Consider the following 56812-nt stretch of genomic DNA (forward strand, 5'->3'; position numbering starts at 1 on the left):
CCGTACGCCAAGATCGTCCACGCCGACATCGACCCGGCCGAGATCGGCAAGAACCGCGCCGCGGACGTCCCGATCGTCGGTGACGCCCGCGAGGTCATCGCCGATCTGGTCCAGGCCGTCCAGGCCGAGCACAACGAGGGCAACACCGGCGACTACACCGCCTGGTGGCAGGATCTGAACCGCTGGCGCGAGACCTACCCGCTCGGCTACGACCTGCCGGAGGACGGCAGCCTCTCGCCGCAGCAGGTCATCCAGCGCATCGGCCAGCTCGCTCCCGAGGGCACCGTCTACGCGGCCGGCGTCGGCCAGCACCAGATGTGGGCCGCCCACTTCATCGACTACGAGAAGCCGGCCACCTGGCTGAACTCCGGCGGCGCCGGGACCATGGGCTACGCCGTCCCGGCCGCGATGGGCGCCAAGGCCGGCATGCCGGACCGTACGGTCTGGGCGATCGACGGTGACGGCTGCTTCCAGATGACCAACCAGGAACTGGTCACCTGCGCGCTCAACGACATCCCGATCAAGGTCGCGATCATCAACAACGGCGCGCTCGGCATGGTCCGCCAGTGGCAGACGCTCTTCTACAACGAGCGCTACTCCAGCACCGTCCTGCACGCCGACGAGACCGGCCACCACACGACCGGCTCCCAGGTCGGCGCGAGCCAGGCGCCCCGCAAGGGCACCCGCGTCCCGGACTTCGTGAAGCTGTCCGAGGCCATGGGCTGTGTCGCCCTGCGCTGCGAGGACCCGGCCGATCTGGACAAGGTCATCGCCGAGGCCAACGCGATCAACGACCGCCCGGTCGTGGTCGACTTCATCGTCCACGAGGACGCCATGGTGTGGCCGATGGTCGCCGCCGGCACCTCCAACGACGAGGTCCTGGCCGCCCGCGGGGTCCGCCCCGACTTCGGCGACAACGAAGACGACTGAACCGGCAGCGAGAGTCAGAGAGAGTAGAGAGAGACACCACGACCATGTCCAAGCACACGCTCTCCGTCCTGGTGGAGAACACCCCGGGCATCCTCGCCAGGATCGCCGCCCTGTTCTCCCGTCGCGGCTTCAACATCGACTCGCTCGCCGTCGGCATCACCGAGCACCCCGACATCTCCCGCATCACCATCGTGGTCAACGTCGAGGACCTGCCGCTGGAGCAGGTGACCAAGCAGCTCAACAAGCTGGTCAACGTCCTGAAGATCGTCGAACTCGAGCCCGGCGCCGCGATCCAGCGCGAGCTCGTCCTGGTGAAGGTCCGCGCAGACAACGAGACGCGCTCCCAGATCGTCGAGATCGTCCAGCTCTTCCGCGCCAAGACCGTGGACGTCTCGCCCGAGGCCGTCACCATCGAGGCCACCGGTTCGAGTGACAAGCTGGACGCCATGCTGAAGATGCTGGAGCAGTTCGGCGTCAAGGAGCTCGTCCAGTCCGGCACGATCGCCATAGGGCGCGGCGCGCGGTCCATCACGGACCGCAGCCTGCGAGCCCTCGACCGCAGCGCGTAACCCGCCCGCCGCGGCGCCGCGCCCGCATACCGAGACTCACGAACCCCTACATCCCTCCCCGCCGTACGGTGGGACGCAACACCAGAACACCCAAGGAGAAACCCAGTGGCCGAGCTGTTCTACGACGACGACGCCGACCTGTCCATCATCCAGGGCCGCAAGGTCGCGGTGATCGGCTACGGCAGCCAGGGCCACGCCCACGCGCTGTCGCTCCGTGACTCCGGTGTGGACGTCCGCGTCGGTCTGCACGAGGGGTCCAAGTCCAAGGCCAAGGCCGAGGAGCAGGGCCTGCGCGTGGTGACGCCGTCGGAGGCATCCGCCGAGGCCGACGTCATCATGATCCTGGTGCCGGACCCGATCCAGGCCCAGGTGTACGAGGAGTCCGTCAAGGACAACCTGAAGGACGGCGACGCCCTCTTCTTCGGCCACGGCCTGAACATCCGCTTCGGCTTCATCAAGCCGCCGGCCGGTGTCGACGTCGCCATGGTCGCCCCCAAGGGCCCGGGCCACCTGGTCCGCCGCCAGTACGAGGAGGGCCGCGGTGTTCCCTGCATCGCCGCCGTCGAGCAGGACGCCTCCGGCAACGCCTTCGCGCTGGCGCTCTCGTACGCCAAGGGCATCGGCGGCACGCGCGCCGGCGTCATCAAGACCACGTTCACCGAGGAGACCGAGACCGACCTGTTCGGTGAGCAGGCCGTCCTCTGCGGTGGCACCGCCGCGCTGGTGAAGGCGGGCTTCGAGACGCTGGTCGAGGCGGGCTACCAGCCGGAGATCGCGTACTTCGAGTGCCTCCACGAGCTGAAGCTGATCGTGGACCTCATGTACGAGGGCGGCCTGGAGAAGATGCGCTGGTCGGTCTCCGAGACCGCCGAGTGGGGCGACTACGTCACCGGCCCCCGCATCATCACGGACCAGACCAAGGCCGAGATGAAGAAGGTCCTCGCCGAGATCCAGGACGGCACGTTCGCCAAGAACTGGATGGACGAGTACCACGGCGGTCTGAAGAAGTACAACGAGTACAAGCAGCAGGACGAGGACCACCTGCTGGAGACCACCGGCAAGGAGCTGCGCAAGCTCATGAGCTGGGTCGACAACGAGGAGGCGTAGACCTCGGCGCGGCGGGTCCCTCCGGGGCCCGCCGCGCGTCGTCGTACGGCCTGTCGTACGGCCCGCCGTACGGCCGTTGGACGGACCCTGAACCGTCCTTGGACGGTGGTTGGACAACTGGTCCAACCACGGACGGGTGATCCTTCCGCCAAGGCGGAAAACCAGCCCTCCCACACCACTACAGTGGTCAACACATACGCGTCAGGTCAGGCCCACAGCGTCGTGCGTCTTCCACGCGGCTAGCCCCTCCACCGCATGCGGCCGTCGGGACGGCCGTCCGCATTGGACCAGTGAGGACTCACGTGAGCACTGCGACCCGTAAACCCGTTGTACTCATTGCCGAAGAGCTGTCGCCCGCGACGGTGGACGCGCTCGGTCCGGACTTCGAGATCCGGCACTGCGACGGCGCGGACCGCGCCCAGCTGATCCCCGCCATCGCGGACGTGGACGCGATCCTCGTCCGCTCCGCCACCAAGGTGGACGCCGAGGCGGTGGCGGCCGCGAGCCGGCTGAAGGTCGTCGCCCGCGCGGGTGTCGGTCTGGACAACGTGGACGTCGCCGCCGCCACCAAGGCGGGCGTGATGGTCGTCAACGCCCCGACGTCCAACATCGTGACCGCGGCCGAGCTCGCGTGCGGCCTCCTGGTCGCCACCGCGCGGAACATCCCGCAGGCCAACGCCGCGCTGAAGGTCGGCGAGTGGAAGCGCTCGAAGTACACGGGCGTGGAGCTCAGCGAGAAGACCCTCGGCGTCGTCGGCCTCGGTCGGATCGGCGTCCTGGTCGCCCAGCGCATGTCCGCGTTCGGCATGAAGATCGTCGCCTACGACCCGTACGTACAGCCCGCGCGCGCCGCGCAGATGGGCGTCAAGCTGCTCACGCTGGACGAGCTCCTCGCGGTCTCGGACTTCATCACCGTCCACCTCCCCAAGACCCCCGAGACGCTCGGCCTGATCGGCGACGAGGCGCTGCACAAGGTCAAGCCGTCCGTCCGCATCGTCAACGCGGCGCGTGGCGGCATCGTCGACGAGGAGGCGCTGGCCTCCGCCCTCAAGGAGGGCCGGGTCGCGGGCGCGGGCCTCGACGTGTACGCCAAGGAGCCGTGCACCGACTCCCCGCTCTTCCAGTTCGACCAGGTCGTCTGCACCCCGCACCTCGGCGCGTCCACGGACGAGGCGCAGGAGAAGGCCGGTATCGCGGTCGCCAAGTCGGTGCGCCTCGCGCTCGCCGGTGAGCTGGTGCCGGACGCGGTCAACGTCCAGGGCGGGGTCATCGCCGAGGACGTCCGCCCGGGCCTGCCGCTCGCCGAGAAGCTGGGCCGGATCTTCACCGCGCTGGCGGGCGAGGTCGCGGTCCGGCTCGATGTCGAGGTCTACGGCGAGATCACCCAGCACGATGTGAAGGTGCTCGAACTCTCCGCGCTGAAGGGCGTGTTCGAGGACGTGGTCGACGAGACCGTGTCGTACGTCAACGCGCCGCTGTTCGCGCAGGAGCGGGGCGTCGAGGTCCGCCTCACCACCAGCTCCGAGTCCCCGGACCACCGCAATGTGGTGACCGTGCGCGGCACCCTCGCGAACGGCGAGGAGGTCGCCGTCTCCGGCACGCTGGCCGGTCCCAAGCACCTCCAGAAGATCGTCGCCGTCGGTGACTACGACGTGGACCTGGCGCTCGCCGACCACATGGTCGTGCTGCGCTACGAGGACCGTCCGGGCGTCGTCGGCACGGTCGGCCGGATCCTCGGCGAGGCCGGGCTCAACATCGCCGGCATGCAGGTCTCGCGCCAGGAGGAGGGCGGCGAGGCGGTGGTCGTGCTCACCGTCGACGACACCGTTCCGCAGTCCGTGCTGAGCGAGATCGCCGAGGAGATCGGCGCGACGTCGGCCCGCACGGTGAACCTGACCGACTGATTCCGGGCGGCGCCCGCCCGTTCGGCGCGCCCCCGCTCCTGGACACCGTCGCGTACGGGTGTCCAGGGGCGGGGGCGCCGCGCTGTCCGGGCGCCTGATCCGTGATCCATCGGACACCCCTGGAGCCGGACACCCCCTAGAGCCGGGCGGCCTTGAGGGCCATGTGCAGCAGCAGCCGGTCCTCGCCTTTGTCCAGATCGAGTCCGGTCAGCTGTTCGACGCGCGAGAGCCGGTAGTAGAGCGTCTGGCGGTGGATGCCGAGGGCCGACGCCGCACGGCCGGCCTGGCCGGCGCAGTCGAGGAACACCTCGGCCGTGCGGGCGAGTTCGGAGTGCGCCGGGGTCAGCAGGGGCCCGGCCGCAGGGTCGGGGGACGGGGCCGGCGGCAGCGCGGTGAGCAGGCGGTACGGGCCGATGGAGGACCAGTCGGCGACCGGGCCGAGCCGCGGCTGGGCGAGGACGGCGCGGGCGGCGGAGGCGGCCTCGCGCCAGGAGGTGCTGAGCAGGCCCAGGCCGCGGCGGGGGAGGGCGATCCCCGCGACGGAAACCTGGCCGGAGGCGGCGCCCAAGCGGGTCGCGGCGGCGACGGCGGGCGTGAGGGCGTCGGCGGCCCGCAGCCGGACCAGTACGCCAAGGGCCTGGCCCGCTGCGGCGGGGGAGCCGTCCACGGGGGCGGCCCTGCCCGCCGGGCCCGGCCAGGGCATGGTGCACAGCGCCGATGCCCCCGGCACCGTACGTGCCGAGGGTGCGTCGCCCGACGGCCACGGTGCCAGGCAGACCACGGCGTGGAGGCCCTCGCCGGCCGGTCCCAGCGCCGAGCGGAGGGCGGTGACCGCCATGTCGTACCGGGGGCCCCGCTCGGCCGTGAGCACCGTGCGGAACTCCCGCGAGAGATCGGACCCCGCCCGTTCCTCGTCCGCGAGCAGTCCGCCGATCCGCTCGGTCACCTCCATGGCGGCGGCCAGTTGGGCGTGGGTGGGGCCGGGGTCGGCATCGAGGAGCCAGACGTAGCCGAGGGCGATCCCGCGGTGGCGGACCGGCAGACAGATCCGGTCGCGGAAGACCCCGGCCTCCGGGGCCGCCGGGATCCTTACGGGGCCCGTCGCGCGGGCGATACCGAAGCCCTCGAACCAGGCGCGCACCGCCGGGGTGGACTTCCTGGTCAGGATCGAGCGCGTACGGACCGGGTCCATCGCCGTGTCGTCGTCGCTGTCGTGCGCACCGAAGGCGATCAGTCCGAAGTCCCGGTTCTCCAGGGTCGCGGGGGCGTCCAGCAGCCCGGAGATCTCGTCCACCAGTTCCTGGTAATCGCCCTTCACCCGGACATTCTCGCACCGTTCCGGCGCCCTTTCAGACATATGTCTGAAGAGCTGGGCCCGGATGCGTGACAGCTGTCGATGGCCCAGCATCGGAGCGATATTTAGGTTTCACGGTGGTTCTCCGTGCCGTACCTGACCCGTTGCGCTGTGTTCCGCTTCGACCCGGTCCGGCCCCGTCTGTCCTTCCGTAGGAGGTGCCCCGTGCTGGGTCCCGTGATCCTCGCCGCGTCGCGCAGCGACAAGATGCGTCGTCTTGTTTCCGCGGCCCCGGTGACCAAGCCGGTCGTCAACCGGTTCATCCCCGGTGAGACGGTCGACCAGGTCGTCCCGATCGTCACGGACCTCACCGGCAGCGGGCTCGAGGTCACCCTGGACGTCGTCGGCGAGGACATCACCACCCCGGAGCAGGCCACCGCGGCGCGCGACGCCTACCTGGAGCTGATCGAGCGGCTGAAGCCGCTCGGCCTCGGCACGAAGGCCGAGATGTCGGTCAAGCTCTCGATGTTCGGCCAGGCGCTGGAGAACGGCCACGAGCTGGCGCTCGCGAACGTCCGCCCGGTCGTCGAGGCCGCCGCCGCCATCGGCACCACCGTCACGCTCGACGCCGAGGACCACACCACCCTCGACTCGATGTTCGCCATCCACGAGGAGCTGCGGAAGGACTTCCCGGGGACCGGCTGCGTCATCCAGGCGTACCTCTTCCGCACCGAGGAGGACGCCCGCCGCCTCGCCGCGAACGGCAGCCGTGTGCGCATCGTGAAGGGCGCCTACAAGGAGCCCGCCTCCGTCGCCCTCCAGGACAAGGCCGAGATCGACAAGGCGTACGTCCGCATCCTCAGGATCCTGATGGAGGGCGAGGGCTACCCGATGATCGGGTCCCACGACCCGCGGCTCATCGCCATCACCCAGGAGCTCGCGCGCCGCGCCGGGCGCAAGATGGATGAGTACGAGTTCCAGATGCTGTACGGCATCCGCGGCGACGAGCACCTCCGCCTGGCCGCCGAGGGCCACCGGATGCGCGTCTACACGGCGTACGGCACGGACTGGTACGGCTACTTCATGCGCCGCCTCGCCGAGAAGCCGGCGAACCTGCTGTTCTTCGTACGCTCGATGATCACCAAGAACTGATACCAGGGCCCAGAACCGGACACCCCCGAGCCCTCCCCACCCCCTCGCAAAGGAGCCACGGAACTCATGGACGCTGTGACCCAGGTCCCCGCCCCGGTCAACGAGCCGGTGCACGGCTACGCCCCCGGTTCGCCCGAGCGCGCCCGGCTGGAGGCCAAGCTCAAGGAGCTGGCCGAGAACCCCATCGACCTGCCGATGACCATCGGCGGCCAGAAGCGGATGGGCGGCGGCGAGGAGTTCAAGGTCGTCCAGCCGCACAACCACCGGGCCGTCATCGGCACCTTCCGCGGTGCCACCCAGCAGGACGCGCAGGACGCGATCGACGCCGCGCTCGCCGCCGCCCCGGCGTGGCGCGCGATGTCCTTCGACGACCGTGCCGCGATCATCCTGCGCGCCGCCGAGCTGCTGGCCGGCCCCTGGCGCGAGACGCTGGCCGCCTCCACCATGCTCGGCCAGTCGAAGACCGCGCAGCAGGCCGAGATCGACACCCCGTGCGAGCTCGTCGACTTCTGGCGCTTCAACGTCAAGTACGCCCGCGACCTGCTCGCCGAGCAGCCGCCGGCCAACTCCCCGGGTGTCTGGAATCGTCTGGACCACCGCCCGCTGGAGGGCTTCGTCTACGCGATCACGCCGTTCAACTTCACGGCCATCGCGGGCAACCTGCCCACCGCCCCCGCCCTCATGGGCAACGTCGTCATCTGGAAGCCGTCCCCGACGCAGACCCACGCCGCCGTGCTGCTGATGCAGCTCCTGGAGGAGGCGGGCCTGCCCAAGGGCGTCATCAACCTGGTGACGGGCGACGGCATCGCCGTCTCCGAGGTGGCCCTCAACCACCCGATGCTGGCCGGTATCCACTTCACCGGCTCGACCAGGACCTTCCAGCACCTGTGGAAGACGGTCGGCAGCAACATCGAGAAGTACCGCTCCTACCCGCGCATCGTCGGCGAGACGGGCGGCAAGGACTTCGTCGTCGCCCACCCGAGCGCCGACCGTGCCGTCCTGAAGACCGCGCTGACGCGTGGCTCCTTCGAGTTCCAGGGCCAGAAGTGCTCCGCGTCCTCGCGCGCCTACGTCCCGGCCTCCATCTGGAACTCCGGCTTCAAGGAGGAGTTCGCGGCCGAGGTCGACGGCATCACGATGGGTGACGTCACCGACCTGTCGAACTTCATCGGCGCCGTCATCGACGAGCGTGCCTTCGCCAAGAACAAGGCCGCGATCGACCGCGCCAAGCAGGACCCGAGCTGCACGATCGTCGCGGGCGGCACCTACGACGACTCGGTCGGCTACTTCGTCCGCCCGACGGTCATCGCGTGCACCGACGCGGAGAACGAGGTCTTCACGACCGAGTACTTCGGCCCGATCCTCGCCGTGCACGTCTACGAGGACGACAAGTACGACGAGATGCTGGAGCAGATGGAGTCGGTGTCGGCGTACGCGCTGACCGGCTCGATCATCGCCGGCGACCGTGCCGCCGCGGCCGACGCGATGGAGAAGCTGCGCTACGCCGCGGGCAACTTCTACATCAACGACAAGTCGACCGGCGCCGTCGTCGGCCAGCAGCCCTTCGGCGGCGGCCGCGCCTCCGGTACGAACGACAAGGCGGGCGCCCCGCAGAACCTGATGCGCTGGACGCTGACCCGCGCGATCAAGGAGACGCTGGTCCCGCCGACCGAGTACGGCTACCCGCACATGGGCTGACGCCCCCCGGCGGGCCCCCGTGGGCCCGCCCCGTGAACACCGCCCCCCGCCGGTCCCCCACAGTCCGGCCGGGGGCGGCTCACGTCCTGCGGGCCTACGCTGCTGGGGAAGGGGGGCTCGCGCCGAGGAGGACGACATGCCTGGTTCCACGACTCTCGGCCCCGGACACGGGGTCGACGCGATCGAGCACCCCGATGCACAGCGGCTCACGTCCGTGATGAAGGAGCTGCACCGGCTGCTGGACACGGAGGGGCCCGAGCGGATCACGGATCCGCAGGCCGCCGCCCTGTGCGGGAGCGAGGCGCACGACCGGGCGGAGTTCACCGCATGGGTGGGGCATGTGGCCGAGCGGCTCGAGAAGGCCACCTCGTCGTAGCGGTCCGCCCCGCGCGCATGGCGGCGCCCCCGGCCCAAGTGGCCGGGGGCGCCGCCGTATTTTCGGCCTGGATTGGTCCAGACCCTTGCGTCTATGAAATGGCCATGCCAAATTCCTTCGTCGGTACGTCCCCACACGTAACCGTCGAAGGAGACCCCTCCCATGAGACGCACCACCCGTGCGCGCATAGGTCTTTCCGCCCTGCTCGTCGCCGGTTCGCTCGGGCTGGGTGCCGCCCCCGCCGGCGCCGCGCCCGAGCCGACTCCCGCCCCGCTCCCGCTCAACGCGCTGAACACCCAGGTCGAACGGCAGCTGGGCACCGACAGCGCCGGCACCTACCTCGACCGGGCGACCGGGAAGCTCGTCGTCACCGTCACCACGGACGCCGCCGCCGAGCGCGTCCGCGCGGCAGGTGCGACGCCCGAGCGGGTGCGGCGCAGCGCCGCCTTGCTGGAGGCCGCCATGGCGGCCCTGGAGTCCCGCGCCAAGATCACCGGCACCTCCTGGGGCATCGACCCCCGCACCAACCAGATCGCCGTGGAGGCCGACGAGTCGGTCTCGGCCCGCGACCTGGCCCGGCTGCACCGGGTCGCCGACTCGCTCGACGGCGCCGTGCGCATCGCCCGCGTACCCGGCACCTTCCACCGCGAGGTGGCGGGCGGCGACGCCATCTACGGCGGCGGCTACCGCTGTTCGGCCGCCTTCAACGTCTCCGCCGGCTCGAACCGCTACTTCGTCACCGCCGGCCACTGCACCAACCTGAGCGCCAACTGGGCGGCCGCGTCCGGAGGTTCGGTGATCGGTGTCCGTGAGGGCACCAGCTTCCCGACCAACGACTACGGCATCGTCCGCTACACCGACGGCTCGGCCCCGTCCGGCCATGTGAACCTCTACAACGGCAGCTACCAGGACATCACGTCCGCGGCCGACGCCGTCGTGGGCCAGTCGATCCAGAAGAGCGGCTCGACCACCAAGGTGACCAGCGGCACGGTCACCGCCGTCAACGTGACGGTCAACTACAGCGACGGACCCGTCTACAACATGGTCCGTACGACCGCCTGCTCCGCCGGCGGCGACAGCGGCGGGGCCCACTTCGCCGGCTCGGTCGCCCTCGGCATCCACTCGGGCAGCTCCGGCTGCACCGGGACCAACGGCTCCGCCATCCACCAGCCGGTGCGGGAGGCGCTGGCCGCGTACGGCGTCAACGTGTACTGATGCGGTCGGGGGTGCGGCCGGATGGAGGGCGCACCCCCGACCTGCACTTTTCCAAGATCGCGTCTCAGATAGTAGGAAGTCCGACTAACTGTGGAGACAGAGCGGCCGGACTCCCGTAGTTTTGTAGGAGCCGAACGTCTCGCTCGATCAAGCGAATGGCGGTCGTGAGTCGGTGCCCCGTGCAGGCAATCCCTGCGGCCCGCGGCTCCCCGCCCCTTCCGGCGCCTTCGATCGTTTGTGATCTCAAGGAGTCGATCACCATGTCCGAGACGACGACCCTCCGCCGCCGCGTCCGCCACACGTCCCGTACGAGCGAGTCCGACCGCAAGAGCGCCGCCGCCAACGCCGCCGCCGCCCTGCAGCGAGCCCTTGACCGCAGGGACAACGGCGGCGAGACCGGCCACTGAGCCCCGGGCTCACTGACCGCGCTTGACCTCGAAGTAGTCGATGCGCTCGCCGCTCTCGGCGAGCGCGGAGACCTTCAGCCGTGCGTTCGCACCGGACTCCGCCTCGACCGCGAGAAAGGAGAAGCCGGTGTAGCGCACGCGCGACCACTCGACCACGTCTGGATCAAGCACAGTCGGGTCGGGCGGTCGCAGCTTCGTCCAGTCAACGTCACGATGTGGTCGTGGTCATGGACCTGGCCCTCGTAGCTGTCCTCCACGCCGAGCCCGAAGCCGTAGAGGTCGACACCGGCGCCGCCCGCCGTGACGTACACGATGCCGTCCCGCGTCGGGTCGGTCGTCGCTCCGATCGGCACGGGCTTGCCGACCTCGCCGCCCTTGACGGCGTCCGTGCGCTCGTAGACGTGGTTGTGGCCGTTGATCACCAGGTCCACCTGGTGCTGGGTGAACAGCGGCAGCCATGCGTCGCGCGGACCGCCGTCCGAGGCGTGGGTCGACGTCGAGTACATGCAGTGGTGGAAGAAGACGACCACGAAGTCGATCTCGGGCCGCGCGCGCAGCTCGCCGAGCCTCCTGTCCAGCCACGCCGTCTGCGCGCCGTCCGTGTAGCCCTTGTTGACGAGACGTGCGTCCGCATGGTGGACGTCCCATGTCATTCGCTGGGACGGGGGGTACGGTGCGGATATGTCTCGCAGCATCAATCTCGCAGTGATCCCCGGTGACGGCATCGGCCAGGAGGTCGTGGCCCAGGGCCTCAAGGTCCTCTCGGCCGTTCTCCCTGAGGATGTGAAGCTGGAGACCAAGGAGTACGACCTCGGTGCCACGCGCTGGCACCGCACCGGGGAGACCCTCCCGGACGCGGAGCTCGAAGCGCTCAGGCACCACGACGCGATCCTGCTCGGCGCGATCGGCGACCCGTCCGTGCCGTCCGGCGTCCTGGAGCGCGGTCTGCTCCTGAAGCTGCGGTTCGCCTTCGACCACTACGTGAACCTGCGCCCCTCGAAGCTCTTCCCCAACACGGCGACGCCGCTGGCGGGCCGTCCGGACATCGACTTCGTCGTCGTCCGCGAGGGCACCGAGGGCCCGTACACCGGCAACGGCGGTTCGCTGCGCACCGGTACGCCCGCCGAGGTCGCCACCGAGGTCAGCGTCAACACGGCGTACGGTGTCGAGCGCGTCGTCCGTGACGCGTTCGAGCGGGCCGACTCCCGCCCCCGCAAGAAGCTGACGCTGGTTCACAAGAACAACGTCCTCGTCTACGCGGGCCACATGTGGAAGAACATCTTCGACAAGGTCGGCCAGGAGTACCCCGAGGTCACCACCGACTATCTGCACGTCGACGCCGCGACGATCTTCTTCGTCACCCAGCCGGAGCGCTTCGACGTCATCGTCACCGACAACCTCTTCGGTGACATCCTCACCGACCTCGCCGCTGCCGTGACCGGCGGTATCGGCCTGGCCGCCTCCGGCAACATCAACCCGACGGGTGAATTCCCGTCCATGTTCGAGCCCGTCCACGGCTCCGCGCCCGACATCGCGGGCCAGGGCAAGGCCGACCCGACGGCCACGATCCTGTCCGTCGCCCTCCTCCTGCGCCACCTCGGCTACGAGACCGAGGCCGCCCGCATCGAGGACGCCGTCGCCGCCGACCTGGCAGAACGCGATGGCAGCACCACCCGTAGCACCGACGAGACCGGCGACGCGCTCGCCGTACGAGTAGCGGGCTGACCCTCCCTCAGAGCCCAAGGGCCTGGGGGGACCCCCAGGCTCTCGAACCTCGGATCTCGAATCCTCGAAGCTCGAAACCTCGAAGCCGCCGGGTCGCACAGCGCCCGGCGGCTTCTCCTGTGCGGCCTCCGGGTGCCACCATCAAGCCATGGGCCGCGATTCACGCCGTTCCGCCGCGTTCTGCTCCGGCCCCCACGCACTGCGATAATCGGACGTGGGGCCGCATCATGCGGGAAAGCTCGGACGTCCTAGGAGAGGCGTGAAGGCGGTCCGTCACAAACACACGGTGAAGGACACGCAGACATGACGACGACCACGATCGAGCTCAAGCCCTCCTCGAACCCGCTGTCGGACGCGGAGCGCGAGGCGATCCTGGCCAACCCCGGATTCGGCCGCCACTTCACCGACCACATGGTGGCGATCAAGTGGACCGAGGGGCGCGGCTGGCACGACGCTCAGCTCACCCCGTACGCGCCGCTGTCCATCGACCCGGCCAACATGACGCTGCACTACGCGCAGGAGATCTTCGAGGGGCTGAAGGCGTACCGCAGGCCCGACGGCTCGGTCGCCACCTTCCGGCCCGAGGCCAACGCCAAGCGCTTCCAGATCTCGGCCCACCGCATGGCCATGCCCGAGCTGCCGGTCGAGACCTTCGTCGCGGCCTGTGACGCACTGGTCCAGCAGGACAAGGCGTGGGTCCCGGCGCACGGCGGCGAGGCGTCGCTCTATCTGCGGCCGTTCATGATCGCCACCGAGGTCGGCCTCGGTGTGAAGCCGGCCAACGAGTACCTCTTCCTCGTCATCGCGTCCCCCGCGGGTCCGTACTTCCCCGGCGGGGTCAAGCCCGTCTCGATCTGGCTCTCCGAGGACCGTGTCCGCGCCGTCCCCGGCGGCATCGGCTTCGCCAAGACCGGCGGCAACTACGCGGCGTCGCTGCTCGCCCAGGCCGAGGCGGCCGCGCACGGCTGCGCCCAGGTCGCCTACCTCGACGCGGTGGAGCACCGGTGGGTCGAGGAGCTCGGCGGTATGAACCTGTACTTCGTGTACGGGGACAGGATCGTCACGCCCGAGCTCACCGGCTCGCTGCTCGCCGGTATCACCCGCGACTCGCTGCTCAAGCTCGCCCGCGACCTCGGCTACGAGGCCGAGGAGGGCCGGGTCTCCATCGACCAGTGGAAGCGCGACACCGAGAACGGCACGCTCACCGAGGTCTTCGCCTGCGGCACCGCCGCGGTGATCACCCCCGTCGGCACGGTCAAGTCCGCGGGCGGCGAGTGGTCGCAGGCCAACGGCGAGCCGGGCAAGGTCACGCTGGAGCTGCGCAAGCGGCTTCTCGACATCCAGACCGGCGCCGCCGAGGACCCGCACGGCTGGGTCCACGTCATCGGCTGACGTCCCACCGGGACGCAGGACCGGGCGCAGGACCGGGACGTCCCACCGGGACGCAGGAAGGCCCCCACGCGCGCCGCGCGTGGGGGCCTTCCCGTCACCTTCGGCTGCCGGTCGGCGAGGTCAGCGCCCCCGGCTCAGCCCGCGCCCGCGCTTTCGTTCGGCGCCTTGCCGGGCCTGCCGGGCCTGCCGGGCCTGCCGGACCTTGTCGCCCTTGCCGGACCTGGACGAGCCGTCCGGTGCGAAGGCGGCCAGGAACTCGCCGAAGGCGCAGGCCAGGCCGGCGATCCCCTTGACGGCCCTGCCCATCAGCAGCGCGGCCTCTTCCATCGTTCCTCCCCGTACTTCCCCCGTGTTTTCTCCAACTGCCGTCGGTCCACGGCCTCCACGATGTTACCGGCCGGTTCGGAGCTCGGTGTCCGCGCCGGTTCGATCGGCATCGGGCTCTCCGTAGGTTCGGAGGCGATGAATTGAGCGTCGCTCTAAGTCCTCGCCATGTCGATCACCGGTCAATGCTTTCCGCGTGGGACGTAGACGGTTAGAGTGTCATTCAAACGACTGGAATCGGACTCAGGATTCCGTGGCGGTGCGCCCCCCGGGGGAGCCGCAGAGGATCTGGACGGAGGCGTGGTGACGTGCGACTGACCCCGACCGAGCGCGACCGGCTGCTGCTCTTCGGCGCCGCCGAGCTGGCCCGGGCCCGGCGCGCCCGCGGGCTGAGGCTCAATGTGCCCGAGGCGACCGCGCTGATCGCCGACACCGTCTGCGAGGCGGCCCGCGACGGACGCCGTCTCGCCGAGGCGATCGAGGCCGCCCGCTCCGTCCTCGGCCCCGACGACGTCCTCCCCGGCGTCGCCGACGTCGTGACCGAGGTCCACGTCGAGGCCGTCTTCGACGACGGCTCCCGGCTCGCGGTCGTCTCCGACCCCATCGGGGGCGGCGGCCTCGGTGACGCGGCGCCCGGCGCCGTACTGCCCGGCCCGGCGGACCCCGAGCCGCTGCCCGAGGTGCGGCTGACCGTGCGCAACACCGCCGCCGTGCCCGTCAGCGTCACCTCCCACTTCCATTTCTTCGAGGCCAACCCGCGCCTCGACTTCGACCGCGCCGCGGCCTACGGCATGCGGCTGTGCGTCCCCGCCGGCTCCTCCGTCCGCTTCGATCCGGATGGCGAGGCCGAGGTCGGTCTCGTGCCGATCGGCGGCGACCGGATCGCGATCGGCTTCGCGGGCCTCGTGGACGGCCCGCTCGACGCGCCTGGCGCCAGGCAGGAGGCCCTGCGCAGGGCGGCCGCCTGCGGCTACCTCGGCGCCGCCCCCGCACCGCACGAGGAGGACCGATGACCCGCATCGACCCGCACGAGTACGCGAGCGTGCACGGCCCGCGCGCCGGGGACCGCGTCGTCCTCGGCGACTGCGGCCTCGTCGTCCGCGTCGAGTCCGACTCCCAGAAGCCCGGCGACGAGTTCCTCGCGGGCTTCGGCAAGACCGCCCGCGACGGACTGCACCTCAAGGCCGCGGCGGTCCGTGAGACCTGCGACGTCGTCATCAGCAACGTCCTCGTCATCGACGCCGTGCAGGGCATCCGCAAGGTGTCCGTCGGTATCCGCGAGGGCCGCATCGCCGGGATCGGCCGCGCCGGGAACCCGGACACCCTCGACGGCGTGGACGTCGTCGTCGGCACCGGCACATCGATCGTCTCCGGGGAGGGACTGATCGCCACGGCCGGCGCCGTGGACACCCATGTGCATCTGCTCTCGCCCCGGATCATGGAGGCGTCCCTCGCGTCGGGCGTCACGACGATCATCGGGCAGGAGTTCGGCCCTGTCTGGGGCGTCGGCGTCAACTCGCCCTGGGCGCTCAAGCACGCGTTCAACGCGTTCGACGCCTGGCCCGTCAACATCGGCTTCCTCGCCCGCGGCTCGTCCTCCGGTGACGCCCCGCTCGTCGAGGCGCTCGCCGAGGGCGGTGCGTCCGGCTTCAAGGTCCACGAGGACATGGGCGCCCACACCCGCGCGCTCGACACCGCCCTCGGGGTCGCCGAGGAGTACGACGTCCAGGTCGCCCTCCACAGCGACGGCCTCAACGAATGCCTGTCGGTCGAGGACACCCTGCGCGTCCTCGACGGCCGGAGCATCCACGCCTTCCACATCGAGGGCTGCGGCGGTGGCCATGTGCCGAACGTGCTGAAGATGGCGGGCGTGCCGAACGTCATCGGCTCCTCCACCAACCCGACCCTGCCCTTCGGCCGGGACGCGGTCGCCGAGCACTACGGGATGATCGTCTCCGTCCACGACCTCAAGACCGACCTGCCCGGTGACGCGGCCATGGCCCGCGACCGGATCCGCGCCGGGACGATGGGCGCCGAGGACGTCCTGCACGACCTGGGGGCGATCGGCATCACCTCGTCCGACGCCCAGGGCATGGGGCGCGCGGGCGAGACCGTGCGCCGGACCTTCGCCATGGCCGGGAAGATGAAGGCCGAGCTGGGCCCGATGGAGGGCGACGGCGCCCACGACGACAACGCGCGCGTGCTGCGCTACATGGCGAAGCTGACCATCAACCCCGCGATCGCCCATGGACTCGCGCACGAGATCGGCTCCATCGAGACCGGCAAGCTGGCCGACATCGTCCTGTGGAAGCCGCAGTTCTTCGGCGCGAAGCCGCAGCTCGTACTGAAGGCCGGCTTCCCGGCGTACGGGGTGACCGGCGACCCGAACGCCGCCACCGACACCTGCGAACCGCTGGTCCTCGGCCCGCAGTTCGGCGCCCATGGCGCGACCCCCGCGGACATCTCGGTCGCCTTCGTCTCCCAGGCCGCCGCGGCGCTCGGCAACGACCGGATGCCCACGCGCCGACGCCGGGTCGGTGTGCGGGGCACCCGGGGCATCGGCCCCGGGGACCTGCTCCTCAACTCCCGGATCGGCGACGTGGCCGTGGACGCGCACAGCGGACTGGTCACGCTGGACGGGGATCCGCTGCGCTCGGACCCGGTCGAGTCCATGTCCCTGAACCGGCTCTACTTCCTCTGACTCCTCTGACTCCTCTGACTCCTCTGACTCCTCTGACTCCTCTGGCTTCGCCGGCTCCTCTGACTCCTCTGGCTTCGCCGGCTCCCCTGACTTCGCTGGCTCCGCCGGCTCCTTCGAGGTTCCCTCGACCCCTTGAACTCCCTATCCAAGGACCTGTGATGACGTTCCGCATGCCGCCCGAGTGGGCCCCCCACGAGCGCACGTGGATGGCCTGGCCCGGCCCCAACCCCACCTTCACGAACGCCGAGGAGCTCGCCGAGGCGCGTGCCGCCTGGGCGGCCGTCGCCCGCGCCGTACGCCGCTTCGAGCCGGTCACCATGGTCGTCGGCCCCGGCCAGCGGGAGGGCGCCCGTGAACTGCTCGGCGGGGACGTCGACCTCGTGGAGCGCGAGCTCGACGACGCGTGGATGCGCGACATCGGCCCCACCTTCGTCACCGACGGGCGGGGCGGCCTGGCCGCGGTCGACTGGGTCTTCAACGGCTGGGGCGCCCAGGAGTGGGCCCGCTGGGAGAACGACTCCAAGATCGCCCGCCATGTCGCGGAGCTGCTGGACGTCCCCGTGCACTCCTCGGACCTGGTCAACGAGGGCGGCGCGATCCACGTCGACGGCGAGGGCACGGTCCTGCTGACCGACACCGTCCAGCTCGGCGCGGGCCGCAACCCCGGCCGGACCCGAGAGCAGGTCGAGGCCGAGATCCACGCCCGGCTCGGCACGACGAAGGCGATCTGGCTGCCGCACGGACTGACGGGCGACTACGGCACGTACGGCACCCAGGGGCACGTCGACATCGTCGCGGCCTTCGCCCACCCCGGCGTGGTCGTCGTCCACAGCCAGCAGAACCCGGCCCACCCCGACCACGAGCGCTCCCGGACGTACGTCGACCTCCTCCGCGGCAGTACGGACGCCCGTGGCCGCGCACTGGAGGTCGTCGAGGTCCCCGCGCCGACGGTCCTGAAGGACGAGGAGGGGGAGTGGGTCGACTACTCGTACATCAACCACTACCTCTGCAACGGCGGTGTGGTGCTGTGCGGGTTCGGCGACCCGAACGACGAGATCGCGGCGGGGATCTTCCGCCGGCTCTTCCCGGAGCGGACGGTGACCCTCGTGGACGCGCGGGCGATCTTCGCTGGCGGGGGAGGCATCCATTGCATCACCCAGCAGCAGCCGAAGGTCTGAGCGCGCAGGGCCCGCCCGTCGCCGGAGCGCCTTCCGCAGGGGCTCCGGAAGGGCCCGTCCGGAGGCCGGTCGGGTACAACGTACGGGTGACCGCATCGACCCCCCGGCGCCGCAACGTCGCCCCGCCCCGCGAGGAGCTCCTCGCCGCCGCCATGGCGACCATCGCCGAGCGCGGGCTCGACGGGCTGACCATGGCCGGGCTCGGGCGGCAGGTCGGGATGAGCAGCGGGCACCTGCTCTACTACTTCCGCACCAAGGACGAACTGCTGCTCCAGACCCTGGAGTGGAGCGAGGGCCGCCTCGGCGCCGAGCGCGGCGCGCTGCTGTCCCGGCCGGCGCCCGTGCGCGAGCGGCTGGAGGCATACGTCGATCTGTATGTGCCCGACGGGCCTCGCGATCCGCACTGGACCCTGTGGCTGGAGGTCTGGAATCGCTCGCAGAACGCCGGGGACGACGCCCGCGCCCGCCAGGCCGCGATCGAGGGCGCCTGGCACCGGGACCTCGTCGCGCTGCTCGCCGAGGGCATCTCGCACGGGGAGTTCCGCGCCGTCGACCCCGACCGCTTCGCCGCCCGGCTGCGCGCCCTGCTCGACGGCTTCAGCGTCCATGTGGCGGTCGGCATACCTGGTGCGAGCCGGGCCCAGGTTCTGGCCCACGTACGGGAGTTCATCGAGGACGCGCTGCTGTAGCCGCCCCGTCGGCCGCCGCGGGTGTGCCCGCATGGTGAGACCGGTGTCCGTAGTGTCACGCTCCTGTGGCAGACTGCCACCGTGCTCGCATTCGCCATGATTATCGGCAGCAGCGCGCCGGTCCGCAGTGACCACTGACCGTGGCAGCATCCCTCGCGGCAGTGGCACCGTGCCTCAGACCCGCGCGCAGACCTCTCGCACCCGCGAGGGGTTTTTTCGTTTTGCGGCCCCACCCCGGCCCGAAACGGGACGCGCGAAGATGGGGGCAAGTGGAGCCAGCAGTTCCGGAGCCACTCTTCCGACAGGAGTCATCACGCCATGACCACGACTGACGCCAGGCCCGACGACAGCTTCCATGTCTTCGACACGACGCTGCGCGACGGTGCCCAGCGCGAGGGCATCAACCTGACTGTCGCGGACAAGCTGACCATCGCCCGGCACCTGGACGAGTTCGGCGTGGGCTTCATCGAGGGCGGCTGGCCCGGCGCCAACCCCCGGGACACCGAGTTCTTCGCCCGGGCCCGCGACGAGATCCAGTTCCGGCACGCCCAGCTCGTCGCCTTCGGCGCCACCCGTCGGGCGGGCGGAGCGGCCGCCGAGGACCCGCAGGTCAGAGCCCTGCTGGAGTCCGGGGCTCCGGTCATCACGCTGGTCGCCAAATCCCACGACCGGCACGTCGAGCTCGCCCTGCGCACCACCCTCGACGAGAACGTGGCGATGGTCCGCGACACCGTCTCCTACCTGCGGGACCAGGGCCGCCGCGTCTTCGTCGACTGCGAGCACTTCTTCGACGGCTACAAGGCCAACCCGGAGTACGCGAAGGCCGTCGTCCGGGCGGCCGCGGAGGCCGGCGCCGACGTCGTCGTCCTGTGCGACACCAACGGCGGGATGCTCCCCGCGCAGGTCCAGGCCGTCGTCGCCACCGTCCTCGCCGACACCGGCGCCCGCCTCGGCATCCACGCCCAGGACGACACCGGCTGCGCCGTCGCCAACACGCTGGCCGCCGTCGACGCGGGCGCCACGCACGTGCAGTGCACGGCCAACGGCTACGGCGAGCGCGTCGGCAACGCCAACCTCTTCCCCGTGGTCGCCGCGCTGGAGCTGAAGTACGGCAAGAAGGTGCTGCCCGGGGGCGCGCTCCAGGAGATGACCCGGATCTCGCACGCCGTCGCCGAGGTCGTCAACCTGACGCCCTCCACCCACCAGCCCTATGTGGGTGTCTCGGCCTTCGCCCACAAGGCCGGACTGCACGCCTCCGCCATCAAGGTCGACCCGGACCTCTACCAGCACATCGACCCCGAGCAGGTCGGCAACACCATGCGGATGCTCGTCTCCGACATGGCGGGCCGCGCCTCGATCGAGCTCAAGGGCAAGGAGCTCGGGATCGACCTCGGCGGCGACCGCGAGCTGGTCGGCCGCGTCGTCGAGCGCGTCAAGGAGCGCGAGCTCAGGGGCTACACGTACGAGGCCGCCGACGCCTCCTTCGAGCTGCTGCTGAGGGAGCAGGCGGAGGGCAGGCCGCGCACCTACTTCCGTACGGAGTCCTGGCGCGCGATCGTGGAGGACCGCCCCGACGGCACCCACGCCAACGAGGCCACGGTCAAGCTGTGGGCCAAGGGCGAGCGCATCGTCGCCACCGCCGAGGGCAACGGCCCGGTCAACGCCCTCGACCGGGCCATGCGGGTGGGCCTGGAGCGGATCTACCCGCAGCTCGCCAAGCTGGAACTGGTCGACTACAAGGTCCGCATCCTCGAAGGCCGCCACGGTACCGAGTCGACCACCCGCGTCCTGATCACGACGAGCGACGGCGGCGGCGAGTGGTCGACGGTCGGCGTCGCGGAGAACGTGATCGCGGCGTCCTGGGAGGCCCTGGAGGACGCATACACCTACGGGCTGCTGCGGGCGGGCGTCGAGCCGGCGGCGTAGGCCCCGGCACAGGGAGTCCCGGCGTACGCCGCCCGCGGCGGGCCCGCTCGTCCTGAGCGGCCCCCATCCCTGACCGGCGAGTATGTCCATATTTCTTCCGCTCGGGTAGCGTCAAACCATGAGGATCAGGCCGTTCACCCTGTTGTCGGCCCTCGCCGGGCTGGCGCTGTTTCTGCTGCTGGCCCTGGCTCCCGGCGCGGGGGCGAAGGCCACCGGGATATCCGACGCGGCCGCGGCCCTGAAGCAGGGGCCCGTGTACGTCGACCCGGGTGCCCGGGCGCAACTGTCCGAGGCCGATGAGCAGGCGCTGGAGCAGAAGATCGAGGCCGCGGACAAGCCGGTGTTCATCGCCGTACTGCCGCAGAGCCCGGCCTTCCCCGCCGACAGCGTCCTGCGGGATCTGCGCACCGCGACCGGGATCACCGGGCTGTACGGGATCCGGCTCGGCGACGGCTTCAACGCGGGCGCGGACCGCACCGTGATGCCCGCCAACGCCGTACAGAACGTCGTGGCAGGGGTGAAGACCCCCGGCGCCGACGCCGCGACCCAGCTGAACAACTTCGTCGACCAGTCGCTGCCGACCGTCCGCGGCGCCGCCCCGGCCTCCTGGAGCTCCGGATCCGGTTCCGGCACCGTCGGCAACCCCGCCGAGCTGATCGCCCTCGCCGCGGTCCTCGCCGCGGGCGGCGCGGGCGCGTACGCCGTCGTCCGCCGTAACCGCCGCCGCCGGGCCGAGGAGGAGCGGGCAGCGCTCGAGAAGCTGCGGGTCGTGGTGGACGAGGACATCACCGCGTACGGCGAGGAGCTCGACCGGCTCGACTTCCACCCCTCCGAGCGCGGCGCCGACGACGCGATGCGCGCCGACTACGAACGCGCCCTCGACTCCTACGACGAGGCCAAGTCCGCCATGGCCTCCGCCCAGCACCCGCACGACGTACGCCAGGTCACCGAGGCGCTGGAGGCGGGCCGATACTCCCTCGCGGTCCTGGCCGCACGCCGAGAGGGCGCACCGCTCCCCGAGCGCCGTGCGCCGTGCTTCTTCGACCCCCGCCACGGCCCGTCCACGGCCGACAGGACCTGGATGCCCGCCGGCGGTGCCGCCCGCGAGGTCCCCGTCTGCGCCGCCGATGCCGCCCGTCTCGCCGACGGCAAGGACCCCCTGGCCCGCCAGGTCGACACCGAGTCCGGCCCGCGCCCCTACTGGGAGGCGGGCCCCGCCTACGGCCCCTGGGCCGGCGGCTACTTCGGCGGCGGCCTCCTGCCGGGCCTGCTGGTGGGCACGCTGCTCGGCAGCGCCCTGTCGACCCCGGCGTACGCGGCCGAGTACGGCGGCGGCGACTTCGGCGACTTCAGCGGCGGCGATGTCTCCGGCGGTGACTTCAACGCCTCAGACTTCGGCGGCGGAGGCTTCGACGGAGGCGGATTCGGCGGCGGCGGGTTCGACGGAGGTGGCTTCTGATGCGTACGAAGAAGTGGAACATCGAGATCGTCATCACGGAGAGCGATCGCACCACCCAGGCCGAGGCGCGCCTGCGCGGCCAGAATGCCGAACTCTTCGTCGGCGAGGGCACGGCCCACCGCAACCGCACCGATCAGGACATCCCTCATATCGGCGACGAACTCGCGGTCGCCCGGGCCCTGAGCGGAGTCAGCCATGAGCTGCTCCACGAGGTGGCGGCGGAGATCGAGACGCGGACCGGGGAGCGGGTCGGACGGCTGCGGGAGGCGTAGGAGGGCGTCGTCACCAGGTGTGGGCGACGTCCACGACCAGTCGGTCTTCGAGTTGGAGCACCCGGAACGGCAGCCTGGCCCGGACGCCGAGACCGACCTGGGTCTGGCCTTCGTAGCTCGCCCCGAACCTGGTGTCCCTGAACGTCTTGTAACCGGCGAGGTTCACGCCCGGCAGGGGCTTGGCCGCCTTCGCGGGATAGGTCGGCCGGTAGGCGGCGTCGTGGCTCGGCGCGGACACGTAGATCTCCAGGATGGCGCCCCCTGCGACCGGTATCAGCTTGCCGGAGGCGTCCTGGTGGAAGGCGTCGACGTAGCCGACGTGGTAGCCCACCTTGCCCGTCGCGGCGGGGACGTCGAAGACCATGCGGTCGAAGCAGGCGTGACGGCCGGTCCTGATGTTCTTCAGTGGTGCGATGCCCGAGTCCGGGGCCGACTTGAGCAGGCTGCCCCAATGGGTCGAGCAGGCGGCGGGCCTGGCCGCCGTCGGGGTCGCGGCAGTGGCCGCTCCCGCCGTACCCGCGAGCAGGACGCTCGCTAACGCAACCGCGATGGCTGATTTCCTTAACGTTCGCATGACGTGCTCCAGACAGTTGAGGGCGGTTCCCTTGTGGATGAGACAGCCGGGCCGGTGAAGACGTTGCACCGTTGGGTGGAATTGGCTGATTATGATGCAAATTTGTTGCAGGTGTCCACAAGTGGGGGATTCAGCTCCCCGGGCACGGGGTTGCGGTAGCCGTCCTCGGGCTCTGGCAGGCAGTCCGTTGAACCGACCGCCCGTTGTCGTCCGCGCGCACGAGCGCCCGCCGTTCCGGTTGGGGGTGGGTAGGAACGGCGGGCGCGCTCATGGGGGTCCCGGAACCCGCGGGCCGGGGAGGCCGGCCGGGGTTCGACGGGCCCGGTCAGGCCGCGGACTTGATCGCGGAGATGTCGAAGTTCAGCTTCACCTTGTCGCTGACCATCACACCGCCGGTCTCCAGCGCCGCGTTCCAGGTCAGGCCCCACTCGGAGCGCAGGATCTCCGCGCTGCCCTCGAAGCCGACGCGCTCGTTGCCGTAGGGGTCCGTCGCCGCGCCGTTGAACTCCAGGTCGATGGAGAGCGGGCGGGTGACGTCCTTGATCGTGAGGTCGCCGGTGATGCGGTACTTCTCCCCGCCCAGCTGCTCGGCCGTGGTGGAACGGAAGGTCATCATCGGGAACTTCTCGGCGTCGAAGAAGTCGCCGCTGCACAGGTGGCCGTCGCGGTCGGCGATGCCGGTGTCCACGCTGGCGATCTTGACGTCGATGGTGGCCGTCGAGGAGGACGGGTCCGAGCCGTCGAGGCGCAGCGTGCCCTCGTGGTCGGAGAAGCTGCCGCGGACGTTGGTGACCATGGCGTGACGGACGGTGAAGCCGATGCTGCTGTGGGCGGGGTCGATGGTGTACTCGCCGGTCAGCGCGGCCAGCGCGGGGTTCACCGTCTGCGGGGCGGCGGTGGTGGTGGCGACGTCGTTCTTGCGGTTGAACAGGCCCATGACTACTCCTCGGGGACGCTTGGGTCGGGCGGTGGAGTGACCTACCCGGCCACTCGTTGAATCTTCAACGAGCTCAACCGTAGACCCATTCCCTTAAAGGTTCAACATTTTCTTCGGCATCGGGGGAGAGGTTCGCCCGTCCGGGCTACTTGGACTAAACGAAGGGCGTTGTTGGACTGGGTGCGTCCCTCCCGTCCGACTTCGTTGACGGTGCGGACACGCCCCCGCTACCCAGTCCCCATGTCGTTCACCAAGAGATCCTGGGCCACCGGCGCCGTCGCCGCCGCGACGGCCGCCGCGCTCATAGCGCCGACCGGGCCCGCCGTCGCCGCCCCGGACTCCGCGGACGGGTCCGCCGTCCTCACCTCGGGACAGCTGGCCGTCGCCGTCGCCGACGACTTCCCGCGCGTCCTCTCGTACACCGACCGCGCGACCGGAGCCCGGCTCAACGGCAGCACCCGCGCGGTCACCGAGGTCACGCTCAACGGCACGGCCCACCGCGTGCAGCTGAAGGCCCCGCCCGTCGTCAAGGGCGCGAGCGCCGCGTACACCCTCACCTTCCCCGGTCTCGCGGGCGTCGAGATCGACGCCGTGCTCTCCCTCGCCGGCCGTGCCACCACCTTCAGGGTCACGGCCGTCCGGGACACCGAGGAGTTCCGGGTCGGGACCATCGACATCCCGGGGCACGACCTGGTGTCGGTCGGGAGCACGGAGGCGGGGGCCGCGACCGCGTTCACCCGGCTCGACCCCGACTCGACGAAGACCGCGGACGTCTTCGGCACGGTCACGGACGCGACGGCCCCCGAGGCCGCTCCCGTCGGCGCCTCGTACGCCATCGTCAACACGAGCGCCCTCGCCGCCGCCGTCGAGTCCAACTCCAGCTACGACAAGCCCTCCGGCGCCACCGGCGGCGACGACGCCCGCTTCTGGCACCAGGCCCGCAAGGACGCCGACGGCAGCACGCGCGTCGGCGTCTGGTCAGGGCAGTGGACCTACCGCGGCGACGGCGCCCCCCGCCCCGAGAGCGGCAAGGACCTCCCGTGGGCCAAGGTCGTCGTCACGCCCGACGCCAACGGCGACGGGAAGACCGACTGGCAGGACGGCGCCGTCGCCTTCCGGACCATCGGGATCACCGCGCCCGGCAGCGAGGAGACCCCCGACCGGGTCGTCACCCACATCCCCTTCAACTTCGCCAGCCAGGCCACCCACCCCTTCCTGCGCACCCTCGACGACGTCAAGCGGATCTCGCTCTCCACGGACGGACTCGGGCAGCTCGCCGTCCTCAAGGGGTACGGCTCCGAGGGCCATGACTCGGCCCACCCCGACTACGGCGGCAACTACAACAAGCGCGCCGGCGGGCTCACCGACCTCAACAAGCTCCTCGCGAGCGGCAGGAAGTGGGGCGCGACCTTCGGCGTGCACGTCAACGCCACCGAGTCCTACCCGGAGGCGAAGAACTTCAGCGAGACCCTCGTCGACAAGAGCAAGCCCGGCTGGAACTGGCTCAACCAGAGCTACTACATCGACCAGCGCCGCGACATCAACAGCGGCGACCTCGCCCGGCGCTTCCGGCAACTGCGCGACGAGACCGACCCGAACCTGAACTTCCTCTACATCGACGTCTACTACACGCACGGCTGGATCGCCGACAAGACCATGCAGGCCGTGCAGGCGCAGGGCTGGACCGTGGGCACGGAGTGGGCCGACAAGTTCGAGCGTGGCTCGCTCTGGTCCCACTGGGCCAACGACCTCGACTACGGCGGCGCCACCAACAAGGGCCTGAACTCGCAGATCATCCGGTTCATCCGGAACGGTGAGAAGGACGTCTGGAACAACCACCCGGTCCTCGGCCAGACCGCCCTCGAAGACTTCGAGGGCTGGACCGGAGAGACCGACTGGACCGCCTTCTCCACCAACATCTGGGAGAAGAACCTCCCCGCCAAGTTCCTCCAGCACCAGCGCATCACCCGCTGGGACGGCAACGACATCAGCCTCACCGGAGAGCTGCGCGGCACGGTCGAGGACGGCCGCCGCGCCTTCTACGACCACGGGCGCAAGGTACTCGACGGGGACCGCTACCTGCTGCCGTGGGACGGCGGGAAGAAGCTCTACCACTACAACAAGCAGGGTGGAAGCAGCAGTTGGTCGGTGCCGGGCAGCGGCTCGTACACCGTCTACAAGCTCACCGACAACGGCCGCGTGAAGACCGGCACCGTACGGCCCGCCGGCGGCAAGGTCACCCTTGAGGCCGAGGCGGGCCGGCCCTACGTCCTCTACCCGGACCGGGCGCCCACGGCGCAGGACCCGCGGTGGGGCGAGGGCAGCCCCGTCGACGACCCCGGCTTCAACGGTGCCGGGCTGAGCGCCTGGACGAAGACCGGCGCCGTCGCCCGCGACACCGACGCCCACGGCCGCAACTCCGCCCGGATCACCGGCACCGGCGCCGCCTCGCTCTCCCAGCGGATCACCGGGCTTGAGCCGGGCAAGCGGTACAGCGCCTCCGCGTGGATCGAGGTCGAGCCGGGCACCTCGCGCCGCACCGTCCTGTCCGCCGGCGGACAGTCCGCCACCGTCGAGCGCTCCGCCGTCGAGAACACCGTCGCCGCGTCCGACTGGCACTCCACCAACCTCCAGCGCGCCAAGGTGAACTTCACCGCCCCCGCGGGCGGCGCGGTCACCCTGCGGATCGACGCCGCGGGAGGTCCGGCCGCCGCCGTACGGGTCGATGACGTACGGCTCGTCGCCAACGCCCCCGCCACCAGGCCCGGGGCGCTCGTACACGAGGACTTCGAGGCCGTCGACCAGGGCTGGGGGCCGTTCGTCAAGGGCGATGCGGGCGGAGTGACGGACCCGCGCACGCACGTCAGCCAGTTGCACGCCCCGTACACCCAGGCCGGCTGGAACGGGAAGCGCATCGACGACGTGCTCGCCGGCAAGGAGTCCCTCAAGTCGCACGAGGAGAACAGCGGCCTGGTCTACCGGACCGCGCCCTGGACCGTGCCCATGAAGGACGGGCACAGCTACCGGGTCGAGTACTCCTACCAGTCCAGCCACGCCGGCGCCTACGAGTGGATCACCGGCTACGACCGGGCCTCCGGCGGCTCCGTCGAGACCCGCGGCACACCCATCGGCGAGCAGCGCACCACCGGCCACTTCAGCGAGACCGTCACCGCGGGCTGCGGCGACACCTGGACCGGGCTGCGCAAGCGCGACAGCGCCCCGGACGGCGCGGACTTCGTCATGGACGGCTTCACCGTGACCGACCTCGGGCCGGCCTCCGAGGCGCCCGCCTGCGGCACGCTCGCCGTCACCGCGGCCGCCGAGACGCTGGAGCCGGGCACCGGCAACGAGGTCAGGGCCGTCTTCACCAACGACGAGGCGACCGCAGCCACCGACGTCGCCCTGGGACTGGCCCTCCCCGAGGGCTGGACCGCCGAGCCCGCGGGCGCGGTGTCCTTCGACTCCGTGGCACCGGGCGCGAAGGCCACGGCCACCTGGCAGGTCACCCCGCCCGTCGACGCCGCGTACCGGACGTACGAGCTCGGCTCGTCGGCCGCGTACAAGGTGGCGGGCTCCCCGCGGAGCCTCGCGGCGGCCACCTCCGTACGGACCCTGCCGCCGCCGCCGACGGCCGACGCCTGGGCGAGCGACCTCGACTGGACCGCCGCCGAGAACGGCTGGGGGCCGGTCGAGCGCGACCTCTCCAACGGCGAGACCGGCGCGGGCGACGGCAGTCCTCTGAAGATCGGGGGAGTGGCCTACGAGAAGGGGCTCGGCACCCACGCCCCGGCGAAGGTCCGCTACTACCTGGGCGGCAAGTGCACCTCGTTCACGGCCGAGGTCGGCGTGGACGACGTCCAGACCGCCCGCGGCAGCGTGCGGTTCAGCGTCACCGCCGACGGCACGGAGAAGGTCGCCTCGCCCGTGCTGAAGGCCGCCGACAGCGCGTGGGGCCTCAGCGCGGACGTCACCGGCGCGAAGTACGTCGAGCTGGTCGTGGACGACGGCGGCGACGGGAACGGCAACGACCACGCCGACTGGGGGAGTGCGCGCTTCCACTGCGCGTCCTGACCCGCGCGGACCGCACCGGCCCCCGCACCCGCCCCCGCACCGGCCCCCGCACCCGCCCCCGCACCCGCCCCCGCACCGGCCCCCGCCCTGGCACCAGGGCGGGGGCCGGTGGCGTACCCGGCCATGGCGCCGATCCGGTGAATGGTCCCTCTGCGAAGATTCCCCGTGCGGGATGATGCCGAAGTCCTCCCCGAGCCGCTCCGACGGACCGCTCCGACAGGCCACACCGACGGCGCCGGGCTGGAGACCCCCGACAACACCGCACCCCGGCGCCGGACGTCCGTACCCTGTGTGAGCGCGCCGCCACTCTCCGGGCCGGCCAGGCGCCCGCGCGAGATGGCCACCGGCTGACGGGAGGATGACGTCCTTGTCGGACCCCGACAATCCGGGGCAGTGACGAGCTGGTACTTCGCCCGCCAGGCGGGATGGTTCTGTTCGAGGCTGACAGCAGAACGGCCGCGAGACTGTACGGAGTCAACGGCAGGATTTTCTTGTCCGGGTCCGTAGGGTCGGTACATGACCGTTTTGGACGAGACCGCCGGCGAGGCGACCGATGCGCGCGGGCGGGTGGCCGAGCTGCACGCCCTCCGTGACGAGGCGCGGCGCGGCCCCAGTGACCGAGCCACCGAGGCCCAGCATGCCAAGGGCAAGCTGACCGCGCGTGAGCGCATCGAGCTGCTGCTGGACGCGGGTTCGTTCCGGGAGGTCGAGCAGCTGCGGCGGCACCGGGCGACCGGTTTCGGCCTGGAGGCGAAGCGGCCGTACACCGACGGTGTGATCACCGGCTGGGGCACGGTCGAGGGCCGGACGGTCTTCGTCTACGCACACGACTTCCGGATCTTCGGCGGTGCGCTGGGCGAGGCCCACGCCACGAAGATCCACAAGATCATGGACATGGCCATCGCGGCGGGCGCGCCGCTGGTCTCCCTCAACGACGGCGCCGGCGCCCGTATCCAGGAGGGCGTCTCCGCCCTGGCCGGCTACGGCGGCATCTTCCAGCGCAACACCAAGGCATCCGGCGTCATCCCGCAGATCAGCGTGATGCTCGGCCCGTGCGCGGGCGGCGCCGCCTACAGCCCGGCGCTGACCGACTTCGTCTTCATGGTCCGCGAGACCTCGCAGATGTTCATCACCGGACCGGACGTCGTCAAGGCGGTCACCGGTGAGGAGATCACCCAGAACGGGCTGGGCGGCGCGGACGTGCACGCCGAGACCTCCGGCGTCGCGCACTTCGCGTACGACGACGAGGAGACCTGCATCGCCGAGGTGCGCTACCTCCTGTCGATGCTCCCGCAGAACAACCGCGAGAACCCGCCGCACGCCCACACCGAGGACGCGGCCGACCGGCGCTCCGACGTCCTCCTGGACCTCGTCCCGGCCGACGGCAACCGCCCCTACGACATGCACAAGGTCATCGAGGAGGTCGTCGACGACGGCGACTACCTCGAGATCCACGAGCGGTGGGCGCGCAACATCATCTGCGCCCTGGCCCGCCTGGACGGACAGGTCGTCGGCATCGTCGCCAACCAGCCGCAGACGCTGGCCGGCGTGCTCGACATCGAGGCGTCCGAGAAGGCCGCTCGCTTCGTGCAGATGTGCGACGCGTTCAACATCCCGATCGTCACCCTGCTGGACGTGCCCGGCTTCCTGCCCGGCGTCGACCAGGAGCACGGCGGCATCATCCGGCACGGCGCGAAGCTGCTGTACGCGTACTGCAACGCGACCGTGCCGCGGATCTCGCTGATCCTGCGCAAGGCGTACGGCGGCGCGTACATCGTCATGGACTCCCAGTCCATCGGTGCGGACCTGACCTACGCCTGGCCCACGAACGAGATCGCGGTGATGGGCGCCGAGGGCGCCGCCAACGTCATCTTCCGCCGTCAGATCGCCGACGCCGAGGACCCCGACACCATGCGCGCGCGCATGGTCAAGGAGTACAAGGCCGAACTGATGCACCCCTACTACGCCGCGGAGCGCGGCCTGGTCGACGACGTCATCGACCCGGCCGAGACCCGCGAGGTGCTCATCCGCTCCCTCGCCATGCTCCGCACGAAGCACGCCGACCTGCCGTCCCGCAAGCACGGCAACCCCCCGCAGTAACCCACGAGGAGAACACTGCAGATGACCATGTCCGCCGAGTCCCTGCTCCGCGTCGAGAAGGGCCACGCCGACGCCGAGGAGCTGGCCGCGATCACCGCCGTCCTGCTCGCCCGCGCCGCCGCGCACCCCGCCGCCCCGGCCGGCCGCGGCCGCAGCACGGCCGGCTGGCGCCGTCTGGAACGCCAGTCCGGCTTCCGCGCCCCCCACTCCTGGCAGGGCTGACGCCCGACGCCTCCGAAGGCCCCCGCTCCCTTCCCGGAACGGGGGCCTTCGTGCGTGTCGGCACGGTGCCGAAGAGGAAGGCCCCGCACTCCATGACGGAGTGCGGGGCCTTCCCTGCGTACGGGACACCGGTACGGCGGCCGGCTTACCGGAGGCGGGCCATGAGTGCGTGCTCGACGAGGGTGATGAGGGCGCTCTTGGCGTCCGCGCGGTGGCGGGCGTCGGTGGTGATGATCGGGGTGTCGGGCCCGATCTGGAGCGCCTCGCGTACCTCGTCGGGGGTGTACGGCTGGTGTCCTTCGAAGCCGTTGAGTGCCACGACGAAGGGCAGTCCGCTGTTCTCGAAGTAGTCGACGGCGGGGAAGCAGTCGGCGAGGCGGCGGGTGTCGACGAGCACGATGGCGCCGATGGCGCCGCGGACGAGGTCGTCCCACATGAACCAGAAGCGGTCCTGTCCGGGGGTACCGAAGAGGTACAGGATCAGGTCCTGGTCCAGGGTGATGCGGCCGAAGTCCATGGCGACCGTGGTGGTGGTCTTGTCCCCGGTGTGGGTCAGGTCGTCGATGCCCGCGGACGCGGATGTCATGACGGCCTCGGTACGCAGCGGGTTGATCTCCGAGACGGCGCCGACGAACGTGGTCTTGCCCACGCCGAAGCCGCCCGCCACCACGATCTTCGCACTGGTGGTTGAGCGGGCTGCTCCGCCGCTAGAGCTTCCGAAGTCCACTGAGCACCCTTTCGAGCAGTGTCACGTCTGGCTGGCCGCCGGCGGACTCGTCGCCGCCGGGCTGGTGGATGGCGACGAGTCCGGCCTCCGCCAGGTCGGCGACGAGGATCCGGGCAACGCCGAGGGGGATGGAGAGGAGTGCCGAGATCTCGGCGACCGACTTGATCTCGAAGCACAGCTGGCAGATCCGCTGGTGCTCGGGCAACTGCCCTTGCAGCCGCATCGGATCGGCCGTGGTGCTGACCAGCGCCTCGATGGCGAGCTGGTAGCGCGGCCGGGTCCGGCCGCCGGTCATCGCGTACGGACGCACCAACGGGTTGTGGTTGGCCGCCGCGGGTGCCGGAGCGGGGCTCCGGCGAGGCGCCACCGGCTGGATCCGGGGTGCCTGGGGCTGAGACTGAGGCTGGGGCTGGTCGTAGGACGGGTCGTACGGCTGCTGCGGCCGCTGGTACGGCTGCGGACCGCCCTGTCTGCTCGGCGTGGAGGGAAAGTTGAAGCGGTTCCGGCCTTGCTCACCCGGAGACTGGTGAGCACCGTCATATGGGTGTCCGCCTGGGGGTGTTGCCACTGTTCTCCTCCTCCGAGTGCCGTACGCCCGGTCCATGTCCCTGTGGTGCCGCGCCACCGCACCCTATGGTGCGGTGGCGGGAAACGCACTGTCGTTCTGCTAGTTGAGCAGACTTCCCTGGAGTTCGGCGCGGAGGTCCGGGGTGAGGACGCTGCCGGCGCGGTCGACCAGGAGGGCCATCTCGTAGCCCACGAGGCCGATGTCGGCGTCGGGGTGGGCGAGTACGGCCAGCGAGGAGCCGTCCGAGACGGACATGATGAAGAGGAAGCCGCGCTCCATCTCCACGACGGTCTGATTGACGGCGCCGCCTTCGAAGATGCGCGAGGCACCTGCGGTCAGCGAGGTCAGACCGGATGCGACGGCCGCCAGCTGGTCGGCGCGGTCGCGCGGGAACCCCTCGGACATCGCCAGCAGGAGTCCGTCGGCGGAGACCACCACGGTGTGGGACACCCCGGGGGTGTTGTCCACGAAGTTGGTGATCAACCAGTTCAGATTCTGCGCCGCCTGGCTCATCGGGCTCACACTAACGCTCCTGGTTGTAGGTATTACCCGGGCCACTCTGTGGATCGCGAGTGGCCATTCCGTTCGTGTCGTTTCCCGCGCTGCGTCCCTTTTGAACACCGCGCCGCAGGTTGCTCAACCTGCCGCGCACGTCTTCAGGGGCGCGGGAAACCTGGGGTCCGCCCTGCGGGGTCTGCTCCGCCGTGCCCTCGACCAGATTGGCCTTGGGGACGCGCCGGGGGAGACCGGACGTGGTGACTCCGCCGGCCGCGGGCTTGCGGAGCTTCTCGGCCCGCTGCCAGCGCTCGTCATTCGCCGAACGCCAGCCGTCGGAACCCTCCGTGTCGCCCCGGCCGTCGTGCGGCGGTGCCTGCGGAGCCGGGGTCTGTGCGGCCTGGCCGCCCTGGGCCGGCTGGCCGCCACCGCGGCGCGGCAGACCGGCGTCGGTGAGCTGGTGGCCGTTGCTCGGAGCGGTGCCCGGACGGTCGAAGCCTACGCGGTCGGAGCCGTTCGCGGGAGCGCCCTGCGCAGATTCCGCATCCGGCCGGTACTCCGGCTCGTACGCGCCCTGGTAGCCGCTCTGTTCGGCCCAGTCGCCCTGGTGGGAGCCGTGCGCGAACGAGTTGTCGTACGGCGCCTGGTGCTCCTGCGGCGCGTCGTACGAGCCTTCCGCATAGCCCTGTTCGGCGTGCTCGGGGTAACCGCCGGAGGCCGGGAACTCGCCGGTGCGGTCGTAGCCGTCGCCACCGTCGTAGCCGTAGCCGTTCTGCTCGTACGCGGGCTGCTGCTCCTGCGGTGCGAAGCCCTGGTCGTACTGCTCGTCGGCGTACTGGCCCTCGGCGTACTCGGCGTACTGCTCCTGCTCGCCGTAGGCCGGCTGCTGGGCCTCGTCGCGGAAGAGCGGGCGGTCGCCGCCGTGCGCCTGCGATCCGAGCGCCGCCCGGCGCTCCTCGCGCATCAGCGAGCGGTTGACCGGGTCCAGCTGGCGGGAGTCCGCCGGCTGGTCCTCGTAGCGGGAGTCGTCGAAGCCAAGCTCCGCGGCGGTGCGCATCGGGGCGGCGTCGAACGCCTGCTGCGTCGGGATCATCTGCGAGACGGTGAAGTCGTCCTGGGCGGCGAGGGGCTCGCCACCGCCACCGTGGGTGATCGCGTCCGGGAGCATCACCAGCGAGGTCGTACCGGCCTGCTCGCCCGAGGGGCGCAGCTGGACGCGGATGCCGTGCCGGTCGGCGAGGCGGCCGACCACGAACAGGCCCATGCGCTGCGAGACGGCGGCGTCCACCGTCGGCGGGTTGGCCAGCTTGTGGTTGATGTCGGCGAAGTCCTCGGCGGTCAGGCCGATGCCCTTGTCGTGGATCTCGACCATGACGCGGCCGTCGGGCAGCCGGGTCGCGGTGACGCGGACCTTCGTCTGCGGCGAGGAGAACGTCGTCGCGTTCTCCAGCAGCTCGGCGAGGAGGTGCACGAGGTCGGTCACGGCCTGGCCGTGGATCTCGCTCTCCGGGACACCGGTCAGCTCGATGCGCTCGTACGCCTCCACCTCGGAGGAGGCGGCGCGGAGCACGTCCACCAGCGGCACCGGCTGGTTCCAGCGGCGGCCGGGCTCCTCGCCGGCGAGGACGAGGAGGTTCTCGCCGTTGCGGCGCATACGGGTCGCGAGGTGGTCCAGCCTGAAGAGGTTCTCCAGCTGGTCCGGGTCGGCCTCGTTGTTCTCCAGGTCGGTGATCAGGGTCAGCTGGCCCTCGATCAGCGACTGGTTGCGGCGCGACAGGTTGGTGAAGATCGCGTTGACGTTGCCACGGAGCAGGGCCTGCTCGGCGGCGAGCCGCACGGCCTCGCGGTGGACCTGGTCGAAGGCGCGGGCGACCTCGCCGATCTCGTCCTGCGTGTCGATCGGGATCGGCTGCACCCGGGTGTCGACCCGGCCGGGCTCGGTACGGGACAGCTGGTCGACCAGCATCGGCAGCCGCTGCTCGGCGATGCCGAAGGCCGCGGTGCGCAGCTGGCGCATCGAGCGGCTCATCTGGCGGGCCACCATGCCGGCCACGATGAACGCGGTGAGCAGGGCGATGATGGTGATCAGACCGTTGACGACGGCGTCGGTCCTGGCCTCGTCGGCGATCCGGGCGGCCTCGGACACGGACTTGTCGACGAGGTCCTTCTCGATCTCCGTGTAGCCGTCGAACTTGGCGGTGGCGGCGGCCATCCAGACCGTCGGCGTCACACCGCGCGCGGCGAGCTCCTCGGGGTCGTCGCCGGTGCCGATGGCGGCCACCATCCCGTCGTAGACGGAGCCGTTCTTGACGGGCGGGGCCTTGAAGTCGATGCCGGCGGCCTTGGCCTGCTGGGCGGCGGCGGTGAGCTTGGCGGCGCCCTCCTCCGACTTGGCGCCCATGACCGACTTGAGCTTCTCGGTGTCCTCGTCCGTACCGCCGGAGACGTACTCACCGAGGGCGATGCCCTCCAGGTAGGCGTACGAGGAGAAGGCGAGGACCTGGCCGCCCTTGACGGCCTGCTTGTCGCTCGGGCGCACCAGCAGTTCCATGCCGATGGAGCGCTGGAGCGACTCGGCGGCCTTGGCGAGCTGGATCGCGTAGACCATGCGGCCGAAGCTGGTGACGTTCCCGGTACCGAGGCCGAGTTCGTTCGAGAACTCCATCAGGTAGTGGTGGACCCCGACGTAGCCCTCCTGCGTGGCCACCGGCCCGCCGGAGTTGTCCTGCTTCTTCTCGGCGGTCTCGAACGCGACCGAGTAGGCGGCCTTGCGCAGGTCCGCGAGGGCGGGCTCGGCGTTCCGGAAGAGCTTGAGGCGGCGCTCCAGGCCCTGCTTCTGGGGCATGTCCTGGACGGCCTCGTCGAACTTCTTCTTGGCGGCGTCGGTGGCCGCCCGGGTCTGCTCGACGATCTCGGCGTCCCGCTTGCCCTGGAGCAGCGGCTCGGCGGTGAGGTCACGCTCGTTGAGCAGCGCCTGGCCGTACTCCGAGGCGGCGCGCACGATGAGCGCCGTCTTCTCGGCGTCCTGCGCCTCGTTCCAGGTGTCGATCGAGCCCTTCACCTGGAAGCCGCCCATGACGAGGCCGACCAGTGCAGGGATCAGGAGGATGGCGTTCAGCCGGGTGGGCACACGCCAGTTGCGCGGGGACAGTCTGCTGGAGCTGCCGCTGCTGGGGGTCGCCACGGGCTGCACATCCGCAGGCGACGCCGCTGCACGCGGGGGCGGGGTGAAGTTGCCCCGCGCCAGCTGCTCTGCGGAGCTCGATTTGCTTCGCCTCACTCGACCAACAACCTCTCGGCGTCGGCACCTACGTTGTGCCGATTATTGTTCAGGGCCGTACTACTCACGAGTTCGTTGATTTCAGCACGCCGGGCGGGTCCGTTCCAAACAGCGGGAACAGGCCGTTCCGGGCTCTCCTGGCCACCGATAAAACGGGCATAAAGAGCGAGCCCCGGCAAATAGCGGGGCCAATGTGAGCACAGCGGTACCAGCCGGATGCGTCGAGTGTCCGAGCCCGGCCAATTCTCTGTCGAAACGTTATGAACACGGAGGCGGACCGTGTCAAAAGACACAGCCCGCCCACGATTTCTCTACGACAACTGCCGTATACACGCGCCTACTTGAGACGGGCCATGAGTGCGTGCTCGACGAGGGTGATGAGGGCGCTCTTGGCGTCCGCGCGGTGGCGGGCGTCGGTGGTGATGATCGGGGTCCCTGGCCCGATCTGGAGCGCTTCACGTACCTCGTCGGGGGTGTACGGCTGGTGTCCTTCGAAGCCGTTGAGTGCCACGACGAAGGGGAGTCCGCTGTTCTCGAAGTAGTCGACGGCGGGGAAGCAGTCGGCGAGGCGGCGGGTGTCGACGAGTACGACGGCGCCGATGGCGCCGCGGACGAGGTCGTCCCACATGAACCAGAAGCGGTCCTGTCCGGGGGTACCGAAGAGGTACAGGATCAGGTCCTGGTCCAGGGTGATGCGGCCGAAGTCCATGGCGACCGTGGTGGTCGTCTTGCCTCCGGTGTGAGTGAGGTCGTCGATGCCCGCGGACGCGGATGTCATGACGGCCTCGGTACGCAGCGGGTTGATCTCCGAGACGGCGCCGACGAACGTGGTCTTGCCCACGCCGAAGCCGCCCGCCACCACGATCTTCGCGGAGGTGGTCGCCCGTCCCGCTCCGCCGCTAGAGCTTCCGAAGTCCACTGAGCACCCTTTCGAGCAGTGTCACGTCCGGCGTGCCGCCGGCCTCTCCGTTGCCCGGCTGGTGGATCGCCACCATGCCTGCCTCCGCCAGGTCCGCCACGAGGATCCGCGCCACACCGAGCGGCATGGACAGCAGCGCCGACACCTCGGCGACCGACTTGACCTCCCGGCACAGGTGGCAGATCCGCTGGTGCTCGGGCAGAAGTGTCGCAAGATGCGCCGGGTCGGCCGTGGTGCTGACCAGCGCCTCGATGGCGAGCTGGTAGCGCGGCCGGGTCCGGCCGCCGGTCATCGCATAAGGACGCACCAGCGGCTGGTCGCCTTCATGACCGTAATCGGTGTCCACCGGGACACCGTACGGATCGTGAGAGGCGGGGGGCGGGGTCATGAATCCTCCGGGAGTGACAGCAAGTGGTCGGCTGTGCCGTCTGACTGGGCCGGTGGGGGGCCGGATGGGGCGGCCTGACGGTGTAGGGCGGATGTGAGGAGCATTTCGTACGACTACTAGTGCAGCAGACTTCCCTGGAGTTCGGCGCGGAGGTCCGGGGTGAGGACGCTGCCGGCGCGGTCGACCAGGAGGGCCATCTCGTAGCCCACGAGGCCGATGTCGGCGTCGGGGTGGGCGAGTACGGCCAGCGAGGAGCCGTCCGAGACGGACATGATGAAGAGGAAGCCGCGCTCCATCTCCACGACGGTCTGACTGACCGTGCCGCCTTCGAAGATGCGCGAGGCACCTGCGGTCAGCGAGGTCAGACCGGATGCGACGGCCGCCAGCTGGTCGGCGCGGTCGCGCGGGAACCCCTCGGACATCGCCAGCAGGAGTCCGTCGGCGGAGACCACCACGGTGTGGGACACCCCGGGGGTGTTGTCCACGAAGTTGGTGATCAACCAGTTCAGATTCTGCGCCGCCTGGCTCATCGGGCTCACACTAACGCTCCTGACGGTGAGTGGGGCCGCCGTTGAAGCTGCCCGTGTTGCCGGTGCTGCCCGCCTGGCGGCCCTGCTGGATACCCCGGCGGAGGTTGGTCAGCCGGCCCCTGACGTCGTCGGGGGCGCGGGAGACCTGCGGACCCGACTGGTGGCTCTGCTCCTGCGCGGTACCGGGCACCAGGTTGGCGCGCGGAACCCGCTTGGGCAGACCCGACGTGGTGATCCCGCCGGCCGAGGGCTTGCGGGCCCGCTCGGCCTGGCGCACCAGATCGTCGTTGGGCGAGGTGCGCCAGGCGGGCGCACTCGCGTTGTACTGACCGCTCTGGCCGGGCTGGCCCGGCTGACCGCCCTGGCCTGCGGGGCGGCGCGGCGGCATGGCCGCTGCCGGACGCCCGCCGGGCTGCTGCGGAGCGGCCGGGGGCTGCTGGCCCCCAGCGCCGTAGCCGTTCGGAGCGCCCTGGCCGCCCTGGCCGCCGTGCGCACCGTGGAACCAGTTGGTCTCCAGTGTGTCGTACAGCGGCGTACGGCCGTCACCGGGGCTGTTCGCCGGCGGCAGCGCGTCGTGCTGCTGCTGCGGAGGCAGGCTCCCGGCCGGGGGACGCGGTGCTCCGTAGTCGGCCGTGTCGCGCTGCTGACGCTGGGCGCCCTGGCCGTAAGCCTGCTGCGCGGGGGCGGGACGCGGGGCGTTGTAGTCCGGACGCGCGAACTGCTCCGTGGCGGCCGGGTCCTGGGCGCCGGGCCGGGGGCCCTGGAAGTCCGGGCGGGCGAACTCGGCGGTGGAGCCGGGGCCCTGCCGGTCGTTCGCCGCGCCCATGGGGCGGGCGTACTGGCCGGTGGACTCGGGGTCCTCGTGGCCGCGCGGGGCGTCCATCGGGGAGCGCTGCGGCACGGACGGCTGCTCGCTGCCCCAGCTGGTGGTCTCGGGGCGCTGCGCGCGCGGGCCCTGCTGGCCGCTGCCCGGCAGCTCGCCGCGCGGGCCACCGGAGGTCGGCAGCTGACGGCCGCGGTCGTCAGCGGCGGGCGCGCCCTGCCGGTTGCGTCCGCGTCCGCGGGTGCCGCCCTGGGGGGTGTCCTGACGGTCCTGGGCGCCGGGCCGGCCACGGCCGCTGTCGGCGCCGAACGCGCCGGCCGGAGCCCCGGCCTGACGCGACGGGTCCTGCTGGGGGCCGCCCTGGTACGGCGCGCCGTCCCGCCCGGGCAGCGCCGCCCGCGGCGCCGATCCCGCGCCGACCTGGCCGCGCGGCGCACCGGCGCCGAGCATTCCCGCGGACGCGCCGCCGGGGCCGCCCGAGGGACCTCCGCCGAGACCGGGCCGGCCGCCGCCGGGGCCACCGGCTCCGCCCGGACCGCCGGGCCCACCGGCCGGACCGCGTCCGCCACCGGGACCCGCGGGCCCCTGCGGGGCGCCGTTCTGCGCGCCCGCACCGGGCTTGCCCGGAGCCTTCTTGCCGCCGTGGGCGACATCGACGGGGAGCATGACCAGCGCGGTCGTACCACCGGAGTCGGACGGACGCAGCTGGATCCGGATGCCGTGCCTCAGGGACAGGCGGCCGACCACGAACAGACCCATGCGGCGGGAGACCGAGACGTCCACGGTCGGCGGCGACGCCAGCCGCTCGTTGATCGCGGCGAGGTCCTCGGGGGAGAGGCCGATTCCGGTGTCGTGGATCTCGACGAGGACGCGGCCGTCCGGAAGCGCGTGACCGGTCACCCGGACCTTGGTCTGCGGCGAGGAGAACGACGTCGCGTTCTCCAGCAGCTCGGCGAGGAGGTGCACGAGGTCGTTGACGACGCGGCCGGCGACCTCGGTGGCCGGCACGGCGGCCAGCTCGATGCGCTCGTACTGCTCCACCTCGGAGGCGGCGGCACGGAGCACGTCGACGAGCGGGACGGGCCGGGTCCAGCGGCGGCCCGGCTCCTCGCCCGCGAGGACGAGGAGGTTCTCGCCGTTCCGGCGCATACGGGTCGCGAGGTGGTCCAGCTTGAAGAGCGAGGACAGCTGGTCCGGGTCGGCCTCGCGGGACTCCAGCTCGGAGATGAGCGACAGCTGACGCTGGATGAGACCCTGCGAACGGCGCGACAGGTTGGTGAACATCGCGTTGACGTTGCCACGGAGCAGGGCCTGCTCGGCGGCGAGGCGGACCGCCTCGCGGTGCACGTCGTCGAAGGCCGCGGCCACCTGGCCGATCTCGTCCCGGGAGTGCACACCGACGGACTCGACGTGGGTGTCGACGTCCTGCGGGTCGGACTCGGAGAGCTGCTTGACGAGCTCGGGCAGCCGGTCCTGGGCGACCTTGGTCGCGGTGTCCTGGAGGCGGCGCAGCGAGCGGATCATGGACCGGGCGACGACGAAGGCGCCGACGAGCGAGACGCCGAGGACGACCAGGATCAGCGCACCGTTGATGATGGCGTCCTGCTGCGACTCCTGCTTCAGCTCGCGGGCGCGGCTCTCCATCTCACCGAGGAGGGTCTCCTCGATGGTGTTCATCGCCTGGATCTTGGTGTCCGCCTGGTCGGTCCAGTCCAGGTAGCTGCGGCGCTCGAAGCCGGTCAGGTTGCCCTTGTTGCGCAGCAGCCGGTCCGCGTACTTGTCCGCCTTCTCGATCTCGGAGTTGCCGGTCTCCAGCGGAGCCACCAGCTCCTCCGCGTTGCCGCCGAGCGAGGCGTAGATGGCGTTGAACGACTCCATCTCCTGGCGCTCGTTCTCCGCCGCGTCCTGGCCGGTCTGGCGGTCGTTCTCGGACAGCGTGATCGAGCCCGTGGCGTTCTTCGGCAGCGCGGCCGCGATGATGGCGCGCTGGATCGACGCGTACTCCTTGGCGGACGAGAACGCGGCCAGCGCGCGGGTCCGCTTGATCATGTCCGGGTTGCTGGTCGCCTGGGCCATGTCCTGGGACAGGCTCAGCAGCGAGTCGATCAGACGGCCGTACTGCGTGATCGTCTGGGTGGGCGACCCGCCCTTGGCGTACGCCTTCTGCCGGATCTCGGTGATCGCGTGGATCTGCTGGGCGATCTGGGCGACGTTGGAGCGGATGCTCTCCAGCGCGTCGTCCCCCGTGGTGTCACCGATGTCGCTGGTGGCATCGAGGAATGCCTCCTTGCGCTGGTCGGTGACCTTGCGGGGCTGTGTGACCTTGAAGTCCGTCGCGGGGTCGCTGCCGTGCGCCAGCGGGCCGGCCGCGTGGTCGCGCTCGTTCTGGAGCGCCTCGGCGAGCGCGGTCGCCTCTCTGGTCATCTTCGTGAGCAGCTGCATGTGCTCCAGCTGCTCCATGTCGCTCATCGACTCGTTGATACGGAGTCCGCCCAGCGTGGTCGCGGCGACCACGGGGAGCGTGAGCAGGGAGACCAGTCGGGTGCTGATGCGCCAGTTGCGCAGCGCTATTCGCGAGCCCGTGTCGGTGGGGCCCTTGGGCTTCAGCGGGGCCGTCGCGCCGGCTGCGCCGCCTGGCGCCGCGCCGGAGCGCGTACCGCGGTCGCCGCCGTCACTGCCCGGGGGCTGGGCCTGGTTCTGGGTGTGCTGGGGCGAGGAGCCGCGGTCGGTCCCGCCGTGCGGCTCGTGCTCCGCCGCAGCATCCCCTCGGCCATGGCGGGCCGGGGGAGACCCCATGCCATCCCTCTTGAAACGTCCCTGCACTAGCGTCGCAACCTCTGGACCAGGCGTCCCTCCGCGTGAACGGCGAGACGGTGTCGGCGTCGTCCGGGGCCATGAGCGCGCCCCTTTGATGGTGAGTGACTGGCGCTGATCCCCCTTCCCGCCGCCACTCGGCGCTGCGTTGCGCCCCTGCGCGCCGGCCTGAAACCCGCGGCGGTGCGTGGAATTCCAGCACAGTGACGGATCTCCAACAAGGGCCGTGTACCGGCCTGTGACCTGAGTGACACGTTGTAACTGTCGTGTCACGAGCCGTAGAAAGTGATCTCGGAGGAATAGGACTTTTAACAACGAGTCGCATACGGGTGGGGGGTGCCCCAGTCGCCATGATCGGCAGCGGAATGACTCATTCAGCTACGCAATGTCCGTTTCCCCGGTGGCCGTGACCCGTCCGGAATGACGGAATTGCGAGCCACTTCGTGAGCAAACTCACACATAGATCGATGCCTTACCCATGCTTTCGCAGGGAAACGGCTGTCTAGCCTGACGCTTTACAAAGACCACCGCTCCGACAAGGACCGAATCAACCGATGAAGACCATGATGTTCCGCAACATAGCCAACCCCCGGCGTACGACGCTGGCGCACCTCGATGACGCCGGCGAACTGCTGCCGGAGACCCCGCCGGAGCACTCGGTCGACCTCCCCACCCAGACGGCCAACCCCCGCCGCACCACGCTGATGAACGCCCCGGTGGCGCCGTAGCCGCGTACCGCCCGCGCCGCAGCGGCGCGGTCATGGGGCAGGCCGGGCCCCTCTCCCGCGTTAGCCTGGGGCGTCAGACTCCAGCCAGCGGAAGCAGAGGGGCGTAAGGCATCCCGTGCGCATCGCCAGATTCTCCATCGACGGCAATGTCGCCTTCGGCGCTGTCGAGGGCGACGGGACCGGCGACCCCGCCGGCCTCGTCCTCGACATCATCAAGGGCATTCCCTACGCCGACTTCGAGCTCTCCGGTACCAAGGTCCCGCTGAGCAAGGTCCGGCTCCTGCCGCCCGTACTCCCCAACAAGGTCGTGGCCATCGGCCGCAACTACGCGGAGCACGCGGCGGAGCTCGGCAACGAGGTCCCGGACGTGCCCGTCGCCTTCTTCAAGCCCACCACCTCGGTGATCGGCTCCGGTGACGCCATCGAGTACCCGTCCTTCTCCCACGAGCTGCACCACGAGGCCGAGCTCGCCGTCGTCATCGGCCGGCTGTGCCGCGAGGTCCCGCGCGAGCGCGTCAAGGACGTCGTCTTCGGCTACACCTGCGCCAACGACGTCACCGCGCGCGACGCCCAGAAGCGCGAGAAGCAGTGGGCCCGGGCCAAGGGCTTCGACACCTCGTGCCCGCTCGGCCCCTGGGTGGAGACCGACCTCGACCCCGCCGACCTCACCATCCAGTGCACGGTCAACGGCGAGCAGCGCCAGCTGGGTCGGACGAGCGACATGATCCGCTCCATCGAGGACCTGGTCGTCCACATCACCGAGGCCATGACGCTGCTCCCCGGAGACGTCATCCTCACCGGCACCCCCGCCGGGGTCGGCCCCCTCAACGTCGGCGACGAGGTCGCCGTCACCATCGAAGGCATCGGCACTCTCACCAACAAGGTGATCAAGCGTGGCTAACGCGACGAACGTCCGCGTACGTTTCTGTCCCTCGCCGACCGGCAACCCCCATGTGGGCCTGGTCCGCACCGCCCTGTTCAACTGGGCGTTCGCCCGGCACACCGGCGGCCGGCTCGTCTTCCGCATCGAGGACACCGACGCGGCCCGCGACTCCGAGGAGTCGTACGAGCAGCTCCTGGACGCCTTCCACTGGCTCGGGTTCGACTGGGACGAGGGCCCCGAGGTCGGCGGCCCGCACGCGCCGTACCGCCAGTCGCAGCGGATGGACATCTACAAGGACGTCGCCGAGAAGCTCCTCACCGGCGGGTACGCGTACCACTGCTACTGCACCGTCACCGAGCTCGACGAGCGCCGCGAGGCCGCCCGGGCGGCCGGCCGGCCCTCCGGCTACGACGGGCACTGCCGCGACCTCACCGACGAGCAGAAGGCCGACTACCGGCGCGAGGGCCGCGAGGCCGTCGTCCGCTTCCGGATGCCCGACGAGCCGATCACCTTCGCCGACCTCGTCCGCGGCGAGCTCACCTTCACCCCGGAGAACGTGCCGGACTACGGCATCGTCCGCGCCAGCGGCGCCCCGCTCTACACGCTCGTCAACCCCGTCGACGACGCGCTGATGGGGATCACGCACGTGCTGCGCGGCGAGGACCTGCTGTCCTCCACTCCGCGCCAGATCGCGCTCTACAAGGCGCTGATCGAGCTCGGCATCGCCAAGGAGATCCCGGCCTTCGGGCACCTCCCGTATGTGATGGGCGAGGGCAACAAGAAGCTCTCCAAGCGCGACCCGCAGGCCTCGCTCAACCTCTACCGCGAGCGCGGCTTCCTGCCCGAGGGCCTGCTCAACTACCTCTCCCTGCTGGGCTGGTCCTTCTCGGCCGACCAGGACGTGTTCTCGATCGCCGAGATGATCGAGAAGTTCGACATCGCGGACGTCAACGCCAATCCGGCGCGCTTCGACCTCAAGAAGGCCGAGGCGATCAACGCGGACCACATCCGCCGGCTCGACGTGAAGACCTTCGCCGAGGCGTGCGAGCAGTGGCTGCGGGCCCCGCACGCCCCCTGGGCGCCCGAGGACTTCGACCAGGCCGCGTGGGAGGCGATCGCCCCGCACGCCCAGACCCGTCTCACGGTCCTGTCCGACATCACCGCCAACGTCGACTTCCTCTTCCTGCCCGAGCCGGCCGAGGACGAGGCGTCCTGGCAGAAGGCGATGAAGGAGGGCTCGGACGCGTTGCTGCGCACGGCCCGCGAGAAGCTGGCCGACGCCGACTGGTCCAGCCCCGAGTCGCTGAAGAACGCGGTACTGGCCGCCGGCGAGGAGCACGGCCTCAAGCTCGGCAAGGCCCAGGCCCCGGTCCGCGTCGCGGTCACGGGCCGCACGGTCGGCCTCCCGCTCTTCGAGTCCCTGGAGATCCTGGGCCGCGAGCGGACGCTCCAGCGGATCGACGCGGCGCTGACCAGGCTGGCGGCGCAGGCGTAGTCCCACTCCGTACGTTCCGTACGCCCCGGGGGCGGCAGCCGGCAAGGCTGCCGCCCCCGGCGTCTGCCGGGCTAGCCTGGGCTCATGGCCATCCGGGCGGTCCTCTGGGACATCGACGACACGATCTTCGACTACACCAGTGCGGACCGCGAAGGGCTGCGGCGGATGCTCGACGACGACGGGCTGCCGCACGGATACGCCTCCGTGGAGCAGGCGCTGCTGCGCTGGCGGGAGCTCACCGATGTGCACTGGGCGCGCATGGCCGCCGGGGAGACCGACTTCCAGGGGCAGCGCCGTGACCGGGTGCGGGCCTTCCTGGACCGGAAGCTGAGCGACGCGGAGGCGGACGACTGGTTCGCCCGCCATGTCGTGCACTACGAGAGCGCCTGGTCGCTCTTCCCCGACGTCCTGCCCGTGCTCGACCTGCTCGCCGGGTACTTCCGTCACGCCGTCCTGTCGAACTCCTCGATCCACAACCAGGACCGCAAGCTGCGCACCCTCGGCGTACGGGACCGGTTCGAGGCGGTGCTGTGCGCCGTGGAGCTCGGCGTCTCCAAGCCGGAGCCCGCCGCCTTCCACGCCGCCTGCGAGGCGCTCGGGCTGCCGCCCGCCGACGTCGCCTACGTCGGCGACCACCCGGACATCGACGCGTGCGGCGCGGCCGGGGCCGGTCTCACCGGTATCTGGCTGGACCGGGGCGGGCGGGGCGGCCGGCCGGAGCTGATCCGGATCACGGGGCTGGCGGAGCTTCCGGGCCTGCTGCGGCCCGATACCCGTTTTGGAGCGCCGTCCACCTTCAGGTAATGTTCTTCCTGCGCCGAGGGGAGCAGGTCGAAAGACCGGCACCGAAGGCGCACAATCAAACAAGACCCCCGTAGGGGGGTTGAGTTTTGATGGCCTATGGTGTAATTGGCAGCACGACTGATTCTGGTTCAGTTAGTCTTGGTTCGAGTCCAGGTAGGCCAGCTCGCAGAGCTCATCTGCAAAGCCCCCGTTGTGTAGCGGCCTAGCACGCTGCCCTCTCAAGGCAGTAGCGCCGGTTCGAATCCGGTCGGGGGTACAGATCCATCCTGCTGGTCACCTGGGTCGCTCCCGGTGCCCTCGCAGTGACAACACCCGGTTTCCACCGGGTGGGATCGCTAGGGCCCCCGTTGTGTAGCGGCCTAGCACGCCGCCCTCTCAAGGCGGTAGCGCCGGTTCGAATCCGGTCGGGGGTACCAACTGGTCTATACCACCAGTGGCCTATGGTGTAATTGGCAGCACGACTGATTCTGGTTCAGTTAGTCTTGGTTCGAGTCCAGGTAGGCCAGCGGATCCGCTCAATGGATCAAGATCTTGCCCCCGTTGTGTAGCGGCCTAGCACGCCGCCCTCTCAAGGCGGTAGCGCCGGTTCGAATCCGGTCGGGGGTACGTGACGAGAAGGCCCTCCCCTCTTGGGGAGGGCCTTCTCGCGTTCCCGTCTCCCGAATGGCCCAGAGTCTGCCTCCGGATCCTGCCGGCCCGATCCGCACGGCAGGATCCACCGGAACCCCTTAGGGGGTGTCCGGCGGATCATGCTGGGCTCGCGACGCCCTGCGACTCCGTCTCCCGCGTTGTCTCCCTCCTCCGCCTTGGATCCGAAGCCCCATGACGCCGCTCGCTGATCCAGCCTGATCCACCGGACACCCCCTAGCCGAAGCGGCGGTGCGACTCCTCCGCCTGGGCCAGCCTGCGCAGGCTCAGCAGCACCGGCTCGTACAGCACGGTGAGCGCCACCGCCGCCTCCACCTGCTCCTCCTCGTCCTCGTACCGCTCCACCAAGTCCAGGTCGATGACGCCGAGTTCGGCCGCGCTGCGGGCGTAGGGGAGCAGCTGCTCCACGTCGCAGGGGTAGCCGAGCCGGCTCATCGTCGCGATCCCGGCGACCAGCATCCGGTACGCCGGTGAGTCGGCGCCCGTCTGCCGGCCGAAGCTCCAGTCCAGCCGCTCCAGCAGCGCTTCGGCGGTCCGGCGCGCGCGGTCGGTGGCCGGGTCCTTCTCGTCCGGCTCCGGCCCGTGCGGGATGGACCACACGGCCGCGCCCAGCCGCATGTGGTGGCCGAGGCTGTCGTCGGCGACGGCCGCGAGGACGTCACGGGCGACGGCGACCGGTATCCGGCCGACCTGGATCAGCGCACGGACCAGCCGGAGCCGGCGCAGATGCTCCTCGTCGTACTCGGCCTGGGTGGCGCTGACGCGCCGGCCGGGCGGCAGCAGCTGCTCGCGCAGGTAGTACTTGATCGTCGCGGTGGGCACACCGCTGCGCTCGCTGAGCTCCGCCAGTCGCATTTCCCTTGCACCCTTCCTTGGAGAGTGGCACTATCCAATAGTAGATAGCTCCACTATCCAACAATCCTCGCAAGGGGGACCAGCGATGGGCAAGCAGCAGCCGATCCAAGGGCGCATGACGGCGGAGGCGCAGGGGGAAGTGGTCGTCTTCCTCATCGGGATGCGCGTCAACAGCTTCCGGGCGGTGCGGAGTTGGTGGCCCGTCTTCAAGGCGATGCCGAGGATGCTGAGGGAACTGTCACAGGACAAGGACAGCGGACTGCTGGGCTACCAACTGCTGCTCGGTGCGCCGCGGGTCCTGTACACGGTCCAGTACTGGGAGTCGAAGGAGAAGCTCCTCGCCTATGCCGCGGCGCAGGACAAGGAGCACCGGCCGGCCTGGACGGCGTTCAACCGGCGGATGCGCGAGGGCAAGGACAAGGTCGGCTTCTGGCACGAGACGTACCTCGTGCCGGCCGGATCGTACGAGAACGTGTACGTGAACATGCCGGCGTTCGGGCTGGGCGCGGCGACGGACGTCGTCCCGGTCGCCCGCCGGGGCGAGCGGGCGGCGGACCGTCTCAAGGCGGTCTGAACCGCCGCGGTCGCCGCGCTCCGCTCGCCGGACGGGCCCGGGACCGGAAGGCCCGGGCCCGTCCGGCAGGCGCGGGGTCAGCTCGTGCGGCGGAGGGCGTCGGTGAGGCGGGCCGCGGCGTCGATGACGGCCTGGGCGTGCATACGGCCGGGGTGGCGGGTCAGGCGCTCGATCGGTCCGGATACCGAGACCGCCGCCACCACCCGGTTCGAAGGCCCCCGCACCGGGGCGGACACGGACGCGACGCCCGGCTCGCGCTCGCCGATGGACTGGGCCCAGCCCCGGCGCCGGACGCCCGACAGGGCCGTCGCCGTGTAGCGGGCGCCCTGGAGACCGCGGTGCAGCCGCTCCGGCTCCTCCCAGGCCATCAGGATCTGGGCCGACGAGCCCGCCTTCATCGTGAGGGTCGACCCCACGGGCACCGTGTCCCGCAGTCCGGACAGCCGCTCCGCGGCCGCCACACAGATCCGCATGTCTCCCTGCCGGCGGTACAGCTGCGCGCTCTCGCCGGTCACATCGCGCAGATGGGTCAGCACCGGCCCCGCCGTGGCCAGCAGACGGTCCTCGCCCGCCGCGGCGGCGAGCTCCGCCAGGCGCGGGCCCAGAATGAACCGGCCCTGCATGTCCCTCGCCACCATCCGGTGGTGTTCCAGAGCCACGGCGAGGCGATGCGCCGTGGGTCGTGCAAGCCCTGTCGCCGCGACCAGCCCGGCGAGGGTGGCCGGACCGGACTCCAGGGCGCTCAGTACCAGAGCCGCCTTGTCGAGAACGCCGACGCCGCTAGAGTTGTCCATGCAACGATACTCACGTCTCACTCTGTGAAACGCAAGTTCAATTTCTCCGAGAAGTTGCGAACCTGGACGTACGGCCGCACAAGGGCCGGCGTCCTCCGCCCCCGGCGCACCACGGCGTGTCCGGAGTGCAGACAGAGACGCAATCGATCTCTAGTTGGGCCCGGCGGCGCTGCCGGGCCGGAGGGAAAGCGATGGGTAGGACACTCGCGGAGAAGGTCTGGGACGACCATGTCGTCCGGCGCGCCGAGGGCGAGCCCGACCTCCTCTTCATCGATCTGCACCTCCTGCACGAGGTGACCAGCCCCCAGGCGTTCGACGGCCTCCGCCAGAACGGCCGCCGGGTGCGGCGGCTCGACCTCACCATCGCGACCGAGGACCACAACACCCCCACCCTCGACATCGACAAGCCGATCGCCGACCCGGTCTCCCGCGCACAGTTGGAGACCCTGCGCAAGAACTGCGCCGAGTTCGGCGTCCGGCTGCACCCGCTGGGCGACGTCGAGCAGGGCGTCGTCCACGTCGTGGGACCGCAGCTGGGCCTGACCCAGCCCGGCACCACCGTGGTCTGCGGCGACTCCCACACGTCCACGCACGGCGCCTTCGGCGCGCTGGCGTTCGGCATCGGCACCTCCCAGGTGGAGCACGTGCTGGCCACCCAGACGCTGCCGCTGGCCCGTCCCAAGACCATGGCGATCACCGTCGAGGGCGAGCTGCCCGACGGCGTCACCGCCAAGGACCTGATCCTGGCGATCATCGCGAAGATCGGTACGGGCGGCGGCCAGGGGTACATCCTGGAGTACCGCGGCTCCGCCATCGAGAAGCTCTCGATGGAGGCCCGCATGACCATCTGCAACATGTCGATCGAAGCGGGCGCCCGCGCGGGCATGATCGCCCCCGACCAGACCACGTTCGACTACCTCCAGGGCCGCGACCACGCCCCCGAGGGCGAGGACTGGGACGCGGCGGTCGCGTACTGGAAGACGCTGCGCACCGACGACGACGCCGTCTTCGACGCCGAGGTCCTCATCGACGCCGCCGGACTCTCCCCGTTCGTCACCTGGGGCACCAACCCCGGCCAGGGTGCGCCGCTCTCCGCGAACGTCCCCGACCCGGCTTCGTACGAGGACGCTTCGGAGCGGCTCGCGGCCGAAAAGGCCCTGGAGTACATGGGGTTGACCGCCGGGCAGGCGCTGCGCGACATCGAGGTCGACACCGTCTTCGTAGGCTCCTGCACCAACGGCCGTATCGAGGACCTGCGCTCCGCGGCCTCGATCCTGGACGGCCGCAAAGTCGCCGACGGCGTACGGATGCTGGTCGTCCCCGGCTCCGTGCGGGTCGCGCTGCAGGCCGTCGAGGAGGGCCTGGACAAGGTCTTCAAGGGTGCCGGCGCCGAATGGCGGCACGCGGGCTGCTCGATGTGTCTGGGCATGAACCCCGACCAGCTGGCCCCCGGAGAGCGCTCCGCCTCCACCTCCAACCGCAACTTCGAGGGCCGGCAGGGCAAGGGCGGCCGCACCCACCTGGTCTCCCCGCAGGTCGCCGCCGCCACCGCGGTGCTGGGCCACCTGGCCTCGCCCGCCGATCTGTCCGACCAGTCCGCCGCCCGTACGCCCGCCGGAGTCTGAACACCATGGAAGCCTTCACCACGCACACCGGCCGCGCCGTCCCGCTGCGCCGCTCCAACGTCGACACGGACCAGATCATCCCGGCCCACTGGCTGAAGAAGGTCACCCGCGACGGGTTCGAGGACGGGCTGTTCGAGGCCTGGCGCAAGAGCGACGACTTCATCCTCAACCGGCCCGAGCGCCAGGGTGCGACGGTCCTGGTCGCGGGCCCCGACTTCGGCACCGGCTCCTCCCGTGAGCACGCCGTCTGGGCGCTCCAGAACTACGGTTTCAAGGCCGTGATCTCCGCCCGCTTCGCCGACATCTTCCGTGGCAACTCGCTGAAGAACGGGCTGCTGACCGTGGTGCTGCCGCAGGAGACGGTCGACCGGCTCTGGGAGCTCACCGAGGCCGACCCGACGGCCGACATCACCGTCGACTTGGAGGCCCGCCAGGTCCGCGCGACCGGCATCACCGCCGATTTCGAGCTCGACGAGAACGCTCGATGGAGGCTGTTGAACGGCCTCGACGACATCAGCCTCACCCTTCAGAACGAAGCGGACATCGCCGCGTACGAGGCGTCCAGGCCGTCCTTCAAACCCCGCACAATTGAGGTCTGAGCAGCGCTTTTCCCGTCCTGCGCCCTCCACCGTCCGGTGGGGGGCGCAGTCGCTTGTTGAGACCCTGTCGGGCGACAACTCGCCTCAGATGGCACAATCGGTGCATGGAAGGTGACAGCCAACTCGAGCTCTACGAGGCAGTCGCCGCCCGATTGAAGGAAGCGCACGCAAGGGTGCGTGCACTGCAAGTCCCGGAGGGCGTAAGGATGGCGCTGTCCCGGAAGCTGCTGGCCGTGACGGCCGTGGCGAAGCACGATCTCGCAGATGCCGCAAGGCGTCTGGACCGGTTGATGAAGGACCTCGATGAAGGTCGTTTCCCCCAAGGTGACTGACCACCCGGCGGCTGGGCCGATATGTGGCTCCGCCGCGTGGCGCGACGGTCGACTTCGTTGCGGCACTAGGGTGATTAGCCCGTTTCGTGTTTGATTTGCGGTATATATCTGCCTAACGTGCGAAAACGCTTGAACAGTTTCGTTCCGGCAATGTCTCCGAAGGGGAAGACGTGAACAAGGCGCAGCTCGTAGAAGCGATTGCCGACAAGATGGGCGGCCGTCAGCAGGCCGCCGAGGCCGTCGACGCGGTACTCGACGCGATCGTCCGCGCGGTTGTCAGTGGCGACCGGGTTTCGGTCACCGGCTTCGGCTCGTTCGAGAAGGTCGACCGCCCGGCCCGCTACGCCCGCAACCCGCAGACGGGTGAGCGCGTGCGGGTCAAGAAGACCTCGGTGCCGCGCTTCCGCGCGGGCCAGGGCTTCAAGGACCTGGTCAGCGGCTCGAAGAAGCTCCCCAAGGGTGGCGAAGTCGCGGTCAAGAAGGCCCCGAAGGGCAGCCTCCAGGTCGCGGCGAAGAAGGCCGCCGCCAAGAAGGCCGTGGCCAAGAAGGCCGTGGCGAAGAAGGCGCCCGCGAAGAAGGTCACCGCCAAGAAGACCACGGCCAAGAAGGCCCCCGCGAAGAAGGTCACCGCGGCGGCGAAGAAGGCGACCGCCACCAAGAAGACCGCGACGGCCAAGAAGACCGCGGCGAAGAAGGCCCCCGCGAAGAAGGCGGTCGCCAAGAAGGCGCCCGCGAAGAAGGCCACGGCGCGCAAGACCACCGCCAAGAAGGCCACCGCCCGCGCGAAGTAAGCAGCGCGGCACCACAGAGCCACTCACGCGACGGGCCGGACTCCGCTGTGGAGTCCGGCCCGCGGCGCGTCCGCGTGTGCGTGGAGCCCCTGGGAGCCCGGCGTTCCCGGGGCCATGGCAGCCCCTCGTCCGGATCAGGCCCTAGGCCGTGTCTGACGAATCCCGCCTGGTGCGCGGCGTCCGGCACGCACTCCCCCGTAGCCCTTCGGGCACGGGAGGTGCCCCCACGCTGCGTTGTCGGAGTCATCCGAGTACGTCCAGTACGAGGATGATCCTCCGCCGTGCGATTGCACGCACCGGACGCCGCGCACCCCGCCCTGCGGGCGGACGGCGCCATTTGTCAGACACGACCTAGCCAGGTCGTGTCTTCAAAGTCCCTCTGACCGGCGCCCGCCCTTCGGGCGGACGACGCCGCTTTGCGGACACTGCCTAGAGCGTCTGCAACGTCACCAGGGTGATGCGCAGGGCCTCGCCCTTGCCCTCCGTCTCGATACGGACCCGCTGCCCCGGCCGCAGCAGGCGCAGCCCGCCTGCGTCGAAGGCGGCGGCGTCGAAGTCCACGGGGGTGCCGTCGTCGAGCAGCACACTTCCGCTGCGGGTCGCTGAGTCGTACGTGTACGCGGTCGCCTGCATGCCCCGAGCCTAACCGCCCTACTTCGTGTCGGAGCCGCCGCCCGGCAGCGGCAGGCTGGCACAACGCGCCGCCGTGTACGGCCCCACGCCCAGCTCCAGCGCGTCCCGCAGATCGCCGGCCGTGTCGACGTCCCGGCGCACCGATTCGGCCCCCTCCATCACGATTTCCACGGCGCCGGAGCTCAAATGCCTGCTCCGGGAACGCCCGCCGAATGCCGGACGCAATTCCACGCCCGGAGCGGCCGACAGAAATGTCGTGCCAATTCCGGCGGAGTCCGCGAGGAAAGCACGCGGGAATTGCGAGGCCACCGCGAGCACCTGCGCCAATTCCGCCGCCCGCAGCGCCGGCAGATCCGCGTTGAGGGCCGCCACGGCCGCCCCCGGGCACACGGCGCGCACCGCGTCCGCCCCGTGCGCCAGTGCCGCGTTGAGGCCCGCTGCCGGGGCGTCCGGCACGATCCTGGCGCCCAGCACCGTCAGCTCCGCCGCGGCCAGCGGATCGTCCGTGACCACCGCCACACCCCGCACTGCCGGGCAGGACAGCGCCGCCGCCACCGTGTCCTGGGCGAAGGCCAGCGCGAACCGCGGGCGCATCGCCCCGCCCCCTGCCCCCGCCAGTCTGCTCTTCGCCAGCGAGAGAGGCTTCAGCGGAACCACCAGTGACCAGTGCACGGCCCCATTGTCGCCTGCCCGCGCGGTGGCCCCGGGGGACTCGCTCCAGGCCGGGGCGTACGGTGTTCTCGACAGACCAGGGGCATGGGGCGACACTTGACCCCCGGCAGCCAGGCTGCTGCCCCCAGCAGCCAGGTCATAGAGGAAGGGTGTACGAGTGTCCCGCCGCAGAATCGGCTTCTGGTACCGCCTTGCGGCGGTCATCGCGAAACCGCCGTTGGTGGTTCTGTTCAAGCGGGACTGGCGAGGAATGGACCACATTCCGGCCGACGGCGGATTCATCACCGCCGTGAATCACAACTCGTATCTGGACCCGCTCTCCTACGCGCACTTCCAGTACAACACCGGACGCGTTCCCCGTTTCCTCGCGAAGGCCGGCCTTTTCAAGGGCTCGTTCGTCGGCACCATGCTGCGCGGCACCGGGCAGATCCCCGTCTACCGCGAGACGACCAACGCCCTGGACGCCTTCCGTGCCGCCGTCGACGCCATCGAGCGCGGCGAATGCGTCGCCTTCTACCCGGAGGGCACCCTCACCCGCGACCCCGATATGTGGCCCATGGCGGGCAAGACGGGCGCCGCGCGCGTCGCGCTGCTCACCAAGGCACCGGTCATCCCCGTCGCCCAGTGGGGCGCCAACCTGGCGGTGCCGCCGTACGCCGAGGAGAAGAAGTTCCGGCTGTTCCCCCGCAAGACGCTGATCGTGCAGGCCGGGCCGCCCGTCGACCTCTCCCGTTTCCACGGACTGGAGCCCACCCCCGAGGTGCTGCGCGAGGCCACCGAGACCATCATGGCTGCGATCACCTCGCTGCTGGAGGACGTACGCGGCGAGAAGGCACCCGCCGAGCCGTTCGACCACCGCAAGGCGCGGGCGGAACAGCGGCGCAAGGCCGCGGAGGAGGAAGCGAAGTGACGGCTCCCACCAAGGTGGCGGTCTTCGGTACGGGGTCCTGGGGCACCGTCTTCGGCATGGTGCTCGCCGACGCGGGCTGCGAGGTGACCCTCTGCGGTCGCCGCGCCGAGCTCGCCGAGGCGATCAACACGACCCACACCAACCCCGACTATCTGCCGGGCATCGAGCTCCCCGCCGGGCTGCGGGCCACCACCGACCCCGCCGAGGCCGCACGCGGCGCCGACTTCACCGTCCTCGCCGTGCCCTCGCAGACGTTGCGTGGGAACCTCGCCAAGTGGGCGCCCGTGCTGCCCTCGGACACCGTCCTCGTCTCGCTCATGAAGGGCATCGAACTCGGCACCGTGATGCGGATGAGCGAGGTGATCGAGGAGGTCGCGAAGGTGCCGGCCGAGCGCGTCGCCGTCGTCACAGGCCCCAACCTCGCCAGGGAGATCGCCGGCCGGCAGCCCGCGGCCGCCGTGGTCGCCTCGCGCGACGAGTCGGTGGCCCAGCGTCTCCAGGCCGCCTGCATCACCCCGTACTTCCGTCCCTACACGAGCACCGACGTCGTCGGCTGCGAACTCGGGGGCGCGGTCAAGAACGTCATCGGCCTCGCCGTCGGCATCGCCGACGGTATGGGACTCGGCGACAACACCAAGGGCTCCCTGATCACCCGCGGTCTCGCCGAGACGACCCGCCTCGGCGCCGTCATGGGCGCGGACCCGATGACGTTCTCCGGGCTCGCGGGCCTGGGCGACCTGGTGGCGACCGCCTCGTCGCCGCTCTCGCGCAACCACACCTTCGGCATCAACCTCGGCCGCGGCATGACGCTCCAGGAGACCATCGCCGCGACCAAGCAGACCGCCGAGGGCGTCAAGTCCTGCGAGTCCGTACTGGATCTGGGCAGGCGCCACGGCGTCGACATGCCGATCACGGAGACGGTCGTCTCCATCGTCCACGAGGGCAAGCCGCCGGTGGTCGCGCTCAAGGAACTGATGTCCCGCCCGGCCAAGCCCGAACGGCACTGACGGTGCCGCCCGCCCCGGGCCACGCCCCCGGGCGGGCCCGGGGCGGCCCGGTCGACAGAAGGGGCGGGCGCGCCCCTTCGACGGCTGCAGGACGCAAGGTAGTCTCGTCGCGATATGAGCGAGAACCCCTCCCACAGCCCTGACCTCGCCCCCACCACCGGCGAGGCGCGCCGCAAGCCGCGCGTCGCGGTCGTCTTCGGCGGCCGCAGCTCCGAGCACGCGATCTCCGTCGTGACGGCCGGCGCCGTGCTGCGCTCCATCGACCGCACCAAGTACGACGTGCTGCCCATCGGCATCACCACGGACGGCCGCTGGGCGCTGACCGCCGACGAGCCTGACCGGATGGCCATCGCCGACCGGCAGCTGCCGTCCGTCGACGGCCTCGCCGAGTCCGCCGACGGCACCGTCGTCCTCTCCGTCGACCCGGCCAACCGCGAAGTGGTCTACAGCGAGCCGGGCTCCGTGCCCAAGGCCCTGGGCGACGTCGACGTCGTCTTCCCGATGCTGCACGGCCCGTACGGCGAGGACGGCACCCTGCAGGGCCTGCTGGAGCTCTCCGGCGTCCCGTACGTCGGCTCGGGCGTCCTCGCCTCGGCCGTCGGCCAGGACAAGGAGTACATGAAGCGGGTCTTCACCTCCTTCGGCCTGCCCGTCGGCCCGTACGTGACCATCCGGCCCCGCGAGTGGGAGCAGGATCCCTCCGCCGCCCGCAAGAAGATCGTCGACTTCGCCGGCGAGCACGGCTGGCCGCTCTTCGTGAAGCCCGCCCGCGCCGGCTCCTCCATCGGCATCACCAAGGTCGACGATCTCTCCGGTCTCGACGAGGCGATCGCCGAGGCGCAGCGCCACGACCCCAAGATCCTGGTCGAGTCGCTGCTGCGCGGCCGCGAGATCGAGTGCGGGGTGCTGGAGTTCGAGGACGGACCGCGCGCCAGCGTGCCCGCCGAGATCCCGCCCGTCAGCGCGCACGACTTCTACGACTTCGAGGCCAAGTACATCGACTCGGCCACAGGTCTCGTGCCCGCGCCGCTCACCGAGGAGCAGACCGCCGAGGTCCAGCGGCTCGCGGTCGAGGCGTTCGAGGCCGCCTCCTGCGAGGGGCTGGTCCGCGCGGACTTCTTCCTCACCGAGGACGGCGAGTTCGTGATCAACGAGATCAACACCATGCCGGGCTTCACCCCGATCTCCATGTACCCGCGGATGTGGCAGGAGAGCGGGATCAGCTACCCGGAGCTCGTCGACCGACTGATCGAGGCGGCGCTGCGGCGCTCCACAGGGCTGCGCTGACGCGCGGTCCCTCAGGGCCTCTCGGTGAACAGCGGCGGGACCGTCTTCGCGACCGGTCCCGCCAGCTCCGTCAGCGGGCCGAGGTCGTTGACGTACCGCCGTGCGAGCGTGACCTCCACATACGTCCTGCGATACGTGGTGGTGAGCCGGACGCTGTCGTCGCCGTGCTGCTCCAGCAGCCAGTTGACGCCGTTCACGTCCACCGCGTCCGATGCCGAATCACTCATCCCCGCGGGCCGGGGGACACCGCAGCGCAGTACGATCGCGGCGTCCCCCCACCCGGCGGTCAGCTCGGAACGAGGCTCGGGGTCCCTGCGGTCCTCTCCGGCCACGGACTCCGGCAGCGCCTTGTGCAGGGCACGGCACAGAGCCTTCTCCTCGGGAGGGGGAGCGGGAACCGTGATCGAAGCCTGCGCGTCCGTGGAGGAACAGCCCGGGGCGGTGAGCAGCACGGTGGCTGCTACGGGCAACGACAGAAGCCGGCGAGGGGACATCACCGGCCAAGCGTAACCATCGGGGGCTACAGGTGAACGACGGGGCAGGTGAGCGTCCGCGTGATGCCGTCCACTTGCTGGACCTTGGCGACCACCATGCGGCCCAGCTCGTCGACCGTGTCGGCCTGGGCACGCACGATCACGTCGTACGGACCCGTCACGTCCTCGGCCTGGATCACCCCCGGGATCTTGGAGATGGTGTCGGCGACGGTCGACGCCTTGCCCACCTCGGTCTGAATAAGGATGTACGCCTGTACCACGGAACCTCCAGGGCGGCCACGAGGATCATGTGGGGAGAAGGGACGCCACGGTATCGCGTCGCCGCGGGCCGCGGGGAGACCCGCGCGCCCCGAGGCGTGCGCAGCGTGGCGCAGGCAGCACAGAAGTTGACGGCCGACTCGGCCTACTCGACGGTACCGACATCAGTGACGGCTCGCGACCGCAAGCACACTGGGGCAGAAGGAGCACAGGAATGAAGGGCACCGTGGGCGAACTGGGGGAGTTCGGGCTCATCAGGGAGCTCACCTCCCGGCTCACCTCCACCCCCGCCGTACGGCTCGGACCGGGCGACGACGCCGCGGTCGTCGCCGCACCCGACCGCAGGGTCGTCGCCAGCACCGACCTGCTGCTGGAAGGACGGCACTTCCGGCGCGACTGGTCGACCGCGTACGACGTGGGCCGCAAGGCAGCGGCACAGAACCTCGCCGACATCGCCGCCATGGGTGCCGTGCCGACCGCCCTGCTGCTCGGCCTCGTCGTCCCCGCCGACCTCCCGGTCACCTGGGCCACCGAGCTGATGGACGGCATCCGCGACGAGTGCCAGGTCGCGGGCGCGGCCGTGGTCGGCGGCGATGTCGTACGGGGCGACACCATCACCGTGGCGATCACCGCACTCGGCGATCTGCGCAACCACGA

General features: G+C 70.6%; 52 protein-coding genes, 5 tRNA genes and 1 pseudogene (2 of these 58 cut by a window edge). 39 read left to right on the forward strand and 19 right to left on the reverse strand.

What is annotated here, in order from left to right:
- The 4 genes from KK483_RS25540 to serA all read left to right on the forward strand — a co-directional run.
- Positions 1-930 carry the end of an acetolactate synthase large subunit gene (locus KK483_RS25540; protein WP_262007563.1) on the forward strand. Its footprint begins 957 nt before the window's first position, so the window shows 930 of its 1887 coding nt (coding positions 958-1887); its start codon lies beyond the left edge, outside the window; the stop codon is at positions 928-930.
- A gap of 44 nt (positions 931-974) precedes the next feature.
- Positions 975-1499, forward strand: coding sequence for an acetolactate synthase small subunit (ilvN, locus tag KK483_RS25545; protein ID WP_262007564.1), 525 nt, complete (start codon positions 975-977; stop codon positions 1497-1499).
- A 105-nt stretch (positions 1500-1604) separates the two neighbouring features.
- On the forward strand, positions 1605-2606 hold the full coding sequence (gene ilvC, locus KK483_RS25550) for a ketol-acid reductoisomerase (RefSeq protein WP_262007565.1): 1002 nt from the start codon (positions 1605-1607) through the stop codon (positions 2604-2606).
- Positions 2607-2908: 302 nt separating this feature from the next.
- On the forward strand, positions 2909-4510 hold the full coding sequence (gene serA, locus KK483_RS25555; protein WP_262007566.1) for a phosphoglycerate dehydrogenase: 1602 nt from the start codon (positions 2909-2911) through the stop codon (positions 4508-4510).
- 136 nt (positions 4511-4646) lie between these two features.
- Here the strand turns inward: serA and KK483_RS25560 are convergent, their stop codons facing one another.
- Positions 4647-5828: a CdaR family transcriptional regulator gene (locus tag KK483_RS25560; protein ID WP_262007567.1), complete on the reverse strand. Its 1182-nt coding sequence runs from the start codon at positions 5826-5828 to the stop codon at positions 4647-4649.
- A gap of 201 nt (positions 5829-6029) precedes the next feature.
- Here KK483_RS25560 and KK483_RS25565 point away from each other — a divergent pair, with 201 nt between their 5' ends.
- From KK483_RS25565 to KK483_RS25585, 5 genes are all read left to right on the forward strand, one after another.
- Positions 6030-6956: a proline dehydrogenase family protein gene (locus KK483_RS25565; protein ID WP_262007568.1), complete on the forward strand. Its 927-nt coding sequence runs from the start codon at positions 6030-6032 to the stop codon at positions 6954-6956.
- A gap of 66 nt (positions 6957-7022) precedes the next feature.
- Positions 7023-8654 (forward strand): L-glutamate gamma-semialdehyde dehydrogenase, encoded by a 1632-nt coding sequence (gene pruA, locus KK483_RS25570; protein ID WP_262007569.1) that lies wholly within the window; start codon positions 7023-7025, stop codon positions 8652-8654.
- Positions 8655-8790: 136 nt separating this feature from the next.
- The gene (locus tag KK483_RS25575; RefSeq protein ID WP_262007570.1) at positions 8791-9030 is read left to right on the forward strand and encodes a hypothetical protein; all 240 of its coding nucleotides are present in this window, start codon (positions 8791-8793) and stop codon (positions 9028-9030) included.
- A 162-nt stretch (positions 9031-9192) separates the two neighbouring features.
- A complete protein-coding gene (locus tag KK483_RS25580; RefSeq protein ID WP_262007571.1) occupies positions 9193-10245 on the forward strand; it encodes a S1 family peptidase in 1053 nt (350 codons plus the stop codon).
- Between the two features lie 260 nt (positions 10246-10505).
- Positions 10506-10652 carry a hypothetical protein gene (locus KK483_RS25585; protein WP_262007572.1) on the forward strand — a complete coding sequence of 49 codons (147 nt, stop codon included), beginning with the start codon at positions 10506-10508 and terminating at the stop codon, positions 10650-10652.
- Between the two features lie 9 nt (positions 10653-10661).
- On the opposite strand, the pseudogene KK483_RS25590 reads toward KK483_RS25585, so the two are convergent.
- A pseudogene (locus KK483_RS25590) lies at positions 10662-11266 on the reverse strand (metallophosphoesterase family protein); the annotation flags it as partial.
- 67 nt (positions 11267-11333) lie between these two features.
- On the opposite strand from KK483_RS25590, the gene KK483_RS25595 reads away from it, so the two are divergent.
- Positions 11334-12377 (forward strand): 3-isopropylmalate dehydrogenase, encoded by a 1044-nt coding sequence (locus KK483_RS25595; RefSeq protein WP_262007573.1) that lies wholly within the window; start codon positions 11334-11336, stop codon positions 12375-12377.
- A gap of 303 nt (positions 12378-12680) precedes the next feature.
- A complete protein-coding gene (locus KK483_RS25600) occupies positions 12681-13769 on the forward strand; it encodes a branched-chain amino acid aminotransferase (protein ID WP_262007574.1) in 1089 nt (362 codons plus the stop codon).
- A 120-nt stretch (positions 13770-13889) separates the two neighbouring features.
- On the opposite strand, the gene KK483_RS25605 is transcribed toward KK483_RS25600, so the two are convergent.
- Complete coding sequence (locus tag KK483_RS25605) at positions 13890-14096, reverse strand: hypothetical protein (RefSeq protein WP_262007575.1); 207 nt, start codon at positions 14094-14096, stop codon at positions 13890-13892.
- A gap of 305 nt (positions 14097-14401) precedes the next feature.
- Here KK483_RS25605 and ureA point away from each other — a divergent pair, with 305 nt between their 5' ends.
- The 7 genes from ureA to KK483_RS25640 all read left to right on the forward strand — a co-directional run bounded on the left by ureA (position 14402) and on the right by KK483_RS25640 (position 22318).
- A complete protein-coding gene (gene ureA, locus KK483_RS25610; protein WP_262007576.1) occupies positions 14402-15106 on the forward strand; it encodes an urease subunit gamma in 705 nt (234 codons plus the stop codon).
- The gene (locus tag KK483_RS25615; RefSeq protein WP_262007577.1) at positions 15103-16794 is read left to right on the forward strand and encodes an urease subunit alpha; all 1692 of its coding nucleotides are present in this window, start codon (positions 15103-15105) and stop codon (positions 16792-16794) included. The genes ureA and KK483_RS25615 overlap by 4 nt, the downstream gene beginning before the upstream one ends.
- Positions 16795-16952: 158 nt before the next feature.
- Positions 16953-17972, forward strand: a complete 1020-nt coding sequence (locus KK483_RS25620) for an agmatine/peptidylarginine deiminase (protein ID WP_262007578.1) — start codon at positions 16953-16955, stop codon at positions 17970-17972.
- An 86-nt stretch (positions 17973-18058) separates the two neighbouring features.
- Positions 18059-18661: a TetR/AcrR family transcriptional regulator gene (locus KK483_RS25625; RefSeq protein WP_262007579.1), complete on the forward strand. Its 603-nt coding sequence runs from the start codon at positions 18059-18061 to the stop codon at positions 18659-18661.
- A gap of 318 nt (positions 18662-18979) precedes the next feature.
- Positions 18980-20587 carry a citramalate synthase gene (cimA, locus tag KK483_RS25630; RefSeq protein WP_262007580.1) on the forward strand — a complete coding sequence of 536 codons (1608 nt, stop codon included), beginning with the start codon at positions 18980-18982 and terminating at the stop codon, positions 20585-20587.
- Positions 20588-20705: 118 nt separating this feature from the next.
- A complete protein-coding gene (locus KK483_RS25635) occupies positions 20706-22046 on the forward strand; it encodes a hypothetical protein (RefSeq protein WP_262007581.1) in 1341 nt (446 codons plus the stop codon).
- Positions 22046-22318 (forward strand): DUF1876 domain-containing protein, encoded by a 273-nt coding sequence (locus tag KK483_RS25640; protein WP_262007582.1) that lies wholly within the window; start codon positions 22046-22048, stop codon positions 22316-22318. The genes KK483_RS25635 and KK483_RS25640 overlap by 1 nt, the downstream gene beginning before the upstream one ends.
- 10 nt (positions 22319-22328) lie before the next feature.
- Here KK483_RS25640 and KK483_RS25645 read toward each other — a convergent pair whose 3' ends face one another.
- Together KK483_RS25645 and KK483_RS25650 are read right to left on the reverse strand one after the other, a co-directional pair.
- Positions 22329-22892, reverse strand: a complete 564-nt coding sequence (locus tag KK483_RS25645; protein WP_262007583.1) for a hypothetical protein — start codon at positions 22890-22892, stop codon at positions 22329-22331.
- Between the two features lie 325 nt (positions 22893-23217).
- Positions 23218-23829 carry a YceI family protein gene (locus tag KK483_RS25650; protein WP_262007584.1) on the reverse strand — a complete coding sequence of 204 codons (612 nt, stop codon included), beginning with the start codon at positions 23827-23829 and terminating at the stop codon, positions 23218-23220.
- A gap of 240 nt (positions 23830-24069) precedes the next feature.
- On the opposite strand from KK483_RS25650, the gene KK483_RS25655 reads away from it, so the two are divergent.
- The 3 genes from KK483_RS25655 (at position 24070) to KK483_RS25665 (ending at position 30222) form a co-directional block, all read left to right on the forward strand.
- Positions 24070-27900: an endo-alpha-N-acetylgalactosaminidase family protein gene (locus tag KK483_RS25655; RefSeq protein WP_262007585.1), complete on the forward strand. Its 3831-nt coding sequence runs from the start codon at positions 24070-24072 to the stop codon at positions 27898-27900.
- Between the two features lie 516 nt (positions 27901-28416).
- Positions 28417-30000, forward strand: coding sequence for an acyl-CoA carboxylase subunit beta (locus KK483_RS25660; RefSeq protein ID WP_262007586.1), 1584 nt, complete (start codon positions 28417-28419; stop codon positions 29998-30000).
- A 21-nt stretch (positions 30001-30021) separates the two neighbouring features.
- Positions 30022-30222, forward strand: coding sequence for an acyl-CoA carboxylase subunit epsilon (locus tag KK483_RS25665; protein ID WP_242330027.1), 201 nt, complete (start codon positions 30022-30024; stop codon positions 30220-30222).
- 145 nt (positions 30223-30367) lie between these two features.
- Here the strand turns inward: KK483_RS25665 and KK483_RS25670 are convergent, their stop codons facing one another.
- The 8 genes from KK483_RS25670 to KK483_RS25705 all read right to left on the reverse strand — a co-directional run bounded on the left by KK483_RS25670 (position 30368) and on the right by KK483_RS25705 (position 40748).
- Positions 30368-30949, reverse strand: coding sequence for an ATP/GTP-binding protein (locus KK483_RS25670; RefSeq protein WP_262007587.1), 582 nt, complete (start codon positions 30947-30949; stop codon positions 30368-30370).
- Complete coding sequence (locus tag KK483_RS25675) at positions 30930-31517, reverse strand: DUF742 domain-containing protein (RefSeq protein ID WP_262007588.1); 588 nt, start codon at positions 31515-31517, stop codon at positions 30930-30932. The genes KK483_RS25670 and KK483_RS25675 overlap by 20 nt, the downstream gene beginning before the upstream one ends.
- 99 nt (positions 31518-31616) lie before the next feature.
- On the reverse strand, positions 31617-32030 hold the full coding sequence (locus tag KK483_RS25680; RefSeq protein WP_018551717.1) for a roadblock/LC7 domain-containing protein: 414 nt from the start codon (positions 32028-32030) through the stop codon (positions 31617-31619).
- 10 nt (positions 32031-32040) lie between these two features.
- Positions 32041-35292 carry a nitrate- and nitrite sensing domain-containing protein gene (locus KK483_RS25685; protein WP_262007589.1) on the reverse strand — a complete coding sequence of 1084 codons (3252 nt, stop codon included), beginning with the start codon at positions 35290-35292 and terminating at the stop codon, positions 32041-32043.
- A gap of 337 nt (positions 35293-35629) precedes the next feature.
- Positions 35630-36211, reverse strand: a complete 582-nt coding sequence (locus KK483_RS25690; protein ID WP_262007590.1) for an ATP/GTP-binding protein — start codon at positions 36209-36211, stop codon at positions 35630-35632.
- Positions 36192-36599 (reverse strand): DUF742 domain-containing protein, encoded by a 408-nt coding sequence (locus KK483_RS25695; RefSeq protein WP_242330032.1) that lies wholly within the window; start codon positions 36597-36599, stop codon positions 36192-36194. Before KK483_RS25695 ends, KK483_RS25690 begins: the two co-directional genes overlap by 20 nt.
- A 116-nt stretch (positions 36600-36715) precedes the next feature.
- The gene (locus KK483_RS25700; protein ID WP_262009693.1) at positions 36716-37129 is read right to left on the reverse strand and encodes a roadblock/LC7 domain-containing protein; all 414 of its coding nucleotides are present in this window, start codon (positions 37127-37129) and stop codon (positions 36716-36718) included.
- Positions 37130-37139: 10 nt separating this feature from the next.
- Positions 37140-40748 carry a nitrate- and nitrite sensing domain-containing protein gene (locus KK483_RS25705; RefSeq protein ID WP_262007591.1) on the reverse strand — a complete coding sequence of 1203 codons (3609 nt, stop codon included), beginning with the start codon at positions 40746-40748 and terminating at the stop codon, positions 37140-37142.
- 572 nt (positions 40749-41320) lie between these two features.
- Between KK483_RS25705 and KK483_RS25710 the strand changes: the two genes are divergently transcribed.
- The 9 genes from KK483_RS25710 (at position 41321) to KK483_RS25750 (ending at position 45282) form a co-directional block, all read left to right on the forward strand.
- The gene (locus KK483_RS25710; protein ID WP_262007592.1) at positions 41321-41494 is read left to right on the forward strand and encodes a hypothetical protein; all 174 of its coding nucleotides are present in this window, start codon (positions 41321-41323) and stop codon (positions 41492-41494) included.
- A gap of 115 nt (positions 41495-41609) precedes the next feature.
- Positions 41610-42395 (forward strand): fumarylacetoacetate hydrolase family protein, encoded by a 786-nt coding sequence (locus KK483_RS25715; RefSeq protein WP_262007593.1) that lies wholly within the window; start codon positions 41610-41612, stop codon positions 42393-42395.
- Entirely contained in the window at positions 42388-43872 is a 1485-nt protein-coding gene (gene gltX / locus KK483_RS25720) for a glutamate--tRNA ligase (protein WP_262007594.1), read from the forward strand. The genes KK483_RS25715 and gltX overlap by 8 nt, the downstream gene beginning before the upstream one ends.
- Before the next feature lie 84 nt (positions 43873-43956).
- Complete coding sequence (locus KK483_RS25725; RefSeq protein ID WP_262007595.1) at positions 43957-44676, forward strand: HAD family hydrolase; 720 nt, start codon at positions 43957-43959, stop codon at positions 44674-44676.
- Positions 44677-44766: 90 nt separating this feature from the next.
- Positions 44767-44838: transfer RNA gene (locus tag KK483_RS25730), tRNA-Gln, on the forward strand.
- Positions 44839-44859: 21 nt separating this feature from the next.
- Positions 44860-44932: transfer RNA gene (locus tag KK483_RS25735), tRNA-Glu, on the forward strand.
- Positions 44933-45016: 84 nt separating this feature from the next.
- Positions 45017-45092, forward strand: a tRNA-Glu gene (locus KK483_RS25740).
- Positions 45093-45110: 18 nt separating this feature from the next.
- A tRNA-Gln gene (locus KK483_RS25745) sits at positions 45111-45182 on the forward strand.
- 27 nt (positions 45183-45209) lie between these two features.
- Positions 45210-45282, forward strand: a tRNA-Glu gene (locus KK483_RS25750).
- A 258-nt stretch (positions 45283-45540) separates the two neighbouring features.
- Here the strand turns inward: KK483_RS25750 and KK483_RS25755 are convergent.
- The gene (locus KK483_RS25755; RefSeq protein WP_262007596.1) at positions 45541-46179 is read right to left on the reverse strand and encodes a MerR family transcriptional regulator; all 639 of its coding nucleotides are present in this window, start codon (positions 46177-46179) and stop codon (positions 45541-45543) included.
- 85 nt (positions 46180-46264) lie between these two features.
- Between KK483_RS25755 and KK483_RS25760 the strand changes: the two genes are divergently transcribed.
- The gene (locus KK483_RS25760; RefSeq protein ID WP_262007597.1) at positions 46265-46753 is read left to right on the forward strand and encodes a DUF4188 domain-containing protein; all 489 of its coding nucleotides are present in this window, start codon (positions 46265-46267) and stop codon (positions 46751-46753) included.
- A 77-nt stretch (positions 46754-46830) separates the two neighbouring features.
- Here KK483_RS25760 and ndgR read toward each other — a convergent pair whose 3' ends face one another.
- Positions 46831-47547, reverse strand: a complete 717-nt coding sequence (gene ndgR, locus KK483_RS25765) for an IclR family transcriptional regulator NdgR (protein WP_242330040.1) — start codon at positions 47545-47547, stop codon at positions 46831-46833.
- Between the two features lie 191 nt (positions 47548-47738).
- Here ndgR and leuC point away from each other — a divergent pair, with 191 nt between their 5' ends.
- The 4 genes from leuC to KK483_RS25785 all read left to right on the forward strand — a co-directional run bounded on the left by leuC (position 47739) and on the right by KK483_RS25785 (position 50894).
- Positions 47739-49172: a 3-isopropylmalate dehydratase large subunit gene (gene leuC / locus KK483_RS25770; RefSeq protein ID WP_262007598.1), complete on the forward strand. Its 1434-nt coding sequence runs from the start codon at positions 47739-47741 to the stop codon at positions 49170-49172.
- Positions 49173-49177: 5 nt separating this feature from the next.
- Positions 49178-49771: a 3-isopropylmalate dehydratase small subunit gene (leuD, locus tag KK483_RS25775; RefSeq protein ID WP_262007599.1), complete on the forward strand. Its 594-nt coding sequence runs from the start codon at positions 49178-49180 to the stop codon at positions 49769-49771.
- 104 nt (positions 49772-49875) lie between these two features.
- The gene (locus KK483_RS25780; protein ID WP_262007600.1) at positions 49876-50103 is read left to right on the forward strand and encodes a hypothetical protein; all 228 of its coding nucleotides are present in this window, start codon (positions 49876-49878) and stop codon (positions 50101-50103) included.
- Positions 50104-50273: 170 nt separating this feature from the next.
- Positions 50274-50894 carry an HU family DNA-binding protein gene (locus tag KK483_RS25785; protein WP_262007601.1) on the forward strand — a complete coding sequence of 207 codons (621 nt, stop codon included), beginning with the start codon at positions 50274-50276 and terminating at the stop codon, positions 50892-50894.
- Between the two features lie 429 nt (positions 50895-51323).
- Here the strand turns inward: KK483_RS25785 and KK483_RS25790 are convergent, their stop codons facing one another.
- Entirely contained in the window at positions 51324-51527 is a 204-nt protein-coding gene (locus tag KK483_RS25790) for a hypothetical protein (RefSeq protein ID WP_262007602.1), read from the reverse strand.
- 18 nt (positions 51528-51545) lie between these two features.
- A complete protein-coding gene (gene cofC / locus KK483_RS25795; RefSeq protein ID WP_262007603.1) occupies positions 51546-52199 on the reverse strand; it encodes a 2-phospho-L-lactate guanylyltransferase in 654 nt (217 codons plus the stop codon).
- 157 nt (positions 52200-52356) lie between these two features.
- Between cofC and KK483_RS25800 the strand changes: the two genes are divergently transcribed.
- The 3 genes from KK483_RS25800 to KK483_RS25810 all read left to right on the forward strand — a co-directional run bounded on the left by KK483_RS25800 (position 52357) and on the right by KK483_RS25810 (position 55403).
- Positions 52357-53109 (forward strand): 1-acyl-sn-glycerol-3-phosphate acyltransferase, encoded by a 753-nt coding sequence (locus KK483_RS25800; protein WP_262007604.1) that lies wholly within the window; start codon positions 52357-52359, stop codon positions 53107-53109.
- Positions 53106-54116: an NAD(P)H-dependent glycerol-3-phosphate dehydrogenase gene (locus KK483_RS25805; protein ID WP_262007605.1), complete on the forward strand. Its 1011-nt coding sequence runs from the start codon at positions 53106-53108 to the stop codon at positions 54114-54116. Before KK483_RS25800 ends, KK483_RS25805 begins: the two co-directional genes overlap by 4 nt.
- A 114-nt stretch (positions 54117-54230) precedes the next feature.
- Positions 54231-55403 carry a D-alanine--D-alanine ligase family protein gene (locus KK483_RS25810; protein WP_262007606.1) on the forward strand — a complete coding sequence of 391 codons (1173 nt, stop codon included), beginning with the start codon at positions 54231-54233 and terminating at the stop codon, positions 55401-55403.
- An 11-nt stretch (positions 55404-55414) separates the two neighbouring features.
- On the opposite strand, the gene KK483_RS25815 is transcribed toward KK483_RS25810, so the two are convergent.
- Together KK483_RS25815 and KK483_RS25820 are read right to left on the reverse strand one after the other, a co-directional pair.
- Positions 55415-55897 (reverse strand): DUF3515 domain-containing protein, encoded by a 483-nt coding sequence (locus tag KK483_RS25815; protein WP_262009694.1) that lies wholly within the window; start codon positions 55895-55897, stop codon positions 55415-55417.
- Positions 55898-55923: 26 nt separating this feature from the next.
- Positions 55924-56157 (reverse strand): Lrp/AsnC family transcriptional regulator, encoded by a 234-nt coding sequence (locus tag KK483_RS25820; RefSeq protein ID WP_017947604.1) that lies wholly within the window; start codon positions 56155-56157, stop codon positions 55924-55926.
- Between the two features lie 212 nt (positions 56158-56369).
- Here KK483_RS25820 and KK483_RS25825 point away from each other — a divergent pair, with 212 nt between their 5' ends.
- Positions 56370-56812: the 5' portion of a thiamine-phosphate kinase gene (locus KK483_RS25825; protein WP_262007607.1), read on the forward strand. It continues 520 nt past the right edge of the window; only the first 443 of its 963 coding nucleotides appear in the window; it begins with the start codon at positions 56370-56372; its stop codon lies beyond the right edge, outside the window.

The sequence above is a fragment of the Streptomyces sp. FIT100 genome (assembly GCF_024584805.1).
Taxonomy (GTDB): Bacteria; Actinomycetota; Actinomycetes; order Streptomycetales; family Streptomycetaceae; genus Streptomyces.

Bases quoted from the DNA above. Each gene is read 5' to 3' on its own strand.
- ilvN (WP_262007564.1), top strand. From the start codon at position 975: ATGTCCAAGCACACGCTCTCCGTCCTGGTGGAGAACACCCCGGGCATC.
- pruA (WP_262007569.1), top strand. From the start codon at position 7,023: ATGGACGCTGTGACCCAGGTCCCCGCCCCGGTCAACGAGCCGGTGCAC.
- KK483_RS25575 (WP_262007570.1), top strand. From the start codon at position 8,791: ATGCCTGGTTCCACGACTCTCGGCCCCGGACACGGGGTCGACGCGATC.
- KK483_RS25580 (WP_262007571.1), top strand. From the start codon at position 9,193: ATGAGACGCACCACCCGTGCGCGCATAGGTCTTTCCGCCCTGCTCGTC.
- KK483_RS25585 (WP_262007572.1), top strand. From the start codon at position 10,506: ATGTCCGAGACGACGACCCTCCGCCGCCGCGTCCGCCACACGTCCCGT.
- KK483_RS25595 (WP_262007573.1), top strand. From the start codon at position 11,334: ATGTCTCGCAGCATCAATCTCGCAGTGATCCCCGGTGACGGCATCGGC.
- KK483_RS25600 (WP_262007574.1), top strand. From the start codon at position 12,681: ATGACGACGACCACGATCGAGCTCAAGCCCTCCTCGAACCCGCTGTCG.
- KK483_RS25605 (WP_262007575.1), bottom strand. From the start codon at position 14,096: ATGGAAGAGGCCGCGCTGCTGATGGGCAGGGCCGTCAAGGGGATCGCC.
- KK483_RS25615 (WP_262007577.1), top strand. From the start codon at position 15,103: ATGACCCGCATCGACCCGCACGAGTACGCGAGCGTGCACGGCCCGCGC.
- KK483_RS25620 (WP_262007578.1), top strand. From the start codon at position 16,953: ATGACGTTCCGCATGCCGCCCGAGTGGGCCCCCCACGAGCGCACGTGG.
- cimA (WP_262007580.1), top strand. From the start codon at position 18,980: ATGACCACGACTGACGCCAGGCCCGACGACAGCTTCCATGTCTTCGAC.
- KK483_RS25635 (WP_262007581.1), top strand. From the start codon at position 20,706: ATGAGGATCAGGCCGTTCACCCTGTTGTCGGCCCTCGCCGGGCTGGCG.
- KK483_RS25640 (WP_262007582.1), top strand. From the start codon at position 22,046: ATGCGTACGAAGAAGTGGAACATCGAGATCGTCATCACGGAGAGCGAT.
- KK483_RS25645 (WP_262007583.1), bottom strand. From the start codon at position 22,892: ATGCGAACGTTAAGGAAATCAGCCATCGCGGTTGCGTTAGCGAGCGTC.
- KK483_RS25650 (WP_262007584.1), bottom strand. From the start codon at position 23,829: ATGGGCCTGTTCAACCGCAAGAACGACGTCGCCACCACCACCGCCGCC.
- KK483_RS25655 (WP_262007585.1), top strand. From the start codon at position 24,070: ATGTCGTTCACCAAGAGATCCTGGGCCACCGGCGCCGTCGCCGCCGCG.
- KK483_RS25660 (WP_262007586.1), top strand. From the start codon at position 28,417: ATGACCGTTTTGGACGAGACCGCCGGCGAGGCGACCGATGCGCGCGGG.
- KK483_RS25665 (WP_242330027.1), top strand. From the start codon at position 30,022: ATGACCATGTCCGCCGAGTCCCTGCTCCGCGTCGAGAAGGGCCACGCC.
- KK483_RS25680 (WP_018551717.1), bottom strand. From the start codon at position 32,030: ATGAGCCAGGCGGCGCAGAATCTGAACTGGTTGATCACCAACTTCGTG.
- KK483_RS25695 (WP_242330032.1), bottom strand. From the start codon at position 36,599: ATGACCCCGCCCCCCGCCTCTCACGATCCGTACGGTGTCCCGGTGGAC.
- KK483_RS25700 (WP_262009693.1), bottom strand. From the start codon at position 37,129: ATGAGCCAGGCGGCGCAGAATCTGAACTGGTTGATCACCAACTTCGTG.
- KK483_RS25705 (WP_262007591.1), bottom strand. From the start codon at position 40,748: ATGGGGTCTCCCCCGGCCCGCCATGGCCGAGGGGATGCTGCGGCGGAG.
- KK483_RS25710 (WP_262007592.1), top strand. From the start codon at position 41,321: ATGAAGACCATGATGTTCCGCAACATAGCCAACCCCCGGCGTACGACG.
- KK483_RS25725 (WP_262007595.1), top strand. From the start codon at position 43,957: ATGGCCATCCGGGCGGTCCTCTGGGACATCGACGACACGATCTTCGAC.
- KK483_RS25755 (WP_262007596.1), bottom strand. From the start codon at position 46,179: ATGCGACTGGCGGAGCTCAGCGAGCGCAGCGGTGTGCCCACCGCGACG.
- KK483_RS25760 (WP_262007597.1), top strand. From the start codon at position 46,265: ATGGGCAAGCAGCAGCCGATCCAAGGGCGCATGACGGCGGAGGCGCAG.
- ndgR (WP_242330040.1), bottom strand. From the start codon at position 47,547: ATGGACAACTCTAGCGGCGTCGGCGTTCTCGACAAGGCGGCTCTGGTA.
- leuC (WP_262007598.1), top strand. From the start codon at position 47,739: ATGGGTAGGACACTCGCGGAGAAGGTCTGGGACGACCATGTCGTCCGG.
- leuD (WP_262007599.1), top strand. From the start codon at position 49,178: ATGGAAGCCTTCACCACGCACACCGGCCGCGCCGTCCCGCTGCGCCGC.
- KK483_RS25780 (WP_262007600.1), top strand. From the start codon at position 49,876: ATGGAAGGTGACAGCCAACTCGAGCTCTACGAGGCAGTCGCCGCCCGA.
- KK483_RS25790 (WP_262007602.1), bottom strand. From the start codon at position 51,527: ATGCAGGCGACCGCGTACACGTACGACTCAGCGACCCGCAGCGGAAGT.
- KK483_RS25810 (WP_262007606.1), top strand. From the start codon at position 54,231: ATGAGCGAGAACCCCTCCCACAGCCCTGACCTCGCCCCCACCACCGGC.
- KK483_RS25815 (WP_262009694.1), bottom strand. From the start codon at position 55,897: ATGTCCCCTCGCCGGCTTCTGTCGTTGCCCGTAGCAGCCACCGTGCTG.